This window comes from Streptomyces sp. NPDC018693, assembly GCF_044391385.1.
Classification (GTDB): Bacteria; Actinomycetota; Actinomycetes; order Streptomycetales; family Streptomycetaceae; genus Streptomyces.
In genome coordinates, this window is the sequence record NZ_JBIRZZ010000006.1 from 1 (window position 1) to 56,906 (window position 56,906).

Below are 56,906 nucleotides of genomic sequence, written 5' to 3' on the forward strand. Positions count from 1 at the left end.
CGCCCGGTTACATTCCGAACCCGGAAGCTAAGCCTCACAGCGCCGATGGTACTGCAGGGGGGACCCTGTGGGAGAGTAGGACGCCGCCGAACAATCTTTGGAGGACCCCTGGTCCCAGCGTTCAGCTGGGACCAGGGGTCCTTTTCTTTTTACAATGCTTGCGGTACCGAAGACAGGAGTCACCATGTCCACCAACTCTCCCGGCGAGCGGCCGGAGCGCGACCAGCGGCGACGGGACAGTGGGGACCGTGGCGACCGCAGGGAACGTGGCGGCTTCCGCCGTGACAACGACCGTGGCGGGTTCCGCCGCGACGACCGCCGCGACGACAGGCGGGACGATCGCCGCGATGACCGGCGTGACGGAGATCGGGGCGGCTTCGGCCGTCGTGACGGTGACCGTGACCGTGACCGGGATCGGGGCGGTTTCCGTCGGGACGACCGGCGCGATGGCGGTGACCGGGGTGGATTCCGCCGGCGGGACGACCGCGATCGAGGCTCCGACCGCGGGTTCCGTCGTGACGACCGTGGGGACAGGGGCGACCGCCCGTCCTACCGGCGTGATGAGCGCCGGGACGACCGTCGTGACGACCGTCGTGACGACAGGCGTGACGACCGCCGGGACTTCGCACGGCGCGACGGGGACCGCGGTGGCTTCCGGCGCGATGACCGGCGTGAGGGCGACCGTGGCGGATACGGGCGTCGTGACGACCGTGGGTTCCGACGCGATGACCGTGGTGACCGCGGCGACAGGGGCGACCGCCCGTCCTACCGGCGTGATGAGCGCCGGGACGACCGTCGTGACGACAGGCGTGACGACAGGCGTGACGACCGGCGCGACTTCCCTCGGCGTGATGACCGCCGGGACGATCGCCGCGATGACCGGCGGGACTTCCGTCGGGACGACCGTGGTGGGTTCCGCCGGGACGACCGGCGTGACGACCGTCGTGACTTCGACCGGCGTGACGACCGGCGTGACGACCGGCGCGACGACCGTCGTGACGGCGAGCGCGGTGGGTTCCGTGGGCGCGACGAGCGTGGTGGGCGTGGGCCCCGGCGGGACGACCGCGGTGGGCGACCGGGGGGCTTCCGGGGGCGGCCCGGGGACGACCGGCGTGGTGGTGGCCGGTTCCGTGACGACCGGGACCGGGACCGGGACCGCGAGCCGATCAAGCGGCTGCCGATCCCCGAGGACGTCAGTGGCGACGAGATCGACAAGGACGTACGGCAGGAGCTGCAGAGCCTGCCGAAGACCCTGGCGGAGGACGTCGCCAAGAACCTGGTGATGGTCGCGCGGCTCATCGACGAGGACCCCGAGGGCGCCTACGGCTACTCCAGGGTGGCCCTGCGGCTGGCCTCCCGTGTCGCCGCCGTTCGGGAGGCGGCCGGGTTCGCCGCGTACGCCAACCAGAAGTACGCCGAGGCGCTGGCCGAGTTCCGGGCCGCGCGGCGGATGACCGGATCCGTCGAGCTGTGGCCGGTCATGGCCGACTGTGAGCGTGGGCTCGGGCGGCCGGAGAAGGCGCTGGACATGGCCGGGGCGCCCGACGTGAACAAGCTCGACAAGGCAGGCCAGGTCGAGATGCGGCTCGTGGCGGCCGGGGCCCGGCGTGACATGGGGCAGCTGGACGCGGCCATCGTGACGCTGCAGAGCCCCGAGCTGGCCTCCAACGCCGTACAGCCGTGGACCGCGCGGCTGCGGTACGCGTACGCCGACGCGCTGCTGGCCGCGGGGCGCAGTGATGAGGCGCGGGAGTGGTTCGCCAAGGCTGTGGAGGCCGACCGGGACGGCAGCACGGACGCCTCCGACCGGCTGGCCGAGCTGGACGGTGTGGAGTTCGTCGACGCCCTCGACGAGGGCGAGGTCGGGAACACCGCGGGCGAGGGTGAGAAGAAGGACGATGTGACGGACGAGGACTGATCGTCTGCGTGTCGTCGGTGAAGGGGCGGGACCTCCCTGGTGGGGGTTCCGCCCCTTCGGCTTTCTAGAGGTCCAGTGTGCGCAGGACCAGGCCCGATGCCGGCTTGGGGCCGAAGGACGTCGACTTGCGGGGCATGGTGACTCCCTGGCGGGCCAGGTCGCGGACGACCTCCTCGCGGACGGGGTGCATCAGGACGGCCGTACCGCCGTCGTGTTCCGCCTTGGCGACCGTGGCGGCGGTGTCGTGTATGTAGGCGATGCGGGTGGGGTCGTCCTCGGGGATGTGCCAGACGTGGTCGAGGAGCGTGGCGTGCAGGACCGTCGCGTCGAGGGTGCGCCAGGCCGCCGGGCGGTCGGTGGGGATCGTGCGGGCCAGGACGGCCTGGTCGGGGTGGTCGATGAGGTGGAAGGCGCCGTCACCGGCCAGGAGGAACGCGTTGCCCTCGCAGGCCGCTTCCGCCAGGGCCGCAAGGGCCTCCGGGAGAGATGTGGCCAGGTGGCGTACGCGGAACAGGTCGGCTACGGCGGCCAGGGCGTCGCTGACCGGCAGGCCGTGCAGGAGGCGGTGGATGGCGCGGACGCGCAGCGGGTAGCGGGCGGTGTCCACCAGGAGGACCAGGCCGTGGTCCCAAGGGCTGGGGGAGGTGTGCTCCGCGCGCAGCCGGCGGTACGTGGCCCAGCGGTGGTGGCCGTCGGCGATCAGGGCCTGGTGGTGGGAGAGGTCCGTCTGTACGGCGGCCAGGTCGGTGGGGTCGGTGATCGACCAGAGGCGGTGGCAGTAGCCGTCGCTGGTGGTCGTGGAGAGGAGGGGGGTGCGTTGTGCGGCGCGGTCCACGACGTCGGCCGCCGCGCCGTTGCCCCGGTAGGTCAGGAGCAGGGGTTCGAGGTTGGCGTAGGTGGCCCGCATGAGGGCGGCGCGCTCGGCGACGACGTGTGGCATGACGTCCTCGTGGGGCAGGACGATGCCCTCGGCGGGGTCGGAGACGCGCAGGGCGCCGATGACACCCCGCTGGAGCATGCCGTCGGAGTGCCGCTGCTCGTAGACGTACAGGGCGGGTTCGGGGTCGGCGGTGAGGATGCCCTCGCCGAGCCAGCGGCGCAGGGTGTCGGCGGCCTGTTCCCGGCCGGCGCTGGGCGTGCCGGCCTGGGGGAGGATGAGGCGGACGATGTTGTACGGGTCCGCGTCCTGCAGCTCGTGCAGGCCGTCGGGGCGGACGACGACGTCGTACGGCGGGGAGGTGACGGCGGCCAGGCTGCCGACCCGGTCGGGGTCGTAGCGCAGGCCCCGGAACGGGGTGAGTTCCATGCCTCGGGGCGCCATTGCTTCCGAGCCACCTGCAGTGTTCATCAGGGCATCGTACGTGTGTCAGTGGTATGCGCGATGATCGGGGGAAAGCGAGCGAACGAGGAGCGATGCGGAATGGGCCAGGGCGTCAGGAGCAGGCCGGAGGGCTGTGAGCAGGCCCTGAGTGAGGCGTACGACACGGCGCTGCTCGATCTGGACGGTGTGGTGTACGCGGGCGGGAGCGCGATCGTGCACGCCGTCGAGTCGCTGGCCGTGGCCCGGGCGGGTGGGATGCGGCTGGCGTATGTCACCAACAACGCCTTGCGGACTCCTGATGCCGTGGCCGCGCATCTGACCGAGCTGGGGATACCGACGGGTGCGGAGGATGTCATCACCTCGGCGCAGGCGGTCGCCCGGTTGATCGCCGAGCAGGTGCCTGCCGGGGCGCGGGTGCTGGTGATCGGTGGGGAGGGGCTGCGGGTCGCGCTGAGGGAACGGGGGCTGGTGCCCGTCGAGTCGGCGGACGACGATCCGGCGGCCGTGGTGCAGGGGTATGGCGGGCCGGAGCTGCCGTGGGGGCGGTTCGCGGAGGCGTCGTACGCCATTGCGCGTGGGGTGCCGTGGTTCGCGTCCAACACCGATCTGACGATTCCGAGCGGGCGGGGGATCGCGCCGGGGAACGGGGCGGCGGTGGCGGTGGTGCGGATCGCGACCGGGGCGGAGCCGCAGGTTGCGGGGAAGCCGTTGCCTCCTATGCATCGGGAGACGATTCTGCGTACCGGTGCGAAGCGGCCGTTGGTGGTCGGGGATCGGTTGGACACGGACATCGAGGGGGCGTTCAACGGTGGGGTCGACTCGCTGCTGGTGTTGACCGGGGTGACGGACGGGGCGCAGTTGCTCGCGGCGCCGGTGGAGCACCGGCCGACGTATGTGGATCGGGATCTGCGGGGGTTGCTGGCGGGGCAGCCGGAGGTCCTGGTGTCGGGTGGGGGTTTCCGGTGCGGGGGGTGGACGGCGACGGCTGGGGCGGAGCGGTTGGAGTTGGAGGGGGAGGGTGATGCGGTGGATGGGTTGCGGGCGTTGTGTGCGGCGGCCTGGTCCGTGGCGGGGGAGGGGGCGTGTGAGCTGGACGGGGGGAAGGCGTTGGCGCGGCTGGGGGTTTGAGGCGAAGGAGAAGTTGGGAGGGTAGGCTAACCTAACTGCGTGTTGGTTGAGAGTGATCCTGAACAGCGCGCGGAGGTAGTTGCCGCGTCGTCTGACCGGCGGGCCGTACGTGCCGTCGGGTTGCTCGTTGCCGTGGGGATTCTCGCGGTGGTCGCGGTGGTGAGTATCGCTGTCGGGGCCAAGGAGCTGTCCGTCGCTGAGGTCTGGCACGGGTTGTTCGAGGACTCGGGTACCTATGGCGATGTTGTCGTGGGGGAGCGGCTGTCGCGGACCGTGCTCGGGTTGCTGGCCGGGGCGGCGCTGGGGCTGGCCGGGGGTGTGTTGCAGGCGCTCACGCGCAACCCGTTGGCCGATCCGGGGCTGCTCGGCATCAACGCCGGTGCCTCGGCGGCGGTCGTCACCGCTCTCACCTTCTTCGGCGTCACGAGTCTGCGCGGGTATGTGTGGTTCGCGTTCCTCGGTGCGGCCGCCGTGGGGGCGCTGGTGTGGTTCCTCGGTGGCAGCCGGGGTGCGACACCGGTGCGGTTGGCGCTCGCCGGCACCGCGATCAGCGCCGCGCTCTACGGCTATCTCCAGGCCGTGATGATCATGGATGAGGCGGCGCTCGCCAAGATGCGGTTCTGGACGGTGGGTTCGCTGTCGTCCGCGACCGACGAAACGATCCAGCAGGTGCTGCCGTTCCTCGTGGTCGGCACGGTCCTCGCGCTCGGGCTGGCCCGGCCGCTGAACGCCATGGAGATGGGCGACGACACCGCCAAGGCCCTCGGCGCCAACCTCAACCGGACCCGGGCGCTGTCCATGCTCGCCGCCACCGTGCTGTGCGGGGCGGCGACCGCCGCCTGCGGGCCGATCGCGTTCGTCGGGCTGATGGTGCCGCACATCGTGCGCTCCTTCACCGGTCCCGACCTGCGCTGGATCCTGCCGTACGCCGCCGTGCTGTCGCCCGTGCTGCTGCTGGGTGCCGATGTCATCGGCCGAGTGATCGCCCGCCCGTCGGAGGTGCAGGCGGGCATCATCACCGCGATCATCGGCGGCCCGGTCTTCATCTATCTCGTACGACGGCGGAGGACGGCCCAGCTGTGAAGACCGAGACTGTGAAGACCGAGACTGTGAAGACCGCGACGAAGACCAGCGAGGCGGCGCCGCGTACGGCGCGTACCGTGCGTGCGCTGCGCACCCCGGGCGGGCTCTCCGTGCGGCTGGACGTGCGGGCCCTCGCCGTCGTCCTCGTACTGCTGGTGGCCGCGTTCGCCGCGAGCGTGGTGCTGATCGGTACCGGCGACTACCCGATCCCGGCCGGCGATGTCGTCAAGACACTGCTGGGGGAGGGCAGTCCGGGCCAGGAGTTCATCGTCAACGAACTGCGGCTGCCGCGCGTCCTCGTCGGGCTGCTGGTCGGCGCCTCGCTGGGGCTCGGCGGCGCGCTGTTCCAGGCCATCACCCGCAATCCGCTGGGCAGCCCGGACGTGCTCGGGCTCGGACAGGGCGCGACCGCCGGCGCGCTCGTCGTCATCGTGCTGTTCTCCGGGAGCGCCGGCGCGGTCACCGTGGGCGCGCTCGTCGGTGGCCTGGTGACCGGCGCGGCTATCTACCTGCTCGCCTGGAAGCAGGGCGTGCACGGCTACCGGCTGGTCCTGGTCGGTATCGGCGTCATGGCGATCGCGACCGCCGTCAACGGCTATCTGATCACCAAGGCCGACCTCGTCGACGCGGCCCGTGCGGTGGTGTGGATGACCGGGTCCCTGGACGGCCGTGACTGGAAGCAGGTCTGGCCGCTGCTCGCCCTGTTCTGCCTGCTCGTCCCGCTCGTCCTCGGCAACGCGCGCGGGCTGCGGATGATGGAGATGGGCGACGACGTCTCCCACGCGCTGGGCGTGCGGGTGGAGCGGGTGCGGATGCTGCTGATGGTCTGCGCCGTCCTGCTCACGGCGACCGCGACCGCCGCCGCCGGCCCCGTCAGCTTCGTGGCGCTCACCGCGCCGCAGCTCGCCCGCCGCCTGACCCGCTCCCCGGGCCCCAATCTCGTACCGGCCCTCTGCATGGGCGCCGCGCTGCTGGTCACCGCCGACTGGGCCGCGCAGCGGCTCTTCGGCGACGGACAACTGCCGGTGGGCGTGGTCACCGGCGTGCTCGGCGGCGTCTATCTGCTGTGGCTGCTGGTCACCGAGCGCAAGGCGGGGCGGATATGAGCGCCCCCGCCAACGCGCAGGGCGTGAGTGCGCCGGCCGTGGGCGCCCCCGCGAACCAGGAAACCCGAAGGAGCACCGTGAACCGCCTGTCCGCCGAGAACGTCACCCTCTCCTACGACCAGAGGGTCATCGCCGAGCAGTTGTCGGTGGAGATCCCGGACAACTCCTTCACCGTGATCGTCGGCCCGAACGCGTGCGGCAAGTCGACGCTGCTGCGGGCGCTGTCGCGGATGCTGAAGCCCAGCCAGGGCCGGGTGCTGCTCGACGGGCAGGTCATCCAGTCGATGCCGGCGAAGAAGGTGGCCCGCACGCTGGGCCTGCTGCCGCAGTCGTCCATCGCGCCCGACGGCATCACCGTCGCCGACCTCGTCGGCCGGGGGCGTTACCCGCACCAGGGCCTCCTGCGGCAGTGGTCGACCGAGGACGAGCGGGTCGTCCAGGAGTCGATGGCGCATACCGGCGTCGCCGAGCTGGCCGACCGGTACGTCGACGAGCTGTCCGGCGGTCAGCGCCAGCGCGTGTGGATCGCCATGGCGCTGGCCCAGCAGACCCCGCTGCTGCTGCTCGACGAGCCGACGACGTACCTGGACATCCAGCACCAGATCGACGTCCTGGACCTGTGCGCCGAGCTGCACGAGGAGCAGGGGCGGACGCTGGTGGCCGTGCTGCACGACCTCAACCACGCGGCCCGGTACGCCACCCACCTGATCGCGCTGAAGGGCGGCGAGGTCATCGCGCAGGGCGCGCCGAACGACATCGTCACCGCCGGGCTGGTCGAGGAGGTCTTCAACCTGCGGTGCCAGGTCATCGACGACCCGGAGACCGGGACGCCGCTCGTGGTGCCCGCGGCGCGCACGGCACGCGCGCGTGCGACGGCGGCCACGGGCGCCGCGTGACGGCCGCAGCAGCTTCTACAGCAGCTTCCTGAGGACGAAAAGGTCGCGCAGGCCCGCGTGCACGCTCACCCGGCCCGAGCCCCACGCCTTGGCGAAGTGCAGCTCTCCGTCGACCAGGGCGACCAGGTCGTCGCCGGTCATGGCCAGCCTGATCTGGGCCTTCTCCTGGGGCGGGCCCGTCAGGACGTCGTCGACCTCGATCCCGCCCCCGGTCATCCGGCCCACGAACGTCACGTCCAGGTCGGTGATGCGGCAGGTCACCGTGCGCTCCAGGGCCGCGGCCGCGCGGGCGTCGCCCTCGGCACCCCGCATGTTCCGGGAGAGTTTCTCGAGTGCGGTGCGGCACTCCTCGATCGTCGCCATCGTGAGCGACGGTACCGCAGCGGTTCGAGGTAGCGTCGGGGCATGAGCGACACGGTTCCGGAGACGGACGTCCCCGAGGTGCCGGAGCCCGAGACCGACCCCTCGGCCCCGGCCCCGCTGGACGTCCCCCGCGCCCCGACCGGCAACGCCGAGGTCGACGCGCAGCTGGCGCGGCTGGCCGACGCCGACCACCTCGCCACGGACGGACACGTCGAGGTGTACGAGGATGTACACCGGGGGCTGCGCGACGCGCTCACCGCGCTCGACGCCCGCCCGGGACCTCCGGTGCCCACCCGTCACCCGACCACCACCCCTCAATGAGACCCTTCGGGTCGCACCTTTTGATTCGTCGCATGGCAGTAGGAGCTGAACCGAACGTGGCAGGAGTCGCACGTCGTCGTCTGGACGCGGAGCTGGTGCGCCGCAAGCTCGCGCGCTCGCGTGAGCACGCCAGCCAGCTGATCGCCGCCGGGCGGGTCACCGTCGGCAAGACCCTCGCGACCAAGCCGGCCACTCAGGTGGAGACCGCTGCCGCCATCGTCGTATCGGCCGACGAGAGCGATCCCGACTACGTGTCGCGCGGCGGGCACAAGCTCGCCGGGGCGCTGAAGGCGTTCGTGCCGCAGGGGCTGGTCGTCCAGGGGCGGCGGGCGCTGGACGCCGGGGCGTCCACCGGGGGGTTCACCGATGTGCTGCTGCGGGCGGGGGCCGCGCACGTGGTCGCCGTGGACGTCGGATACGGACAACTCGCCTGGTCTCTGCAGAGCGATGAACGCGTCACCGTCAAGGACCGTACGAACGTACGCGAGTTGACGCTTGAAGCGATCGATGGGGAGCCTGTGGATCTTGTCGTGGGCGACTTGTCCTTCATCCCGCTCGGACTGGTGCTGCCCGCCCTGGCGCGGTGCACCAAGCCGGACGCCGACCTGGTGATGATGGTCAAGCCGCAGTTCGAGGTGGGCAAGGAACGGCTGGGCAGCGGGGGCGTGGTACGCAGCCCGCAGCTGCGGGCCGAGGCCGTGCGGGGTGTGGCCGAGAAGGCGTGGGAGCTGGGCCTCGGGGTGAAGGGGGTCACCGCCAGTCCGCTGCCCGGGCCGTCCGGGAACGTCGAGTACTTTCTGTGGCTTCGAGCCGGGGCACCGGAACTGGACCCGGCCGATGTCGACCGTGCAGTGGCGGAGGGGCCGCGTTGACACAGAACCTAGGTCGTACTGTTTTCCTGCTCGCCCACACGGGTCGGCCCGCCGCCATCCGCAGTGCCGAGCTGGTGGTGAAAGGGCTGCTGCGATCCGGGATCGGGGTGCGGGTCCTGGAGTACGAGGCGGCCGACCTGCCGCTGCCGGACGAGGTCGAGCTCGTCAAGGAGGCGACTCCGCAGTGCCTCGACGGGTGCGAGCTGCTGATCGTGCTCGGCGGGGACGGGACGCTGCTGCGGGGGGCGGAGTTCGCGCGGGCCTCCGGGGTGCCGATGCTCGGGGTCAACCTCGGGCGGGTCGGCTTCCTCGCGGAGGCCGAGCGGGACGATCTCGACAAGGTCGTGGACCGGGTGGTGTCCCGGGCGTACGAGGTCGAGGAGCGGATGACCGTCGATGTCGTCGTTCACCGGAACGGGGACATCGTGCACACGGACTGGGCGCTCAACGAGGCGGCCGTGCAGAAGGCGGGCGCCGAGAAACTGCTCGAAGTGGTGCTGGAGATCGATGGGCGGCCGGTGACGGGGTTCGGGTGCGACGGGATCGTCCTGTCGACGCCCACCGGGTCGACGGCCTATGCGTTCTCGGCCGGGGGGCCTGTGGTGTGGCCCGAGGTCGAGGCGTTGTTGATGGTGCCGATCAGCGCGCACGCGTTGTTCGCGAAGCCGTTGGTGACCTCGCCCGATTCCGTGCTCGCGGTGGAGGTGCTGCCGCACATTCATCCGGGTGTGCTGTGGTGTGACGGGCGGCGGACCGTGGAGTTGCCGCCGGGGGCCAGGGTCGAGGTGCGGCGGGGGGCTGTGCCGGTGCGGCTTGCGCGGCTTCATCACGCTTCGTTCACGGACCGGCTGGTGGCGAAGTTCGCGCTGCCGGTCTCCGGGTGGCGGGGGGCGCCTCACTAGCGGCGCTCCTCACGGCACTGCTGGCGGCGCCCTTGGCGGTGCTTCCCTCGGCCGGGTGACAAGGGCACCTCGCACTCGGTTGGCCGGACCTCGTATGGTCTTCACCGTGCTGGAAGAGATGCGGATACGGTCGCTCGGAGTCATCGACGACGCTGTCGTCGAGCTGTCGCCCGGCTTCACCGCCGTCACGGGTGAGACGGGTGCGGGCAAGACCATGGTGGTCACCAGCCTCGGGTTGCTGCTGGGTGGGCGGGCCGATCCCGCGCTGGTGCGGATCGGGGCCGGGAAGGCGGTCGTCGAGGGGCGGATCAGCGTGCCCGCGGACGACCCCGTCGTGGTCCGGGCCGAGGAGGCCGGGGCAGAGCTCGACGACGGGGCGCTGCTGATCAGCCGTACCGTTTCGGCCGAGGGACGGTCGCGGGCGCATGTCGGCGGGCGGTCCGTGCCCGTGGGCGTGCTCGCCGAGCTGGCCGACGAACTGGTGGCCGTGCACGGACAGACCGACCAGCAGGGGCTGCTCAAGCTGACCCGGCAGCGGCAGGCGCTCGACCGGTACGCCGGTGACGCGGTCGCCGTGCCGCTCGCCAAGTACGCCGAGGCGTACCGGCGGCTGCGGGCCGTCTCCGCCGAGCTGGAGGAGATCACCACGCGCGCGCGTGAGCGGGCGCAGGAAGCCGACATGCTGCGCTACGGCCTCGACGAGATCGCCGCGGTCGAGCCGCGGGCCGGCGAGGACGTGGAGCTGGCGGAGGAAGCCGAGCGGCTCGGGCACGCCGAGGCGCTGTCGTCCGCCGCGAAGGCCGCACACGGCGCTCTGGCGGGCGATCCCGAGGACCCCGAGGGCATCGACGCGGCCACCCTGGTGGCGGGCGCCCAGCGGGCCCTGGAGGCCGTGCGGTCGCACGATCCGGCGCTGGCCGCCCTCGCCGACCGCATCGGGGAGATCGGGATCCTGCTCGGCGATGTCGCGGGCGAGCTGGCGGGGTACGCCGACGACCTGGACGCCGACCCGCTGCGGCTGGCGGCCGTGGAGGAGCGGCGGGCCGTGCTCAACGGGCTGACGCGCAAGTACGGCGAGGACATCGCCGCGGTGCTGGCGTGGGCGGAGCGGAGTGCCGCGCGCCTCACCGAGCTGGACTCCGACGACGAGCGGCTCGACGAGCTGACCGTCGAACGGGACGCGCTGCGGGTCGAACTGGGCGGGCTGGCGCAGGCGCTGACCGAGGCGCGCGGCGAGGCCGCCGAGCGGTTCGCGGCTGCCGTCACCGCCGAGCTGGCCTCGCTGGCGATGCCGCACGCGCGCGTGTCCTTCGCGATCCGGCAGACCGAGGACCCGGACGGCGTCGAGGTAGGCGGGCGGACGGTGGCGTACGGGCCGTCGGGCGTCGACGAGGTCGAACTGCTGCTCGCCCCGCACCCGGGCGCGCCGCCCCGGCCGATCGCCAAGGGGGCGTCCGGCGGTGAGCTGTCGCGCGTGATGCTGGCCGTGGAGGTCGTCTTCGCGGGGACGGACCCGGTGCCGACATACCTCTTCGACGAGGTGGACGCCGGTGTCGGCGGCAAGGCGGCCGTCGAGATCGGGCGGCGGCTGGCGAAGCTCGCGAAGACCGCGCAGGTCGTCGTCGTCACCCACCTTCCGCAGGTGGCCGCCTTCGCCGACCGGCAGCTGCTGGTCGAGAAGACCAACGACGGGTCGGTGACCCGGTCCGGCGTGAAGGTCCTCGAAGGGGAGGAGCGGATCCGGGAGTTGTCCCGGATGCTCGCCGGACAGGAGGACTCGGAGACGGCCCGCGCACACGCGGAGGAACTGCTGGCGACGGCTCGATCGGACGGCTGACGCGGCCGGCCCTCCGGGGGTGCCGGCGCGGATGGGCGGGCCGGCGGCTCGGGCGAGCCTGATCCGGGGAGGCGCGGTCCGGGCTGGTCCGGGTCGTGCGGCGCGGGCAGGGCTCGTTTGGGTGGCGCGGGAGTGGTGCGGGGGCGCTCGGGGTGTCGTGTGCGCTCTTCGTACGTAACCGCACAACGTCACTCGTGTGGGTGACGGGTAGGGCCAGTCCGCCGGGTGCCCGGGCCCTTGGCGTCCCGGAACACCCGTACGTCCTGGCATCCTTGAGGCGTAGGCAGTACGTGTACGTGGAGGAACCCCGCGCGCCCCGCCGCGCCGCCGGTCCTTCTGTACGTTTCTTCGTGACCGTCCCACGCCGAACCAGGAGCCCCGGCCGCGTGAGCCACGTGAGCAGCCCCTCGCCAGCCGGTCAGTCGCCGCTGCGCACCGTGCAGGTGCTGGGCGGTGGCAACGCCGGCAGTAGCGCACATGTGCGCTCACTGGCCGCGGGGCTCGTCGCGCGGGGCGTGCGGGTGACGGTGTGCGCCCCCTCCGAGGCCGATCACGCCTACGACTTCACGGGCGCCGGAGCCGACCATGTCGCCGTGCCCCGCAGCAGCGACCCCGGGTCGGTGGCGGCCCTGCGGGCGGCCTGCACGGACGCGGACCTGGTGCACGCGCACGGGCTGCACGCCTCCTTCCGGGCCGTTCTGGCGCTCAGCGGCCGGCGCACGCCGCTCGTCGTCACCTGGCACAACCGGGCGCACGCCGACGGCGCCCGCGCGCATCTGCTGCGCCTGCTGGAGCGGCGGGTGGCGAAGACGGCCTCGGTGGTGCTCGGGGCGTCGTCGGACCTGGTGGACCGGGCCCGGCGCACGGGTGCGCGGGACGCCCGGCTGGCCGCGGTGACCCTGCCCGGGTCGCGCCCGGCCCGGGCGGCGGACGACGGCGACCGGGTGCGGGCCAAGGTGCGGGCCGAACTCGGCGCGATCGAGCGACCGTTGCTGATGGCCGTCGGCTCCCTCGACCGATTCCAGGGGTACGACGTGCTGCTGGACGCCGCGCATCCGTGGTGCCGGCTGGACCCCGTGCCGCTGGTCGTCATCGTCGGGGAGGGGCCGCTGCGGCCCGCGCTGCAGCGGCGGATCGAGGACGAGGGGCTGCCGGTGCGGCTGCTGGGTCTGCGGGACGACGTGAGCGAGCTGGTCGCCGCCGCCGATCTGGCGCTGCTGCCCGGGGCCGGGAACTCCCGGTCGGTGCTGGCGCAGGAAGCGCTCCACGCGCGCGTGCCGCTGGTCGCGGCGGTGGCCGGAGGCGTGCGGGAACTGGTGGGGGACGCGGCCGAGCTGGTGCCGCGTGATGACCCGGGCGCACTCGCCGAGGCGGTCGTACGGCTGCTCGGTGATCCCGCGCGGTGTGCGGTGCTCAGGGAGCTGGGTGCGCGGCAGGCCGCCACCTGGCCGACCGAGGACGAGACCGTCGCACAGGTGCTCAGTGTGTACGACGAGTTGACGCAGCCGCGGCCGTTGGCCTGAGTGCTCGTGCGGGTGTCGGCCGGGTGCTACGGCACATGGCGTCGCGCCCGCAGGGCCAGACTCAGCGCCAGTACGGCCTGCGGGTCGTCCAGGTCCGTGCCCAGCAACTCTCCGATGCGGGCCAGCCGGTTGTACAGGGTCTGGCGGTTGAGGTGGAGTTCGCGGGCCGTCTCCGCCTTGCGGCCCGCGTGGGCCAGGTAGGTCTCCAGGGTGGGCAGCAGCGGTGGTTTGGAGCGGCGGTCGTGGGTGCGGACCGGGCCGATCGCGCGGTCCACGAAGGCCGCAAGGTCAGGGTGGTCGCGCAGGCGCCACAGCAGGAGGTCGATGTCCAGGCGGCGGGCGTCGTACCAGGGACGGTCGGACAGGCCCTGGGCCGCGGTCGCCGTCTCGGCCGCGTGGCGCAGGCCCGCCGAGGCCGCTGCCCAGCCGCCCGCGACCCCGACGACCACCACCGGCGGCGCGGCACCAGGCCGCTGCATGCCGGCGCGCTCCACCCCGGCCCGCAGCGCCGCCGCGACCCGGTCCGCGACCGCGGAGCGCTCCGACTCCGAGCGCAGGCCGAGCAGCAGGGGCACGCGGCCCTCGACCGGACGTACGCCGAGGAGGACCGGAACGCCGACCGACGCCAGTTCCTCCGCGACCGCCCGCGCCAGCACCGCCCAGCCCCCGCCCGGGGAGAGGGCGTCGCCCAGCCGCATCACCACCGGCAGCAGCGGGCTGTTGCCGGGCTTGAAGCCGAGCACACGGGCCTGCGCCGGGGCGTCCTCGGCGGCGATACGGCCCTCGGCGAGGTCGGTCAGGAAGTCGCCGCGCCCGCGTGCCGCCAGCTCCTCCTCCTGGCGGGCCTGCATCAGGACGACGGCGAGGATTCCGGCCGCGCGTTCGGCGGCGATGCGGTGCACCGGGGCCAGCGGCGCGCGGACCGGGAGCAGGACCAGGCGGGCGCGCGCCGAGGCCGAGCCCGGGCCGCCGCCGGGCACGTCCACCAGCACCGAACCCCCGGGCGGCGGCGCGTCCTTGTGCGGACCGCGCAGCCCCTCCCACACCTGGAGCGGATCCGCTCCCTCGGGCCCGGCCCCGGCGGCGTACAGGAGTTGGCCGTCCGGCGTCTCCAGGAACACCGGGTTGCCGCTGAAGTCGGCCAGAATGCCGAGGACTTGGGGGATTCCGCCGCCGCCCAGCAGGGCCTGCGTGCAGCGGCGGTGCACCTCCTCCGCCCGCTGCAGCAGCGCGTAGTGGCCGTTGACGATCTCGGTGTGGACCTCCTCGGTGACCGTCACGAACGGCACCTCGCGGTGGAGCTGGACCAGCGGCAGCCCTGTGGAGCGGGCCGTCTCCACCAGCGCCGAGGGCAGCCGCGTGAAGCGCGGGCCCAGTTCGATCACCAGGGCCGCGATGCCCCGCTCGGCCAGGGTGCGCACGAACGCCCGCTGCTCGGCGGGCCGGGTGCCCAGGCCGTAGCCCGTGGTCAGCAGCAGCTCGCCGCCCTTGAGCAGCGACGCGATGTTCGGGACCTCGCCCGCGTGCACCCAGCGCACCGTCCGCCCCAGCCGCTCCGCGCCCGCGAGGATCTCGGGGAGCCCGCTGCGCAGGCCGGGCAGCTCCAGGGCGCGCTGCACGGTGATGCCCGCGCCCTGGCTGTCGAATCGGTGGTCCGTGCGGCTGTCCATGCTGCGGACGCTACCCGCGCCGACGTACCGGTGACATCTCCGTGCGGCGGTGCGGACCGGTCAGGCGGGCTGGATGTTGTGGTTGAAGCGGAAGACGTTGTCCGGGTCGTAGCGGCGCTTCACCTCCGCCAGCCGGTGGGTGTTCTCCGCGCCCAGACCGGCCCGTACCCGGTCGGCGCCCTCGTCGCCGATGAAGTTGAGGTAGACCGCGCCGGTGCTCCACGGCCGGGCGTCGGCCCGCACGTCCCGCACCCACTGGACGCAGCGTTCGTCGTCCGCCGGGTCCTCCCAGGTGGAGAAGGGGTGTACGGCCCAGGGCGCGTCCCGGTACGGCACCGGATACTCGTGCGGCCCGGCGGCGATCGCGCCACCCTGCGGGAACAGCACATGCTGGGTGCCGGTGGGCACGGGCAGGGTGTCCGCGCGGGCGCAGAAGACGTCCACGAAGTCGTCAGGGAGACCGGTCAGATACTCCGCCGACCAGTAGTTCCGCAGGCCGGGCGGGTCGTCCAGCATGCACTGGACGTCGGCGTACGGCATCGCCCCGACGATCTCCGCCTCGTGCGGCAGCGCCAGCAGCGGCTCGGCCAGCTTGCGCATGTCCTCCTCGGTGCCGGCGTACGTCAGCAGCGCCGCGCAGGTCAGCTTGCCCACCAGGTGCTCGGGGACGAACTCCTCGGGCGGGCCGGTCATGTACAGCACGCCGCCGCTCGCCTCGTCGGGGCCGGACTCGATGATCTCGCGGTAGATGCGGACGACCTCGGGGCCGTACCCGGGGAGGCAGAGGAGCAGCGCGATGGCGAACGCGGGCAGTTCGTGCAGCTTGAGGGTGAGCGCGGTGGCGACGCCGAAGTTGCCGCCCCCGCCGTGCAGGGCCCAGAACAGGTCCGGGTTGTCGTCGGCGCTCGCGTGGATCCGGGAGCCGTCGGCGGTGACCAGTTCGACGCCGAGCAGATTGTCGGCGGCGAGCCCGTGGCAGCGGTCCAGCCAGCCCGTGCCGCCGCCGAGGACGAAGCCGCCGACACCCGTGGTGGAGACCCGGCCGCCGACCGCCGCAAGGGCGTACGGCTCGGTGGCCCGGTCCAGATGGCTCATCGTGGCGCCGCCCTGGACCCGTACCGCCTCGGCCGCCGGATGGACGGTCACCTCGTGCATCCGGCGCAGGTCGATCACCACACCTCCGTCGTTGAGCGCCATCCCCGCCACGCTGTGCCCGCCGCCGCGCACCGCGATCGGCAGATCCAGTTCACGGGCGAAGCGCACGGTCCGTACGACATCGGTCTCGTTCGCGCACTGCGCGATCACGGCCGGACGCCGGTCGATCATGGCGTTGTGGACGGTCCGGGCGTCGTCGTAACCCGGGTCCCCCGGGGCGAGCGCGTCGCCGACCAGATCCTCGCGCAGCACGGAGAGAGCCGCGCCCGCCTTCGTTGGGGAAGCCATGGCCGCCCCCCTTTCGAAAAGGGGCTTCTTTCCGCTTCCAGCGTAGGAGGGCTCGGCGCGGCGGTCCTGCTCGGCCGCCGCACGTCACCGACTCGTAAGCATCAGCCGCCGTAGGCACCCGAAGCCGTCAGGCGCAGGGCCGTGTCGATCAGCGGAACGTGGCTGAACGCCTGCGGGAAGTTGCCGACCTGGCGCTGCAGACGCGGGTCCCACTCCTCGGCGAGGAGGCCCAGGTCGTTGCGCAGGGAGAGCAGCTTCTCGAAGAGCTGGCGGGCCTCGTCGACACGGCCGATCATCGCGAGGTCGTCCGCCATCCAGAACGAGCAGGCCAGGAAGGCCCCTTCGTCGCCGGGGAGGCCGTCGACGCCCTCGTTGTCGCCCTGGGTCGGGTAGCGCAGGATGAAGCCGTCCGGGGTGGACAGCTCCCGCTGGATCGCCTCGATGGTGCCGATCACCCGCTTGTCGTCGGGCGGCAGGAAGCCCATCTGCGGGATCAGCAGCAGGGACGCGTCCAGCTCCTTCGAGCCGTACGACTGCGTGAAGGTGTTGCGCTCCTTGTCGTAACCCTTCTCACACACGTCCCGGTGGATGTCGTCGCGCAGTTCCTTCCACCGCTCCAGCGGGCCGTCGGCGTCGCCGGACTCGATCAGCTTGATCGTGCGGTCGACGGCGACCCACGCCATCACCTTGGAGTGCACGAAGTGCCGGCGCGGCCCGCGCACCTCCCAGATGCCCTCGTCCGGCTCGTCCCAGTGCTTCTCCAGGTAGCGGATCAGCTTCAGCTGGAGCAGGGAGGCGTAGTCGTTGCGCGCCAGGCCCGTCATGTGGCCGAGGTGCAGGGCCTCGGTGACCTCGCCGTACACGTCCAGCTGGAGCTGGTGCGCGGCGCCGTTGCCGACCCGGACCGGCGCGGAGTTCTCGTAGCCGGGCAGCCAGTCCAGCTCGGCCTCGCCGAGTTCGCGCTCGCCGGCGATGCCGTACATGATCTGAAGGTTCTCCGGGTCGCCCGCGACCGCGCGCAGCAGCCACTCGCGCCAGGCGCGGGCCTCCTCGCGGTAGCCGGTGCGCAGCAGCGAGGACAGGGTGATCGCCGCGTCGCGCAGCCAGGTGTAGCGGTAGTCCCAGTTGCGGACGCCGCCGATGTCCTCGGGCAGGGAGGTCGTCGGGGCCGCGACGATGCCGCCGGTCGGGGCGTACGTCAGGGCCTTCAGGGTGATCAGCGAGCGGATCACGGCCTCCCGGTACGGGCCGTGGTACGTGCAGTGCTCCACCCACTCCCGCCAGAACTCCTCCGTCGCCTCCAGCGACTGCTCGGGCTCCGGCAGCGGCGGCGGCTCCTTGTGCGAGGGCTGCCACGAGATGGTGAACGCGATCCGGTCACCCGGGGCGACGGTGAAGTCCGAGTACGTCGTCAGGGACTTTCCGTAGGTCTCGCGGTCGGTGTCGAACCAGACCGAGTCCGGGCCCGCCACGGCGACCGTACGGCCCTCGTGCTTGTGCACCCACGGGACGACCCGGCCGTAGGAGAACCGCATCCGGAGCGCCGAGCGCATCGGGACGCGGCCGGAGACGCCCTCGACGATGCGGATCAGCTGGGGGGCGCCGTCGCGCGGAGGCATGAAGTCGATCACCCGGACGGTGCCGCGCGGGGTGTCCCACTCGGATTCCAGGATCAGCGAGTCGCCGCGGTAGGTGCGCCGGTCCGCGCGTGGCGGCTCGGCGTCGGAGGCGTGCGCCGGACCGAGCCGCCAGAAGCCGTGCTCCTCGGTGCCCAGCAGACCGGCGAAGATCGCGTGCGAGTCGAAGCGGGGCAGGCACAGCCAGTCCAGCGTCCCGTCACGGCAGACCAGGGCAGCGGTCTGCATGTCTCCGATGAGTGCGTAGTCCTCGATGCGCCCGGCCACGTGCAAACTCCAGTCGAACGGCCACGTCGCCCCACGCGAATGGGGCTGTCGCTAGTGCGGTCAGGGGGGTTTTTGTAGTGCGTCGCTGAGCACCAACAATCATCGCTCAACGAACTGACGAGCTCTTGTTGTTCCGGGACGGACTGGCGGGGGTGTGCCGTGTGCGCCGGCCGGGCTCGGCAGCGAGTGTCCGAGCAGGATACGACGCACGTAGATGATCTGTGTGCCGCTCGGGACAACGCGACTGCGCCGATCGGGTGAGCGACGGGTGAAGGGCCCGTCCGTCGCGTGCATATGTGTGTCGACGTGTGTGCGGAGCGTGGCCGGAAGCCATCGCCGTTCGGCGCTGATACCCTGGTAGCCCGTGGACCGGTGGGCGTGAAGACCCCCGAACCGCACTTCAAGATCGCGACCACGGGAGCCCCCTCTTGGCCATGCCGACCGCTGCTTTCCGAAACAGCACAGCCACGACGACCAAGCACATCTTCGTCACCGGGGGTGTCGCCTCCTCGCTCGGCAAGGGTCTGACCGCCTCCAGCCTCGGCATGCTGCTCAAGGCCCGGGGCCTGCGCGTCGTGATGCAGAAGCTCGACCCGTACCTGAACGTCGACCCGGGCACGATGAACCCCTTCCAGCACGGTGAGGTGTTCGTCACCAACGACGGCGCCGAGACCGACCTGGACATCGGCCACTACGAGCGCTTCCTCGACCGTGACCTCGACGGCTCCGCCAACGTCACCACCGGCCAGGTCTACTCGACGGTGATCGCCAAGGAGCGGCGCGGCGAGTACCTCGGCGACACCGTGCAGGTCATCCCGCACATCACCAACGAGATCAAGCATCGCATCCGCCGTATGGCGACCGACGAGGTAGACGTCGTCATCACCGAGGTCGGCGGCACCGTCGGCGACATCGAGTCGCTGCCGTTCCTGGAGACCGTCCGCCAGGTCCGCCACGAGGTCGGCCGGGACAACGTCTTCGTCGTCCACATCTCGCTCCTGCCGTACATCGGCCCGTCCGGCGAGCTGAAGACCAAGCCGACCCAGCACTCCGTCGCCGCGCTGCGCAACATCGGTATCCAGCCGGACGCGATCGTGCTGCGCTGCGACCGCGAGGTGCCCACTGCGATCAAGCGCAAGATCTCGCTGATGTGCGACGTCGACGAGGCCGCGGTCGTGGCCTGCCCGGACGCGCGGTCCATCTACGACATCCCGAAGACCGTGCACGGCGAGGGCCTCGACGCGTACGTCGTGCGCAAGCTGGACCTGCCCTTCCGCGATGTGGACTGGACGACCTGGGACGACCTGCTCGACCGCGTCCACAACCCCGACCACGAGATCACCCTCGCCCTGGTCGGCAAGTACATCGACCTGCCCGACGCCTACCTGTCGGTCACCGAGGCGCTGCGCGCCGGCGGCTTCGCCAACAAGGCCCGCGTCAAGATCAAGTGGGTCACCTCCGACGACTGCAAGACCCCGGCCGGCGCCAAGGCGCAGCTGTCCGACGTCGACGGCATCTGCATCCCGGGCGGCTTCGGCGACCGCGGGGTGCTCGGCAAGGTCGGCGCGATCCGCTACGCCCGCGAGAACAGGATCCCGCTGCTGGGCCTCTGTCTCGGCCTGCAGTGCATCGTGATCGAGGCCGCGCGCAACCTGGCCGGCATCGGCGACGCGAACTCCACCGAGTTCGACCCGGCCACCGCCCACCCGGTCATCTCCACCATGGCCGAGCAGCTCGACATCGTCGCCGGTGAGGGCGACATGGGCGGAACGATGCGCCTGGGCATGTACCCGGCCAAGCTGGCCGAGGGCTCCATCGTGCGTGAGGTGCACGACGGCAAGGAGTACGTCGAGGAGCGGCACCGGCACCGCTACGAGGTGAACAACGCCTACCGCGCCGAGCTGGAAAAGAAGGCGGGCATCCTGTTTTCCGGCACCTCGCCGGACGGCAAGCTCGTCGAGTACGTCGAGTACCCGCGCGATGTCCACCCCTACCTGGTCGCCACGCAGGCCCACCCGGAGCTGCGCTCGCGGCCGACGCGGCCGCATCCGCTGTTCGCCGGGCTGGTGAAGGCAGCCGTCGAGCGTCAGCGGGCCGAGGCGGAGCGAAAGAGTTCCGAGTAACACGTCGGTTGTACGGTGGCCGGGGCGCGCGCATTCAATGCTGCGGGCCCCGGCCGCATTTCTGCACGTGGAAGGACAGGCATGACGATCAAGGACACCGCCGAGGAGTGGGAGGTCCGGGGGACGCGGACGCCGTTCCAGGGTGCTAAGACCTCCGTCCGTACGGATGAGGTGGTCATGCCCGACGGGTCGGTGGTCCGGCGTGACTACCAGGTGCATCCGGGGTCGGTCGCCGTGCTCGCCGTCGACGACGAGGACCGCGTGGTCGTCATTCGGCAGTACCGGCATCCTGTGCGGCAGAGGCTGTGGGAGATCCCGGCCGGGCTGCTGGATGTTCCTGGCGAGAATCCGCTGCACGCGGCTCAGCGGGAGCTGTATGAGGAGGCGCACGTCAAGGCGGAGGACTGGCGGGTGCTGACCGACGTGTACACGACGCCGGGTGGGTGTGACGAGGCTGTGCGGATCTTTCTCGCGCGGGGGTTGTCGGCGGCGGAGGGGGAGCGGTTCGAGGCGGAGCACGAGGAGACGGAGATGGAGTCGGCTCGGGTGCCGGTGAGTGAGTTGGTGCGGGGGGTGCTGGCGGGGGAGTTGCACAACAACTGTCTTGTGGTGGGTGTGTTGTCGTTGGTGGCTGCGCGGGGTGGGGATGGGCTGGATGCGTTGCGCTCCGCGGAGGCTTCTTGGCCGGCTCGGCCTTTTGAGGCGTAGTTTTTCGTCAGCGGGCGCGTTGTGGCTGGTCGCGCCCGCGCGGCGGAGCCGCATAGCGAATACAGCCCCGCGCCCCTTTGGAGGCGCTGCCCGACCGTCGGTCATAAGAGCTGTTGATCCGATCGGGGGAGTCTCGTCCCGCCACCGGCCTGCTCCGACCGGAACGTTGCAGAGCGTGAACTAGGCTCTGGAATCGCCCGATCCGGAGTTCCGGCGGGGCCGGTGTGGAGTGGGACGGGAGTGTGCCCGTGGCGGCTCAGGCGGTGGAAACAGGCCGTTTCCTGGGGCGGACCAGGGAGCTGAAGGAGCTGCTCGCCGACATCGAGCGGGCGGGTCTGGACACCCTGGCAGGGAAGAAGCCGCCCCGCGCGCGCGTGCTGCTCATCGCGGGGCGGCCCGGCAGTGGGCGTACAGCGCTGGCGGAGGAGTTGGTACGGCAGGTCGCCGGCCGTTATCCCGACGGGGTGCTGCGGGCCCGGCTGAGCGAGCCCGACGGTACGGCCGTGCCGGTGGAGCGGGCCGCCCGGGAGCTGCTGGCCGCGCTGGAGCTGCCGGTGCCGGCCGGAGCCGCCGAGGACGAGCTCACGGAGGCGCTCCGGGAGGCCCTGGCCGACCGGCGGGTCCTGCTGGTGCTCGATGACGCGGCCGGGGCCGAGCAGGTCGACGCGCTGTTGCCGGATGCCCCGCAGTGTCTGGTCGTGGCCGTCTCCGCCGGGCCGCTCACCGGGATCTCGGATGTGCGGCCCTGCACGCTGGGCGGCCTGGACACGAAGTCCGCGCTGGAGCTGCTGACCCGGCACACGGGATCGGTGAGGATCACCGTCGATCCGCGGTCCGCCGAGGGCCTGGTCGAGGTCTGCCAGGGTCAGCCGGCGGCGCTGCTGCTGGCCGGGGGCTGGCTCGCCTCCCGGCCGAAAGTCGCCGTCGCCGACCTCGCCAAGCAGCTGCACGCCGAGGGCGACGAGGGCAACCCGCTCGACCGGGTCTTCCGACTGGCCCATGCCGGGCTGCCGGCGTCCGCCGCCCGGATACTGCGACTGCTCAGCCTCGCCCCGGCCGGCCTGGTCGACCCGCACACCGCCTCCGCGCTGGCCGGCTGCTCGGTCGGCGTCGCCCGTACCACCCTGGACGACCTGACTGCGCTCGGCCTGCTGCGGTCCCTGGAGTCGCCGCTGCCGCAGTACGAGGTCCCGGCCTGTCTGCATCCACGGCTGCGGGACGCCGCCGAGGCCCATGAGAGGCCCGGCGAGCTGCAGCTGGCCCGCGCCCGGATGCTGGAGCGCACGGTCCGGCTGCTGCAGTCCTGCCGGGCGATCACCGAGACCGACAATCCCCAGGCCCGCGAGAAGCTCCAGGGCATGCCGAGCGCCCTGCGCTTCCCCAGCTCACAGGCCGCCGCCGACTGGCTGCGGATCCGCCGGCCGGCCCTGCTCGCCTCGGCCCGGCTCGCGGTCGCCGACGGGGAGCTGGACACCCTGGCCCGGCGGTTGATGTCCCAGCTGGTGCGGGCGGTGGTGGCGCACTTCGGCACCCAGGCTGCCGCGCCCGACCTGTATGGCATCCACCGGCTGGTGCTGGACGTGGCCGAACGCCGGAACCTGCCCCGGGAGAAGGCCGCCGCCCTGCTGAACCTGGCCGACATCGACGCCCGCACCGGCCGTACGGCGGAGGCCCTGGTGCGGTATCGGGCCGCACTGGACGTCGGACGGGAGGCGAACGACCCGTACGCGACCGGCCGCGCGATGGAATCCGTAGGCGGCGCGCATCTGGAGCTGGGGGACTACGACCGGGCCGCCGACTGGTTCGGCCGCGCCCTCGCCCAGCGCCTGGCCCGGGACGAGCGCAACGACGCCGCCCGGCTGTACGGCCGTATCGCCACCGCGCACACCTACGCGGGCCGCTACGGCGAGGCGCTGCGCAGCTGGCGGGCCGCGCTCGCCGGGTACCGCAGGAGCGGCGATGTCGCCGCGTCCGCGCGGGCGTTGAGCGAGCTGGCCCGGGTGCAGGAGTACGCGGGACGGCCCGAGGAATGCCTGCGCACCTGCCAGGAGGCGGTGGAATGGGCGCGCCGCGCGGAGGACGAGCGGCTGCTGGCCGCGCTCCAGCTGCGGCTGGCCGACACCCTGGAGCGCCTCGGCGACCCGGAGGCCGCCCGACCGCATCGCGTCGCCGCAGAGCGCATCCTGGGGGAGGAAGGGCCGAAACACGGCGCTGACGCCTGCGAAATCCGCAGTACACCCGCTGAAGATTGATGCAATGAAAGGCTAGACACTGGGAACGCCTTCATTAGACTGGCTCTGCCGCACGTTCTCCTGCGGTGTGTCCCGGTGCGCCCTTATGTATCCGGGTATGTCTTGCTATACCCACACCCTCTGAGCCAAGGACCGTGATCGACGTGAAGGTCGGCATCCCCCGCGAGGTCAAGAACAACGAGTTCCGGGTGGCCATCACCCCCGCCGGCGTGCACGAGCTGGTGCGCAACGGCCACCAGGTCGTCATCGAGCGAGGTGCCGGTACCGGCTCGTCGATCACGGACGACGAGTACGTCGCCGCCGGCGCCCAGATCCTGGAGACCGCCGACGAGGTGTGGGCCACCGCCGACCTGCTGCTGAAGGTCAAGGAGCCCATCGCCGAGGAGTACCACCGCCTCCGCAAGGACCAGACCCTCTTCACCTACCTGCACCTGGCCGCCTCCAAGGAGTGCACGGACGCGCTCATCGAGTCCGGTACGACCGCCATCGCCTACGAGACCGTCGAGCTGCCCTCGCGCGCGCTCCCGCTGCTCGCCCCGATGTCCGAGGTCGCGGGCCGGCTCGCCCCGCAGGTCGGCGCCTACCACCTGATGCGTGCGGCCGGTGGCCGTGGTGTGCTGCCCGGCGGTGTCCCGGGTGTGGCGGCCGGCAAGGCCGTCGTCATCGGCGGTGGCGTCTCCGGCTGGAACGCCGCGCAGATCGCCATCGGCATGGGCTTCGACGTGACCCTGCTCGACCGCGACATCAACAAGCTGCGCGAGGCCGACAAGATCTTCGGCACGAGGATCAAGGCCGTCATGTCCAACTCCTTCGAGCTGGAGAAGGCCGTCCTCGACGCCGACCTCGTCATCGGTGCCGTCCTCATCCCGGGCGCCAAGGCCCCGAAGCTGGTCACCAACGAGCTGGTCTCCCGGATGAAGCCGGGAAGTGTCCTTGTCGACATCGCGATCGACCAGGGCGGCTGCTTCGAGGACTCCCGCCCGACCACCCACGCCGAGCCGACCTTCAAGGTCCACGAGTCGGTCTTCTACTGCGTCGCCAACATGCCCGGCGCGGTGCCCAACACCTCCACCTACGCGCTCACCAACGCGACGCTGCCGTACATCGTCGAACTGGCCAACCACGGCTGGGTGGAGGCCCTGCGCCGCGACCCCGCGCTGGCCAAGGGTCTCAACACCCATGACGGCAAGGTCGTTTACAAGGAGGTCGCCGAGGCGCACGGCCTGGAGCACGTGGAGCTCGGCTCGCTCCTCGGCTGAGCCCCCGCGGCGGCGACGGGATCAAGTCATCCCCAAGTCGACTCCAAGTCATCCCAAGTCGTCACCGAGCAAAAGGCGATTCGTCAACACAGGTCGTCAACCGCACACATCCGGCCGGACCTTGACCCACAAGGTTCGGCCGGATGTGTGTATGGTCACTTTGCGGTTCTCGGTCAACTCGCCTCGAACGTAACCCTTCGACCGATTCGCACACCGGTGAAACCTGCCGTGCGACGGCCGTACGCCCTTGACAGCGGGATGTTTCATTGCCGACACATCGGGCCGGGTCCGGCGGATTGTGTTGCTGCGGACGCCCGACACGCCATAGAGTCGCCAACCGTCGGCATGGTGCCACGCTGACCTTGTCTAGAAGTTTCCTGGTCACCAAGGAGGTAAGACGACTTGTGAATGAGTCGACATTTTCTCCCGGGGGTGGTCAACCAGGAATGCCTACGCGGGGCCACGGCTCCACGGGGCTCGAGGCTGTCGGCTCCGTCGCTGTCCGAACCTTCGCAGCCCACCAGAGCCAGACCCGCCCCCACACGGCTCTGTCAGCACACCAGAGCATGGATGGCCATCACGTGAACGCCATGGCCGGCGACGGAAGTGGCGCGCCCCACAACCACTTCGCCGACTACGACGAACTGCCCGACGGGCACTTCTACGACCCCGACGCCGAGTACGAGCCGGACCCGGAGTACGCGGCCACGCTCGCGCCCGACGCGGCCCGCCAGCGCCGCGAGCGCATCGGCCCGACCGGACGCCCGCTGCCGTACTTCCCGATTCCGGGCCCGCTGACCGACCACGGCCCCGCGACGATCATCGCGATGTGCAACCAGAAGGGCGGCGTCGGCAAGACGACGTCGACCATCAACCTGGGTGCCGCGCTCGCCGAGTACGGCCGTCGCGTGCTGCTCGTGGACTTCGACCCGCAGGGCGCGCTGTCGGTCGGCCTCGGCGTCAACCCGATGGAGCTCGACCTCACGGTCTACAACCTGCTCATGGAGCGGGGCATGTCGGCCGACGAGGTCCTGCTGAAGACCGCGGTCCCCAACATGGACCTGCTGCCGAGCAACATCGACCTGTCCGCGGCCGAGGTCCAGCTGGTCTCCGAGGTCGCCCGCGAGTCGACGCTGCAGCGCGCCCTGAAGCCGCTGATGCCCGACTACGACTACATCGTGATCGACTGCCAGCCCTCGCTCGGCCTGCTCACGGTGAACGCGCTCACCGCCGCGCACAAGGTGATCGTGCCGCTCGAGTGCGAGTTCTTCGCCCTGCGCGGCGTCGCGCTGCTCACCGAGACCATCGAGAAGGTCCAGGAGCGGCTCAATCCGGAGCTTGAGCTCGACGGCATCCTCGCCACGATGTACGACTCGCGCACGGTGCACAGCCGCGAGGTGCTCGCCCGTGTCGTCGAGGCGTTCGACGACCACGTCTACCACACGGTCATCGGGCGCACGGTCCGCTTCCCGGAGACCACGGTCGCCGGTGAGCCGATCACCACCTACGCCTCCAACTCCGTCGGTGCCGCCGCCTACCGCCAACTCGCCAGGGAGGTGCTCGCCCGGTGTCACGCCGAGTGAGTCTGCCGGGGGCCGACGAACTCTTCCGTACGACAGGGGGAATGGCGCTCCAGCCGTCCACTCCCCGCCGCCCGGCGGGCGGCGAGGCCCGGGTGCCCGCACCCGCCGGTGACAGCGACGGGGCGGCCGGGACGGCCGCCTCGGCCTCGGCCTCGGGCGAGGATGCTCCGCCCGCCGTGCCGGTGCAGGGCGGCGACGGGGCCGGCGCGGAGCATGCCGCGGCCGATGTGGAGCAGGGTGACGGTGGTGAGTCCCGTAGCCGGGGCACGGCCGCCGAGCGGTCCGCCCGACGGGCGGCCGCGCAGGAAGGTTCTGCCGGTGGTGCTGCCGCCGGTGCCGCTGCCGCCGCGCCGCGCAAGCGGGGGCGGACGGCCACTCGACGGCCCAGTGGGCGGGAGCGGCACGACGAGAAGATCACCGTGTATGTGTCCGCCGAGGAGCTGATGGATCTGGAGCACGCGCGGCTGGTGCTCCGGGGTGAGCACGGGCTGGCCGTCGATCGTGGGCGGATCGTGCGGGAGGCGGTGGCCGTGGTGCTGGCGGATCTGGAGACTCGGGGGGATGCGAGCATCCTCGTGCGGCGGTTGCGGGGGCGGTAGGGGTAGCCTGCGGGGGCTATGACCTCGTCGAACGGTGATTCCCCTGGTGCCCGTGGTGGGCGTCGGCGTGCGCTGGGACGGGGGCCCGGGGCGGCTGAGATCGAGTCCCGGGCTGACGCCGTGCCGCGAGCTGCAGAGTCGCCGGAAGCCGCCGAGCCGCCCGAGACCGCAGAACCCTCGGACACGGCCGACGGTGTCTTCAAGGTTCGGCTGGCCAACTTCGAGGGGCCCTTCGATCTGCTGCTTCAGCTGATCTCCAAGCACAAGCTGGATGTGACCGAGGTGGCGCTCTCCAAGGTCACCGATGAGTTCATGGCGCACATCCGGGCCATGGGCCCCGACTGGGACCTCGATCAGACGACCGAGTTCCTGGTCGTGGCCGCCACTCTGCTCGACCTCAAGGCGGCCCGGCTGCTGCCCGCCGCCGAGGTCGAGGACGAGGCCGATCTCGCGCTGCTGGAAGCGCGGGATCTGCTGTTCGCGCGGTTGTTGCAGTACCGCGCGTACAAACAGATCGCCGACATCTTCACGGGGCGGCTCGATGACGAGGCCCGGCGCTATCCCCGCACCGTCGGGCTGGAGCCGCAGCACGCCGAGCTGTTGCCCGAGGTGGTCATCAGCATCGGGGCGGAGGGGTTCGCCAAGCTGGCCGTGAAGGCGATGCAGCCCAAGGCCAAGCCGCAGGTGTACGTCGACCACATCCACGCCCCGCTGGTCAGCGTCCAGGAGCAGGCCGGGATCGTCGTCGCGCGGCTGCGGGAACTCGGCGAGGCCAGCTTCCGCAGGCTCGTCGAGGACACCGACGACACCCTCACCGTCGTAGCGAGATTTCTGGCGCTGCTGGAGCTGTACCGGGAGAAGGCCGTCGCGCTGGAGCAGGAGAGCGCCCTCGGGGAGCTGCTCGTGCGGTGGACCGGTGGGGACGGGGAGGAGACGCCGAGGGTGACGGACGAGTTCGACCGGCCGCCCGAGCCGGCCAAGGACGAGGAGAAGAAGGCGTGAGTGTCGCGGACCTTGAGCTCAAGCCCGCCCTGGAGGCCGTCCTCATGGTCGTCGACGAGCCCGCGACCGAGGCGCACCTCGCGAGGATCCTGGAGCGGCCCGAGCGGCAGATCGCGGACGCGCTGCGGGAGCTGGCCGACGAGTACACCGTGCAGGGGCGCGGCTTCGAGCTGCGGTTCGTCGCGGGCGGCTGGCGCTTCTACACCCGGGGCGAGTACGCGGCCGCGGTCGAGCGGCTCGTGCTCGACGGGCAGACCGCGCGGCTCACCCAGGCCGCGCTGGAGACCCTCGCGGTCGTCGCTTACCGTCAGCCGGTCAGCCGCAGCCGGGTCTCCGCGGTGCGCGGGGTGAACTGCGACGGCGTCATGCGGACCCTTCTGCAGCGCGGTCTGGTCGAGGAGGCGGGCGCGGAACCCGAAACAGGTGCGATCCTGTACAGGACGACGAACTACTTCCTGGAGCGGATGGGCCTGCGCGGTCTGGACGAGCTCCCGGAGCTCGCGCCCTTCCTCCCGGAGGCGGAGGCGATCGAGGCCGAGACCCAGGAAGGCGTACCGTCGTTCGACCCGGACGCTCCCGAGGACGGTCCGGCCCCAGACGACGAACACACGACGACGACGGAACTTTGATGCGAAGCAGCGGCAGCGGCAGGAACAGCGGACGCGGCAACCACCGCGGTGCCGGGAACAACCGGGACGACAAGCAGGGCGGCCAGGGCCGTCCGCGCAAGCCCCGCCCCGAGGAGCGCCGCTACGACGTCGGCCCCGGCGCCACCAAGGACGGCCCCAAGTCCGGACGCGGCGGCGCGGCCCGCGGCGGTGCCAAGGGCGGGCCCAAGCAGTCCCAGCAGGGCGGCGGGCGCGGTCGTACCGCACCGGCCCGCTCCCGGGAGTACGAGACGCGGGTCGAGGAGCGCAACCGGGAGCGATACGCGGGCAAGAAGGAGGTCAAGCTGCCCAAGACCTTCCCGGGCGCCGAGCAGGAGGGCGAGCGGCTGCAGAAGGTCCTCGCGCGCGCGGGCTACGGCTCCCGGCGCGCCTGCGAGGAGCTGATCGAGCAGGCGCGGGTCGAGGTCAACGGCGAGATCGTGCTGGAGCAGGGGCGGCGCGTCGACCCGGAGAGGGACGAGGTCAAGGTCGACGGGCTGACGGTCGCCACGCAGTCGTACCAGTTCTTCTCGCTCAACAAGCCCGCCGGGGTCGTGTCGACCATGGAGGACCCCGAAGGTCGCCAGTGCCTCGGGGACTACGTCACCAACCGCGAGACACGGCTCTTCCACGTGGGCCGACTCGACACCGAGACCGAGGGCGTCATCCTGCTCACCAACCACGGTGAGCTGGCCCATCGGCTGACCCACCCCAAGTACGGCGTGAAGAAGACCTACCTCGCCGCCATCGTCGGCCCGATCCCGCGCGACCTCGGCAAGCGCCTGAAGGACGGCATCCAGCTGGAGGACGGCTACGCGCGCGCGGACCACTTCCGCGTCGTCGAGCAGACCGGCAAGAACTACCTGGTCGAGGTCACCTTGCACGAGGGCCGCAAGCACATCGTGCGGCGCATGCTGGCCGAGGCCGGCTTCCCGGTCGAGAAGCTGGTGCGCACCTCCTTCGGCCCGATCACCCTGGGCGACCAGAAGTCGGGCTGGCTGCGTCGCCTGTCCAACACCGAGGTCGGGATGCTGATGAAGGAAGTCGACCTCTAGTGGGGCCCGGGGGGAGGAAGAACGCGGCCCGCGGAGCGCTCGTGGGGCTGGCGTTGGGGGACGCGCTCGGGTTTCCGACCGAGTTCAACGACGTGCCGAGGATCCTGGACCGTTTCGGGCCCTGGCGGGAGCTGCCGCTCGCCGAACCTGCTCGGGTCTCCGACGACACCCAGATGACGTTGGCGGTGGCGCGCGGGCTGCGCACCGCCATGGACCGGGGCGTGCTCGCACCGAAGCGGCTGGAGCGGCCGCTGCGTGAGGAGTTCGTGGACTGGTACCAGTCGCCGGAGAACAACCGGGCGCCCGGGAACACCTGCCTGCGCGCCTGCTACCTGCTGAAGGAGGAGGGGCGGGTCTGGCAGGACGCCAGCCAGATCGGCTCCAAGGGCTGCGGCGCCAACATGCGGGTCGCCCCGATCGGCCTGGCGCCGGGGCTGAGCGACGACCAGCGGGCCGGTGCCGCCCAGCTGCAGTCCGGACTCACCCACGGGCACCCCACGGCGCTCGCCGCCTCCGACCTCACCGCGCACGCCGTACGACTGCTCGCCCAGGGCGCCGACCCGGCCGGGCTGGTCGGGCTGCTGCGGTCGTACGCCCTGGAGAACCGCAGCCGGTACCACCACACCTGGCTCGGCGACCTGTGGACCCGCGGCGAGGACCCCACGCCCGAGCGCTTCATCGCGCGCGGCTGGGACGAGTGCCTGGGAGTCCTGGACCGGCTGGAGGAGGCCCTGCGCGACCCGTCGCCGGAGACCGACCCGTGCCTGGCCACGGGAGAGGGCTGGATCGCGGAGGAGGCCATGGCCACCGGGCTGCTGTGCTTCCTGCTGTTCGTCGACGAGCCGGTGACCGCGCTGCGCCGCGCTGCCTGCACCGCCGGTGACTCCGACTCCATCGCCTGTCTCGCCGGCGCCTTCGCGGGCGCGTACGCCGGTGCCGATGCCTGGCCCCGCGAGTGGGCGGACCGGATCGAGTACGGCAGCGAGCTGGTGACGTTCGGCGCGCTCTGGGACGCCTGAGGCTCTCAGGCGAGGCGGATCGAGTCGCCCTCGACCGTGATCTGCTCGGCGGGCAGCGGCCTGCGCGCCGGGCCGCCCGCCACCGAGCCGTCGTCGATGCGGAACCTGCTCAGATGGCAGGGGCAGTTGATGGTGCCGTCGGCGACCGAGCCGACGGTGCAGCCCTGGTGGGTGCAGACCGCCGAGAACGCCTTGAAGTCACCCTCCGTCGGCTGGGTGACCACGACCTTCTCCTCCTTGAAGACCGTGCCGCCGCCGACCGGGATGTCCGCCGTCCTCGCCAGTTCCTGTCCGGGCGAGGCGTCGGGCGACGGGGACTTGTCGGACCCGCCGTCGCCGTTGTCGTCGTACTCGCCGCAGCCCACGGCGAGCGCGACCGCGCCCGTCGCCAGCAGGACCGTGCGGCGTGTCGTGGGGTGGGTCATGTCGTCACTCCGAAGGTGCGGAAGAACCAGAGGGCGGAGGTCAGCCAGATGAGCGTGAGGACGGCGAGGACGAGTCCGCCGACGATCGGCAGCACCCAGCCGGGGAGGCGCTCCGAGCGGAGCAGCAGCATCTTGGCACTGAAGGCACCGAAGAAGAAGCAACCCAGGAGGGAGTGCCACAAAACACGCGAATCGTACGTCTGGTAGCCCAGGGCGTACAGGCAGTGCACCGCCACCGGCACTGCCAGCAGGAACGCCACCCGGCCCGACCAGCGGTGCAGCGCCGGCGCCCAGCGAGGGCCCGGCAGCCGGCCGTACATCATCAGGGCCGAGGCGACCTGGAGCAGCGCGAAGAGGAACGCCGTCGTGGCGAGCCAGGACTTGACCGCGCCGGTGCTGCTGAAGCCGGCCAGGTTGAAGGCGGTGCCGGCCGGGGCGTGGACCCTGCCGTACACGCCGAGGGTGACGGCGACCGCGGCGGCGACCAGGGCGGGGGCGACGTATCCGGAGACGGTCCGGGCGGGCCGGGGCGGGGGCGGGAAGCTCTGGATGGCGGCGTTCGGGTCGACGGTCATGTCGCCTCCCTGGTCACGGGGTAACCGGCTGGGCCGTGAGCTGCTGTCCGTCGACCGTCACCGCGCCGGTCTCCGGGTCGATCCTGGGCGCCGCCTCGGGCTCGCCGTCACGGGTGAGGATCCCGACCTGGGAGCCGTCCCTGAGCACGATCCAGCCGCTGTCGATCCGCGCGGAGCGGACGGTGGCCGTCGCCCTCCAGAGACCGGACGGCTTCGTCGCCCGGTCGGCGGTGAAGGTGTGCCGCCCGCCGACGTCGACCGTGCCGCGGATCCGCTCGCCGTCCTCCAGCGTGCCGTCGAGCCTGGTGCCGCCCTGGCCGGTCAGGCGCAGCGTGCCGTCGTCCGCGACGTCGCCCCTCAGCCAGGACTCTTGGGTGCGGCCGTCGCAGTAGTAGGCGATCGCCTTCCGGCCGCGTACGGAGACGGCGATCGCGGCGATGTCGTCGTCGGTGCGGCCGGCGTAGTCGGTCTGCGGGGCGGTGGTCGCGCTGGGCGTGGGGGTCGGGCTCGGCGTGGGTGTCGGGCTGGGCGTGGCGGTGGGGGAGTGTGTGACGTACGGGGCCTGCGGTGGCGGCGATGTGGTTCTCGTCCCCGTCGTCGCGTTCAGTGTGAGCAGGGCCAGGCCGAACGCCAGTCCCGTGAGCAGGGTGAGCAGCGGTCCGCGACGCGTCATGACGGGCCTCCCCCCGAGGCGGGTTCCCTGACATCAGAGCCGACGGTGTGCCCGGCGTAAAGAGGCGCATCGGGGCGTTCCCACCCCAAGTAGCGCAAGCGCGCGATACGGGTGACATTGGCGTGGTCCGCAACCCGCGCTCCGAAAGGCGTGACCATGGCAGGCGACGAACTCGGCATGCTGCTGGGCGGCATCCTCGGCGGCCGGGGCGGCACCGCGAGCAGCGGGCTCCTCGTGGGCGCCCTGCTGAAGGCGCTCGGCGGCGGAGAGGGCGGCGGCGACAACCCGCTGGGCGGGCTGCTGGAGACCCTCGGCAGGGCGGGCCTCGGTGACCAGGCGCAGTCCTGGGTCGGCGGCGGCGAGAACCGGTCCGTGACCGGCGACCAGCTCCAGCGGGCGCTGCCCGAGGAGATCCTGCAGCGGGTCGCCCGGGAGGTCGGCGTCACCCCGGCCCAGGCCGCCGACGACCTCGCCCAGGCGCTGCCCCGGGCGGTCGACCGGCTCACCCCGCGGGGAGAGCTGCCGAAGGCGGCCACCCTGGAGGAGCTGGTCCGGCGGCAACTGCCGTAGCGCCCGCGTCTCAGCGGGCGGGCGGGGCACCGCCGCCGGTCGGGGGCTGACTACGCTGGGTGCGAGAGAGCCGAAACGTGAGGAGCAGCACAGTGGCGGTACGAGCGGTCCGGGGGGCCGTGCAACTGGAGCGGGACGAGGCCGGGCACATGGACGAGCAGGTCGGGGCGCTGCTCACCGCCATCCTGGAGCGGAACTCCCTCACCACCGACGACCTGATCAGCATCTGGTTCACCGCCACGCCCGATCTGCACAGCGACTTCCCGGCCGCCGCCGCCCGCAAGCTCGGCATCGTCGACGTACCGCTGATCTGCGCGCAGGAGCTGGACATCGACGGCGCCATGCCGCGGGTCGTGCGCGTCCTGGCACACGTCGAGTCGGAGCGGTCGCGCTCCGACATCGCCCATGTCTACCTCGGCGCCGCCGCCGCTCTGCGCAAGGACATCGCCCAGTGAGGACCGCACTCGTCATCGGAACCGGGCTGATCGGCACCTCCGTCGCCCTCGCCCTCGCCCAGCGGGGCGTCACCGTCCATCTCGACGACCACGACCCGGAGCAGGCCCGTACGGCGGCCGCGCTCGGCGCCGGTACGGACGAGGCGCCCGAGGGGGTCGTCGACCTCGCGGTCGTCGCCGCGCCGCCCGCCCATGTGGCGTCCGTGCTCGCCGACGCCATGCGGCGCGGGGTGGCCCGTGGCTACCTCGACGTGGCCAGCGTCAAGGGCGGGCCGCGCCGGGAGCTGGAGGCGCTGGGTCTGGACCTGGCGGCCTACATCGGCACCCACCCCATGTCCGGCCGGGAGAAGTCCGGGCCGCTGGCCGCGACCGGCGAACTGTTCGAGGGGCGGCCCTGGGTGCTGACGCCGACCCGGGACACCGACACCGAGGTTCTCAACCTCGCCCTGGAGTTGGTCTCGCACTGCCGTGCCGTGCCCGTCGTCATGGACGCCGACGCGCACGACCGGGCTGTCGCGCTGGTCTCCCACATGCCGCATCTGGTGTCCAGCATGGTCGCGGCGCGGCTGGAGCACGCCGAGGAGTCGGCTGTGCGGCTGTGCGGCGGGGGCATCCGGGACGTGACCCGGATCGCCGCCTCCGATCCCCGGATGTGGATCGACATCCTCTCCGCGAACCCGGGGCCGGTCGCCGACCTGCTCTCCGATGTCGCCGCCGATCTCGACGAGACGGTGCGGGCGCTGCGTGCGCTGCAGTCCTCCGACGAGGTCAAACGGCGGGAGGGGGCCGTGGGGATCGAGGATGTGCTGCGGCGCGGGAATGCCGGGCAGGTGCGGGTGCCTGGGAAGCACGGGGCTGCGCCGCGGGTGTACGAGGTCGTGGCTGTGCTGATCGATGACCAGCCGGGGCAGCTGGCTCGGATCTTCGCGGATGCGGGGCGGGCCGGGGTCAATGTCGAGGATGTGCGGATCGAGCATGCGACGGGGCAGCAGGCCGGTCTGGTGCAGCTGATGGTGGAGCCGAAGGCTGCGCCGGTGTTGTCGGCTGCGCTGCGGGAGCGGGGGTGGGCCGTCCGGCAGTAGGGTCGCCCCCGCCACCCTTACCCGTCCCCTCCTGAAAGGGCTCTGCCCTTTCCACCCCGCCAGGGGGATCCGCCCCCTGGACCCCCGTCGGCCCTTAGAGGGCCTCGTCCTCAACGCCGGACGGGCTGGATGATGCTGACCGGGGCTGAAAAGGGTGCGGGGTGGGGCCGGTAACCTTGTGCGGGGCGTGTTTGTCCCGCCCGTCTGTCACCGCACCGCACCAGGAAGGTGTCCCCCCGTGGAAAACGGCGCCGCCCAGCCCGTGATTGTCGCCATCGACGGCCCCTCCGGCACGGGCAAGTCCAGCACGTCCAAGGCCGTGGCCGCGCAGCTCGGTCTGAGCTACCTGGACACCGGCGCCCAGTACCGGGCGATCACCTGGTGGATGGTGACCAACGGCATCGACATAGCGGACCCGTCCGCGATCGCCGCCGTCGCCGGCAAGCCGGACATCGTCTCCGGCACCGACCCGGTCAAGCCGACGATCACCGTGGACGGCGTGGATGTGGCCGCCCCGATCCGCACCCAGGAGGTCACCTCCAAGGTCAGCGCGGTCAGCGCGGTGCCCGAGGTGCGGGCGCGGATCACCGAGCTGCAGCGGTCCATCGCGGCGGGCGCCGAACGCGGCATCGTCGTCGAGGGGCGTGACATCGGTACGACCGTGCTGCCCGACGCCGACCTGAAGATCTTCCTCACCGCCTCCCCGGAGGCCCGTGCCGCCCGCCGCAGCGGTGAACTGGGCAAGGGCACCGACGTCCACGCCACCCGCGAGGCCCTGATCAAGCGGGACGCGGCCGACTCCAGCCGCAAGACCTCTCCGCTCGCCAAGGCGGACGACGCCGTCGAGGTGGACACCACCGAGCTGACCCTGCCGCAGGTCATCGAGTGCGTGGTCACCCTCGTCGAGGAGAAGCGGGCCGGGAAGTGAGCGCGCCCTCGCAGGAGCCGCCCTCGGAGCGCGGCGCCGAGGTCGGGCGGCGCATCGGCGTCGGCCTGATGTACGGGCTGTGGAAGCCGCGGGTGCTGGGTGCCTGGCGGGTGCCGGCCAGCGGTCCGGTGATCTTCGCCGTCAACCACTCCCACAACATCGACGGGCCCATGGTCATGGGTGTGGCGCCCCGGCCGACGCACTTCCTGATCAAGAAGGAGGCGTTCGTCGGCCCGCTCGACCGCTTCCTGACCGGCATCGGCCAGCTGAAGGTGGACCGTTCCTCCGCCGACCGCATGGCCATCACCCGGGCGCTGGGCGTGCTGGAGAGCGGCGGCGTCCTCGGGATCTTTCCCGAGGGCACCCGCGGCGACGGCGACTTCGCCTCGCTGCGCGCCGGGCTCGCCTACTTCGCCGTACGCAGCGGGGCGCCCGTCGTCCCGGTCGCGGTGCTGGGAAGTTCCGAGAAGCGCGGACGGTTGATAAAGGGGCTGCCCCCCCTGCGAAGCCGCGTCGACGTGGTCTTCGGCGAGCCCTTCGAGGCCGGCGACGGCAGCGGCCGGCGCACCCGCCGGGCGCTGGACGAGGCGACCGAACGCATCCAGAAGCAGCTCACCAGCCACCTGGAAAACGCCAGGCGCCTCACTGGGCGCTGAGCGACACTTTGAGTAGTGGATCAGCCGGGTGACCGGGTGGTCCACCGACCACCACGAATGAACGACGAGGTACGGACTTCCATGAACGACCACATCCAGCCCGGCGACTCGGCGGCGCACGAGTACGACCACGGGGCTCTCGGCGACGCCGAGTACGCGGAGTTCATGGAGCTCGCCGCGGAAGAGGGCTTCGACCTCGAGGACGTCGAGGGCGCCATCGAGGCGGCGGGCCACGGTCCGCTGCCCGTTCTCGCCGTCGTCGGCCGCCCGAATGTCGGCAAGTCGACCCTGGTGAACCGGATCATCGGGCGGCGTGAGGCCGTCGTGGAGGACAAGCCGGGTGTCACCCGCGACCGCGTCACCTACGAGGCCGAGTGGGCGGGCCGCCGCTTCAAGGTCGTCGACACCGGCGGCTGGGAGCAGGACGTCCTCGGCATCGACGCCTCCGTGGCCGCCCAGGCCGAGTACGCGATCGAGGCCGCCGACGCCGTCGTGTTCGTCGTCGACGCCAAGGTCGGCGCCACCGACACCGACGAGGCCGTCGTACGACTGCTGCGCAAGGCCGGCAAGCCGGTCGTGCTGTGCGCCAACAAGGTCGACGGCCCGAGTGGTGAGGCCGATGCCGCGTACCTGTGGTCGCTGGGGCTGGGGGAGCCGTACCCGGTGTCTGCCCTTCACGGCCGTGGCACCGGCGACATGCTGGACGCCGTCCTGGAGGTGCTGCCGGACGCCCCCGAGCAGACCTTCGGCACAGCGGTCGGCGGCCCGCGCCGCATCGCCCTGATCGGCCGCCCGAACGTCGGCAAGTCCTCCCTGCTGAACAAGGTGGCCGGCGAGGAGCGCGTCGTCGTCAACGAACTCGCGGGCACCACCCGCGACCCGGTCGACGAGCTGATCGAACTCGGCGGTGTCACCTGGAAGTTCGTCGACACCGCCGGCATCCGCAAGCGCGTCCACCTCCAGCAGGGCGCCGACTACTACGCCTCGCTGCGCACCGCCGCCGCCGTCGAGAAGGCCGAGGTGGCGGTCGTGCTGATCGACGCCTCGGAGAACATCTCCGTGCAGGACCAGCGCATCGTCACCATGGCCGTGGAGGCGGGCCGCGCGATGGTCATCGCCTACAACAAGTGGGACACCCTCGACGAGGAGCGCCGCTACTACCTGGAGCGGGAGATCGAGACCGAGCTCGGCCAGGTCGCCTGGGCGCCCCGGGTGAACGTCTCGGCCCGCACCGGCCGCCACATGGAGAAGCTGGTCCCGGCCATCGAGACTGCCCTGGCCGGCTGGGAGACCCGCGTCCCCACGGGCCGCCTGAACGCCTTCCTCGGTGAGCTGGTCTCCGCCCACCCGCACCCCATCCGCGGCGGCAAGCAGCCGCGCATCCTCTTCGGCACCCAGGCCGGCACCAAGCCGCCGCGGTTCGTGCTCTTCGCCTCCGGCTTCATCGAGGCCGGCTACCGCCGCTTCATCGAGCGCCGGCTGCGTGAGGAGTTCGGCTTCGAGGGCACGCCGATCCATATCTCGGTGCGGGTGCGGGAGAAGCGCGGCGCGAAGAAGAAGTGACGTAGAGCGGCACAAGCAGAAGGGGCGGCCCTCTCAAGGGCCGCCCCTTCTGCTTCGTCCCGCCGTCAGTAGCCCCTGCGTGGTCCCGGTGGCAGTGCCGCAGGGACCGGCCGCATGGTCGCCGTCTGCTGCTGCCCCAGCGTCCCCACGCGCTGCCACTGCCCCTGCTGCTCCAGACCCTGCCGCGCGCTCTGCGCGCCCGCGCTGTAGGCGCCGTAGGAGCTGCTGAACGATCCCGGCCGCGGCCTCTCGTACGCTCCCGTGCTGCTCGGGATGGACTCGAAGGCGCTGAACACCAGCTCCTCCTCACCGCTGCGATCACCCGGCAGCGAGCGGAACGACTTGACGTACTCCGCGTAGAGCGCGTCGTAGATCGGCGTGGCCGATGGGCCGCCGAGGGGATCCTGACCCGGTCGAGCGGAAGGGATCGACGGGAAGGAGGGGCGGCGGGGAGCGTCGTATGCGTGCACGTAAGTCAAAACGACCGATAACGGGAAGAGATGCGGTGCGAGCGTCTCCCTCACGTGCCCGCGAGAGGCAGCGCGGCCGCGACCAACTTCCCATGGGCGGCCGCCTTGTCGAGCGCGTCCCGCATCAGATCCTCACGCGGCTGCCGCCCGATGGACCCCACCGGAGCGGCGAACATCAGCACCTGCTGGTGCTTGTTGGCGGCCGACCGCCATCCCTCGGTCACCTGCAGCGGCTGGTGCGCCTGCCACCAGGCCACCGACTGTCCCCCGTTCGGCGAAGGCTGAAGCACCGCGTGCAGCTGCCCCATGGCCAGCAGTACGGACCAGCCGTGCTGCACCGGCGGCACCTCGGACAGCTCGGTGACCGGCATGAACCCCTGCTCGATGAGCAGCGGCAGGAAGTCGTCCCCGGTGCCGGTGGCGCCCGGGCGCACGATCGGCGCGGTCGGTTCGACGACGAGCGCCGGGTGCAACTCCCCGGCGATCAGCACGAGTCCGCTGGTCACCCCGAGCACGGCCTGCTCGGGTACGACCTTCTGGGGCTCCAGGTCGACGGTGTCGCCGTTGATGGAACGGACGGCGCCCCGCAGTTGCTCCTCGGTCACCTGGACGACCTGGGAGGGCAGACAGGTGGCGTGGGCGAAGGCGAGGACAGCGGTCTCGTCGCCGATGAACAGGACGGTGCTGGTGCGCTCGTGCTCGGAGTCGCCCGGGGTGCGGCAGGACGTGCAGTCGTAACTGCCCGGGGCGTTCTCTCCGGCGAGCAGCCGGTCGGCTTCTTCGTCGCCGATCTCGGCGCGTACCTCGTCGCTGACGTCGAGCATGCGCGGCACGGGTGGCTCCCTCGGAGTGTGGTGCGTCGGTAGGCCGGGTGGCTCCCCGGCTCATGAAGGAGACAACGGGCGATCTGTGGCGGGAGTCACGCTGTACGGCGAACGGAATCGAACCGTCGGGCGCGGACGGTCACGTTTGGTGCGGAATTGAGCACTCACTGTCAAGTAACGCCAAGGTAACGGAGATTGGCGCCGTGAACAGACTCACAGTTTGCTCGGCTCGCTGGTTGTCATATCGAGAAATTGCCGGACATGACGGGCGCCCGGAATTCGCTGCTACTTGGGGTAACGGTGAACTGGCCTGCGACAACGGGAGGTTGGTTGATAACGGCTCGTCAAACTCCCTACATTCCTCCGCCGTGTGCAACGAGCACCGCTGTCGAGAGGAATGACATGTCCGAATGTGCCCATACCAACCGCGACAACGCTCGTAAGGCGCGTACCACGGCGGTCCTCGCCGGGGCCGCGCTGCTCGCCCCGCTGGGGCTGCTGGCCGCGACCGGCGACGCCGCCGCGGCGGACGGCGGAGTGTGGGACCGCATCGCCCAGTGCGAGAGCGGCGGCAACTGGCACATCAACACCGGCAACGGCTACTACGGCGGACTGCAGTTCTCCGCCTCCACCTGGCGCGCGTACGGCGGCACCGCCTACGCCCCGACCGCCGACAAGGCCACCAGGGAACAGCAGATCGCCGTCGCCACCAAGGTCCAGCGCGCCCAGGGGTGGGGCGCGTGGCCGACCTGCTCGGCGCGCGCCGGAGCGTACGGGAGCGCACCGGGGACCGGCTCGTCGGGCACGTCGGGCGCTTCGAAGCCGAATCCGAAGCCGAGGCCGAAGTCCGACTCGGCCTCGAAGCCGGCCAAGCCCACACAGGAACCCGAGCGCTCCACCGGGCACACCACCCGCAGCGCGTCCCGCGGCGACTACACCGTCCGTGCGGGCGACACGCTGAGCGCGATCGCCGAGAGCAACGGAACCACGTGGCAGCGCCTGTACGCGGCCAACAAGGCCGTCATCGGCGGTGACCCCGATCTGATCGTGCCCGGCCAGCGCCTCGTCTTCTGAGACGGGTCCCCCGGTCCTGGGCGTGAGCCCACGGCACGACGGCCCCACCCGGTCAGCCGACCGGGTGGGGCTCCCGCCGTCCGAGGCACGGCTCGGCGAGGGGCCGCCCACCGTGGGCCGATGTTCCGCACGGCCGCCGCCCGCTCGCCCTGGGGCTGTGTCGCCGAGTGTGAGAGCGGCGGCCGCTGGCACCTCGACACCGGCAACGGCTTCTACGGCGGGCTGCAGTTCTGGCAGCCCGCCCGGGAGGAGTACGGCGGCCTCGCGTACGCGGGTGCTCCACCGGGCGAACAGGGACACGGTCGGCCCCCGTCCGATCGGCTGAGGGCGGGCGCCCCGCCGGTCATTCCGAAGCACTCGGGGCGGGCCCGAGGCCGCGCCCCGGCCCTGCTCGGCCCTCCGCTGTTGCCGTCCGGGACACCCACTCGCCCGTCTCCCCGCTGAACACGACCGCGCCGCGCCGCAGTTCGTACACGAACCCCGGGCGGCCGCGCAGGGCGGGCGGCAGGCGCTGCTCGGCGACGACGACGCAGGCGTCGAGCGAGGCCAGCAGGGCGTACGTGTGGGCGGCGACCGCCGGGGACATGCCCTGCGCGGGCTCGTCGACGAGCAGTACGCGCGCGCGTGCGGGCAGGGCGCGGGCCAGGGCGAGCATCCGCTGCTCGCCGCCGGAGAGGGTGCCGGCGCGGCGCGGCAGCAGGGCCTCCAGGCGGGGGTAGGCGGCGAGCGCGGAGTCGAGGGCGGGGGAGGCCAGTTCGAGGTTCTCCCTGACGGTCAGCGAGCCGAACACCGCCCGCCGCTCGGGAACCAGGCACAGCCCGCGCCGGGCCCGCTCGAACGCGGGCACGCGCGTGACGTCGGTGCCGTCCCAGACCACCGAGCCCGCCGTCAGCGGCACCGCCCCGGCCAGCGCCCGCAGCACCGTCGTACGACCGCTGCCGTTGCGGCCCAGCAGCACGGTGAGGCCCGGGGAGGGGGCGGCGAGGGTGACGCCGTGCAGGGCTTCCAGGGGGCCGTAGCGCACGCGCGCGTGGCGCAGCGAGAGGGTCATGCCGGGGCCTCCCGGGTGCCCAGGACATCCAGGACCCGGTCGGGCGGGCCCGAGGCGACGATCCGGCCCGCCGCCATCACATGCACGACGTCGGCGAGGCCGGCGACCAGGTCGAGGTCGTGCTCGACGACCAGCAGGGCCGTGCCGTCGGCGGCGAGGGCCGCCAGGAGCCGGGCCAGGGAGGTGACCTCGGCGGTGTCCAGACCGGCGGCCGGCTCGTCGAGCAGCAGCACGCGGGGGCCGCCCGCCAGGACGCGGGCCAGTTCCACCCTGCGCAGGGTGCCGGTGGGCAGCCCGGCCGCGGGCGCCTCCCGCACCGGCCCGGCGAGCCCGCACAGCGCCAACGCGCGCTCCACCGCCGCCGGATCCCGTACCCGGCCCTGCTCGGCCCCCACCCGGACGTTCTCCGCCACGGTCAGCGACGGGAAGACCGCCAGCTGCTGGAACGTCCGTGCGATCCCCAGCCGGGCACGGGCATGCGCCGACAGCCGCGTGATGTCCTGCTTCCCGAGCCTCACCTTCCCGCGCACGGGCCGGAGCGTCCCGGCAAGACAGTGGAACAGCGTGCTCTTACCGGCCCCGTTGGGCCCCACCACCGCGGTGACCCGCCCGGCCCCGACGTCCAGATCGACCCCGTCGAGGGCGGTGAAGCCGCCGTAGCGGGCACGGAGACGACGGACGGTGAGGAGAGGGGCGGCGGGGCGTCGTGGGGTACGGGGCGTCGGGCCGAGGGGAGTGCGCGGGGGTGACTGCGGGGGCGTGGCCGTTCCCGTCCCGTGTGCCGTGGTGGGGCCTCGCCCCATTTCCTTCGGCGTATCGGAGAGCGGCTCCGCCCCCTCGGCCGCAGCTGCTCCCGCCCCCTCCGCGGCGGCCTCCCGACCCGCTCGGAGCCGGCTGCGGGCCCGCTGGCCCGTTGAGGTCAGGGGGCGGCTGACGTGCTGTCGGCGGCTCAGCGTGCGCAGCGCTTCGTACGGTCCCCCGGGCAAGCGTCCGACCAGGACCGCGAGGACGCCCACCACGGCTGCCGCGACGCCGCCGTGGGTGCCCGCGTCCAGGCCCACCAGGAGGGCCGCGGCGGCCAGGGCGCCCAGGGTGCTGTCGGCGCCCAGGACGACCACCGCGGCGAACCAGAGGAGGCCGCGGACGGGGTCGTAGGCGCCGGGGTCGAAGGCGCGCAGGCCCATGGCGAGGAGGGCGCCGCCCAGGGCGGCGAGGGCGGCGCCGGAGACGAAGGCGAGCAGTTTGAGGGACGGCACCTGGACGCCCGCCGCCGACGCGCCCGCCTCGTGGTCGCGCATGGCCGCCAGCGCCCGGCCGACGCGGCCCCGGCGCAGCGCCCGGGCGGCGAGGAGGGCGACGGCCAGCAGGGTGAGTTCGAGGACGTAGTACGCGCGGTCTCCGTCGAAGCCGGCCGGGCGGCGCACGGAGAGCCCGGCGGTGGCGTACGGCTGGGCGAAGACGAAGCGGCTCACGCCGACGCCGACCGCGAAGGTCGCCAGGGCCAGGGCCAGGCCGTGCCGGTGGATCGCCGGCCAGCCCGTCAGCAGGCCGAGCGGCGCCACCAGCAGCACCGCCACCGCCAGCGCCGCCAGCTCCGGCAGGCGCGGCAGACCGGGGAAGCGGCCCGCGGCCAGCAGGGCGGTGAAGAGGGCGCCCAGACCCGCGTACGCGGCCTGCCCGAGCGAGATCTGGCCGCCCCGGCCGGTCACCACCACCAGGGAGAGCAGGACCACGCCCAGCGCCGGCACCTGCACCGACGTGTGCAGGTCCGAGCCCGCGAAGCCCAGCGGCAGGAGGAACAGCACCACAGCCACGATCCACGCCCCCGGCGGGGTGGGCACGCGCGCGGTGGCCGTGCGCGGCAGCGCGTCACGGGTGCCCACGCCGGGCAGGACCAGCGCCGCCACCAGCAGCGCCACCACGAACAGGTTCGTGCCGACCGCCTGCAGCAGCGGCTCGCCCCAGCCCGCCGGACGCAGCCGGGTCAGCTGGCTCTGCGCGACCCCGATGCCCAGGGCCACCACGACCGCGACCGGCAGGCTGCGCATCCGGGCCGCCACCGCGACCGCGACCACCTCCATGACCAGCAGCGGCAGCCCGTACGGGTCGAGGCGGACGTACGGCGCCAGCAGCACGCCCGTCAGACCCGCTGTGAACGAGCCGAACGCCCAGCCCGCCGCCGCCACCCGGTCCGCGTCGATCCCGCCCAGCACCGCGAGCTGCCGGTCGTCCACCACGGCCCGCAGCTCCCGCCCGAAACGCGTCCAGCGGATCGCCGCCGAGACCCCCGCCGCCAGCACCAGGACCACCGCCAGCCGACCCCACGGCTCCGCGACCGACACCAGCTCCGGCGCGTCCGCCCGCGCCCCCTGGCCCCACACCAGCGCCGCCCCGCCCACCAGCAGCACGAACACACCGATCGACGCGACCAGACGCTGCGCCGGATCGCCGCCCAGCACGGCGAGCGGCCGGAAGACGAACCGTTCCAGCACCACCCCGATCGCCGGGGCGAGCACCAGCAGCACCACCACCGCCCCCAGCCACAACGGCCAGCCCCACTCGACCACGCACTGCCGCAACGCGTACGCGCACACCATCGCCACCGCCCCGTGCGCGAAGTTCAGCACGCCCGTCGCGCGGTACGTCACGATCAGCCCGATCCCGGTCAGCGCGGCCGCGCTGCCGACCGACAGACCGGCCAGGGTGAGGTCGTACGTCAGCGAGGACATGGCTCAGTCGTCCGCCGAGTCCGGCTCACAGATCGGGCACGGGCCCAGCTCCCCCCTGGCCAGCACCACGCCGTCCACCGGGACCGCCTCCGCCTTCCCGGCGACCAGAGGGCAGTCCGCGCGGTGCCACAGCGTGCCACCCGGCACCATCCGCAGCTCCCCGCTGACCGCCATCGGCGCGAAGGCGGGCCGCGCGGACCCCTCCTTCCCGCTGTCGGGCTCGGCGGCCACCAACAGCCCGTACAGCTCCTCCACACGGGTGGCGGCCACGCTGTCACGCGCGTGTGCGAGCAGCACCGCCCCGGCCACGATCAGCGCCGCGCCGGGCACCGTGCAGGACGCCAGATAGGGCAGCTGCCGTTCGGCGAACCGCTCGCCGGAGACGCCGTACCAGCCGATCACGCACAGCACCGCGCCGGCGGCGAGCGCGGCCCAGCCGGCCCAAGGGACGGGGTGCACGGTTCGCATCGCTGGCTCCCCACGTCGTATGTCCGATGGCTTGCACTATGCCCGTTGTGAGCCGACCCTGAAAGCAGCGGGCCCGAGGGGCCCGGACCTCTACCCGGTGGTGACCCATATGGTTCTCGGGAGTGACCTCAAGAGGGGGACGGCGGGACGGGGAACGGCACTGGCGGCCGCCCTCGTCCTGATTCTCGCCCCGGCCCTCGCGGCGTGCGGAGATGACGACGACGGCGGCAACGGGACCACGGCGACCCCGACGCTCACCCCGCCTCCGGCACAGACGGAGACCGAACTGCCGACCGCCTCGCCGACCGCACCGGCGGACCGCGCGGCCGCCGAGCGGGATGTCCGGCAGAACTGGGAGAAGTTCTTCGACCCGAAGACCTCCGTGGAGGACAAGCAGGACGTCCTGGAGAACGGCGATCAGATGGCCCCGGTCCTGCGGGCGTTCAGCGGCGACGAACGCGGCGGGCAGTCACAGGCCGAGGTGACGAAGGTCGAGTTCACCTCGCCGACCGAGGCGACCGTGACGTACGACCTGCTCGTGGCCGGCGCCACCGCCCTGCCCGACGCCTCGGGGAAGGCGGTCCAGCAGGACGGCACCTGGAAGGTCTCCGTCAGCACCCTGTGCGCCCTGGTCGCGTTGAGCGGGAATGGCTCCCCGACGGCGTTGCCGGGCTGCTGAGACCACGGCCGCCGCGCTGCTGCTCCTGCTGAGCGCGGCCTGCGGCAGCCGGCTGCCGGAGAGCGACTTCGAGCGGGCCTCGCGGCCGGCGGCCCCCGCTCCGCTGCGGGTCGGCATCATCACCAGCGCCACCAGCCCCGTCGGCGGCGCCGCGTTCACCGGGCCGCGCGACGGCGCGAAGGCGTACTTCGACCGCCTCAACGCGCGCGGGGGCATCGACGGCCGCCGTGTGGAGGTACGGGAGTGCGACGACGGCGGCAGCGGCGTCGGCAACAACACGTGTGTGCACAGGCTGGTCGAGGAGGAGAAGGTCATCGCCCTGGTCGCCACCACCGCCCTCGACTACGCGGGCGCCTCCCGCGTCTCCCGCGCGCGCGTGCCCGACATCGGCGGCCAGCCCATCGGGCCCGCCTACGACACCTGGCCGCATCTGTACAGCATCTACGGCAGCAGCGCGCCCCGCGACGGCACCACCGGCTGGGACGGCAGGCTGTACGGCGGCACCGAGGTCTACCGGTACTTCAAGAGCGAGCACGGCGCCCGCACGGCCGCCGTGGTGTCGTACAACCAGGCCGCGTCCGCCGCCTACGCCCGGCTCGTGGAGCGCGGACTGAAGGCCGAGGGCTACACGGTGGTCACCGAGCAGGTCGACTTCGCGCTGCCCAACTTCCGCGCGGTCGCGGCCGACCTGAAGCGGCGCGGCGCCGACCTGGTCTTCGACGCCCTCGACACCCACGGCAACGCGCGCCTGTGCGAGGCGATGGACGCCGTGGGCGCCGAGGTGACCGCCAAGGTGACCAATGTGCAGAACTGGACGTCCGGCGTGCCCGAGGACTACCGCAACGCCCCGCGCTGCCGCAACGCCCTGTGGGCGACCGGCTCCAGCCGCAACCACGACGAGACCTCGTACCCGGCGGTACGCGAGTTCCGGGACGCCACCGAGGGGCTGCGGACGCACTCCCAGTGGCAGTTGGAGGGCTGGGCGGCGGCCATGTGGTTCACGCGGGCCGCCAAGGAGTGCGCGGCCGACGGGGGCGTCACGCGCGCGTGCGTGGACGGTCGCATCGGCCGCAGCGACGGCTACATCGCCGACGGACTGCTGCTGCCCGTCTCCTTCGAGCGGCGGGCCGAGCCGCCGCGGACCAGCCGCGCCTGTCTGTCGGTGGCCCGCTGGCGGGACGGCAAGGGCTGGGTCTCCCAGGGGGAGATGACCGAGAACTGCTTCGAGGTGCCGCAACTGGCCTACACGCCCTGATGTCAGTGGTGCCTGGCAGGCTTGATCCCATGCTGGACACCTCGGCACGACTCCTGCGCCTCCTGTCCCTGCTCCAGGCCCACCGCGAATGGTCCGGCGCCGCGCTCGCCGAACGGCTCGGTGTCACCCCGCGCACGGTCCGCCGGGACGTGGACCGCCTGCGCGAACTGGGCTACCCGGTCAACGCCAGCCCCGGCACCGGCGGCGGCTACCAGCTCGGCGCGGGCGCCGAACTGCCGCCGCTGCTGCTGGACGACGAGGAGGCGGTCGCCGTCGCCGTCGGCCTGCGCACCGCCGCCGGGCAGGGCATCGAGGGCATCGGCGAGACGTCCGTACGGGCCCTGGCGAAGCTGGAGCAGGTGCTGCCGCACCGGCTGCGCCGCCGGGTGGGCGCGCTGAACGCCTTCACCGTGCCGATGCTGCGCGGCCCGCAGCCCTCCGCCGTCGACCCGGCAGTCCTCACCGAACTGGCCCACCTGTGCCGGGACGCCGAGCGGCTCCGCTTCGAGTACCGCGACGGCGACGACGCCGTGTCCCGGCGTACGGTCGAACCGCACCGCCTGGTGTGCAGCGAGCGCCGCTGGTACCTGGTCGCCTGGGACGTCGACCGCGCCGACTGGCGGACCTTCCGCGTGGACCGCATCACGCCCAGGCCACCGCACGGCCCCCGCTTCGTGCCGCGCCGCCCGCCCGCCGAGGACCTCGCCGCCTACGTCTCCCAGGGCGTCTCCACACGCGCGTACGCCACCCAGGCGGCCGTCCGGCTGCTGGTGCCCCTCGCCGAGGCCGCCGAGCGGATCTCCCCCTCGGCCGGGACACTGGAGGCCGACGGGCCCGACACCTGCGTGCTGCGCACCGGTGCGGCGAACCTCGATGTGATGGTCATTCACATCGTGCTGATGGGCTTCGACTTCGAGGTGCTGGAGCCGGCCGGGCTGACCGACGCGATCAGAAGCGTCCGGGACCGGCTGTCCCGGGCGTTGGACCGGGCTCCGTCTCCAGCGCCGCGTGCTCGGGATGGTGCAGGTCGAACGCCGGGGACTCCGAGCGGATCCGGGGCAGCGTCGTGAAGTTGTGCCGCGGCGGCGGGCAGGAGGTCACCCACTCCAGGGAGCGGCCGTAGCCCCAGGGGTCGTCGACCTCCACCTTCTCGCCGTACCGGGCGGTCTTCCACACGTTGTAGAGGAACGGCAGCGTCGACAGGCCCAGCAGGAAGGCGCCGATCGTCGACACCGTGTTCAGGGCCGTGAAGCCGTCGGCGGCCAGATAGTCGGGGTAGCGGCGCGGCATGCCCTCGGCGCCCAGCCAGTGCTGCACCAGGAAGGTGGTGTGGAAGCCCACGAACAGTGTCCAGAACTGGATCTTGCCGAGCCGTTCGTCGAGCAGCTTGCCGGTGAACTTCGGCCACCAGAAATAGAACCCGGCGAAGATCGCGAAGACGACCGTGCCGAACACGACGTAGTGGAAGTGGGCGACGACGAAGTAGGAGTCGGTGACATGGAAGTCCATCGGCGGGGACGCCAGGATCACCCCCGTCAGCCCGCCGAGCAGGAAGGTCACCAGGAAGCCCACCGACCACAGCATCGGCGTCTCGAAGGACAGCGAGCCCCTGAGCATGGTGCCGGTCCAGTTGAAGAACTTCACCCCCGTCGGCACCGCGATCAGGAAGCTCAGGAAGGAGAAGTACGGCAGCAGCACCGCCCCGGTGGCGAACATGTGGTGCGCCCACACCACCACCGACAGCCCCGTGATCGCCATCGTCGCGCCGACCAGCGGCAGATAGCCGAAGATCGGCTTGCGGCTGAAGACCGGGATGATCTCCGTGATGATCCCGAAGAACGGCAGCGCGATGATGTACACCTCGGGATGCCCGAAGAACCAGAACAGGTGCTGCCACAGCAGTGCCCCGCCGTTGGTCGCGTCGAAGATGTGCGAGCCGAACCGCCGGTCCGACTCCAGACACAGCAGCGCGGCCGCCAGCACCGGGAACGCCATCAGGATCAGGATCGATGTGAACAGCGTGTTCCAGGTGAAGATCGGCATCCGGAACATCGTCATGCCGGGGGCGCGCATCCCGATGATCGTGGTGAGGAAGTTGACCGCGCCGAGGATCGTGCCGAAGCCGGCCAGCGCCAGACCCATGATCCACAGATCGGGGCCGATCCCGGGCGAGCGCACCTCGCTGTTGAGCGGTGCGTAGGCGAACCAGCCGAACGCGGCCGGCCCGGTCGGCACCAGCAGCGAACCCATCACGATCAGCCCGCCGAACAGGAACAGCCAGTACGAGAACATGTTCAGCCGCGGGAAGGCGACGTCCGGGGCGCCGATCTGCAGCGGCATCAGCTCGTTGGCGAAGCCCGCGAAGGACGGGGTGGCGAAGAGCAGCAGCATGATCGTGCCGTGCAGCGTGAACAACTGGTTGAACTGGTTGTTGTCCACCAGTTGCAACCCCGGCCGGGCGAGTTCGGCCCGCATCACCAGGGCCATGATCCCGCCGGCCAGGAAGAAGACGAACGACGTGATCAGATAGAGGTGGCCGATCTTCTTGTGGTCGGTGGTGGTGAGCCAGTCCACGACCACCCGACCCCATGTTCTGCTCGCCGGTTCCGACTCCGTCGCCGCCAGGGTCTCCGTGCCCATCGCTCGCTCGCCCCTTCGCTCGTCGCGTCCCGGGCCCGTACGGAGGTTCTGTGGAGGAGCCGTGTAATTCCTATGGGGTGCCGGTTCCCGCGGACTGTCGGAATCCGAATCCGGCGGGCGCTCGGAACGGTTCTTCCGCGAGCTTTCCGACGGGTTATGGGCGGGGTCGCCGCGACACGCGGGAATTACGTTCGAATACGCGCGGAAGGCGTACGCCAGCGCATGCCATTGTTCCATCACGGTGACGGAGTGCGGTCAAAACGGATGTCGTGATCCTGTGACAGAAGTGTGACCGGAGTGATCCACCGAGGTGGCGCCGGGGCTTCCGGACGCGCGGTGACCGGGCCTAGCGTGGCGGTATGTCACCGATTCCCACTCCGCCACCGGAGCCCCAGGACAGTACGGACCGCTACGTCGGCCTCGATGCCGAGCGGGCTGAACGGCTCGCCCGCGACCGGGGCTGGTCGACGGTGCGCTCGCTGCCGCCCGGAGCGATCATCACCATGGAGTACCGCGTGGGGCGGCTGAACTTCGAGGTGCGCGACGGCCGGGTGGCCCGCGCCTGGAAAGGCTGACGGCGGGGCCAGTGTGTGCGTACCGGTGGCCCCGCCGTCTCGGCCGGTCCGTCAGCCGCCGCTCAGCGGGCGGGCCGCCGAGGTCGCCGTGGTGCGCGGGACGCGGTCGGCGTGCGGCGGTCTGCGGCTGCCGACCGGCGTGACCGGAGTGCGCTCCGAGCGGCCGCCGTGCGGGCCCGGGGCGAGATACGCCGGCGGTCTGGCCGGGGGTGTACGGGCGGCGCCGACCGCCTCGCGGGCCGCGGGGGCCTCGTCCTGCGCGGTCGCTGGGCGGGAGGTGAGCGGTACGGGCACGGCGACCGGGGCGACCGGAGCCGGGGCCGTACCGGTGAGGCGGTCGCGCCAGCGGTCGCGCAGGGCGAGGATCCACGCCTCGGCACGGGCGATCAGCGGCTCGAACCAGGGCAGTGCCAGCAGGATCAGCAGGCCCGCGGCCCAGCCGAGCACGACGTCGCTCAGCCAGTGCGTACCGAGGTAGACGGTGGTGAGGCCGACGCCCAGCGAGGTCACCGCGGACAGTGCGGACAGCCAGCGGCGGGCTCGCGCGGTGGAGGCCAGATAGGCCAGGATGCCCCAGGTCACGACGGCGTTCGCGGTGTGACCGCTCGGAAATATATCGCCGCCCAGCCACATCTCGTTCGAGCCGATGTTGGTCGCGTAGTGCGGTCCGAGCCGTCCCATGCCGATCTTCGCGGCGCCGACCGTGATGTTCAGCAGCAGCAGCGAGGTACCCAGCGTGAGCAGCGGGCGCAGGGTGTGCTGGCGCCAGGATCTCCAGCCGAGCCAGGCGGCGACCATCACCGCGGTCGGGCCGCGCTGGCCGAGCACCACGTAGTAGTCCAGGAAGGCGTGGATCTCCGGCCACTGCTGGTACGGCCGGAAGAACATGACCTGCCAGTCCAGCCGGACCAGCCAGGACGTCGTCACCACGAGCCATACGATCGCCAGGTAGAACGCCAGCGTCGACGCGAACAGCGCCACCCGGTGCCGGCTCATCCTCGGCACATCGATGTGAGCCGGTCGTTCCGGCTCACGGTCCAGCCTGGCGAACACCCGGTCCAGACGGGTGAGGTTTCGTTCGGTACGCACCCAATCGACGTTACAGCGAGTGAGCTCTCTTCTCCGGCGAATCAACGGCTTTGTGATGACGATGTGATGTGGGATTGCTCTCAGGATGATGTTTATTCCTGAAGGAATGCGCAATCCGGGAACGCCGGCGCTTTCAATTCCTTTGGTCAATCGCGGCCCGTGTTTTAGTCACCTTGTGAAACGGTTCACCGAATGGTGGCGCGCAATTCACGGCGGATCGCGGCGGGTCACGGCGGACCGGAGCCGTTCAGCCACCACGCCCCGTAGATCGCCGACACCAGCGCGGCACCGCCCACCACCAGCGCCGACCTGACCGCCCGCGGTCGGGCCAGCGCTCGGGCGAGGGGCAGCAGCAGGGGGAAGGCCGGCAGCAGCAGACGGGGCTTCGAGCCGAAGTAGCTTGACGCGCACAGGGCGAGTGCGGTGACCGCACCCGCGTACACCAGCAGCGGGAGCGGCTGGCGCTGCCGTACGCAGACGGCGTAGAGCCACAGCAGCAGGGCCACGCCGATGACGAGGCCGAGCCCCGCGAGGGCGCCCAGCGGTGACGTGAACTGGTCGGCGACGAAGCGGGCGAAGGCGTAGCCGCCGTCGAAACCGTTGCGCCAGCCGGCCTGGACGTCGAGATAGCCGAGCGGGCCCCTGCCGGTGCGGTGGCCGACCCACAGGACGTAGCCGGCGGTGCCGAGAGGCGCGAGCAGGAGACCGAGGGCGCGCGTGGTGAGCGAGGGGGCGCGTGTGTCGCCCCGGGCGCCGTCGGGTGCCGGGATGCGCCCGTGGGGCGTGTCGGCAACGGCCCCGGGAGCGCGCCGCAGGGCGCGTGCGCCGAGCACACGCGCCGCGCTTCGGGGTCGCGCGAACGGAGCAGTACCGGGTGGGCTCGGGTCCCGTACCGGTTCTGTTGTGCCGGCTGTGTTTCGGTCTCGTGCGACTGAGCAGATGCCCGCCGCCCATACCGCCGCTACGACGGCCAGGCCCACCGGGCGGGTCAGGCCCGCCAGCGACGCGAGCGCGCCGGCGGTCACCCAGCGGTCGGTGAGGACGGCGTACAGGGACCAGGCGGCGAGGGCGGTGAACAGTGACTCGCTGTAGGCCATCGACTGCACGATCCCGACCGGGAGGGCCGCCCACAGCAGTACGGCGCAGACGCCGGCCCCGCGGCCGTACAGATGGTCGGCGACCGCGAAGATCCCCCAGGCCGCGGCGAACGAGGCGAGCAGGGAGACGACGAAACCGGCGTCGGCGTACGACAGGGGCGTCACCGTGTGCAGCAGCCGCTCCAGCCAGGGCAGCAGCGGGAAGAAGGCGAGGTTGGAGTGCACGTCGCCGTTCGGCAGCCGCACCTCGTAGCCGTAGCCCAGCTCGGCCACGCGCGTGTACCACAGTGCGTCCCAGCGGGCGGTGAGCAGCGTGTACGCGCTCTTGTCGCGCGCGGCGCTCCACAGGGCCAGCGTGAGCAGGCCGAGGGCGCGTAAGGCCGCGTACCCCAGGAGGGCCGGAGCCGCCCGGCGCAGGGTGGGGGCGCAGGTCGGGGCCGCGCGGGTGTCAAGATCGCTCACGGGCCCGATTATCGACCGGGCCCGGAACCGGACGGGCCGGCGGGGCGTGCTCGCCGGTGTGGGGCAGTGGCGTACGCCACAGGGGTTCCTCCGGAGTGTGAGAGGTCCGCCACGTGGTCGGCGCGCGAACTCGCGTACGCTGCGTGTCACTCGTCGTTCGTCTGCGCGGGCCGGAGACCCCCCGCTTCTCTCCGGCCGAGTCGCGGGGCGTCCCCACCCCGCGAGCCCGCCGAACACGGGGGAAACACCTGGGAGGTACGTACATGTCCGGGACGACCACGGCCGCATTCGCGCTGCGCCGTCGGGCGGCCGGGGCCGGTGCCAACCGCTGGGTCGTCCTCGTCGTGCTCTGCGTCAGCCTGCTGCTGGTCGCCGTGGACGCGACTGTGCTGCATGTCGCGGTGCCCGCCGTCACCGAGGATCTCCGGCCCGGCGCGATAGAACTGCTCTGGATCGTCGACACCTACCCCCTCGTCTGCGCCTCGCTGCTGATCCTGTTCGGCACGCTCGGTGACAAGGTGGGGCGCAGACGCGTCCTGCTGCTCGGGTACGCGCTGTTCGGTGTGGCGTCCGCGATGGCGGCCTTCGCCTCGGACGCGCAGGTGCTGATCGTCGCGCGGGCGCTGCTGGGTGTCGGCGGCGCGATGATCATGCCGGCGACGCTGTCGATCCTGCGGCAGGTGTTCCCGGACCGGCGGGAGCGGGCGCTGGCGATAGGCATCTGGAGCGCGGTGGCCGCGGTCGGCGCGGCGGTGGGGCCGCTGCTGGGCGGCTTTCTGCTGGAGCACTTCTGGTGGGGGTCGGTCTTCCTCGTCAACATCCCGTTGATGCTGGTCAGCCTGCCGGTGGGGCGGATGCTGCTGCCGGAGTCGAAGGGTGACGGGGACGGACCCTGGGACGTGGTCGGCGCGCTGATGGCGGCGGTCGGCCTGTTCGGTGTGGTGCTGGGCGTCAAGCGGCTGGGGAGCGGGGAGTCGGCCGCGAGCCCGCTGACGGCGCTGGCGCTGGTGGCGGGCGTGGGGCTGCTGGTGCTGTTCGTGCGGCGGCAGCGGCGGCGGGCCCATCCGCTGGTGGATCTGCGGATGTTCGCGCGGCCGGCGTTCAGTACGTCGGTGGGGTGCATCGTGCTGGCGATGCTCGCGCTGGTGGGTCTTGAGCTGATCGCGGCGCAGTATCTGCAGCTGGTGCTGGGGCTGTCGCCGCTGGAGACGGGGCTACGACTGCTGCCGCTGACGTTCGCCGCGATGGCGGCGGGGCTCGCGGGGGCGCGGCTGCTGCGGCGGTTCGGGCCGCGGCGGATGGTGTGCGGGGGGTTCTGTCTGACGGCGGCGGCGGTGATCACGCTGACGGCGATGGGCGAGTCGGACAATCCGGGGCTGCTGCTGTTCGGGTTCGTGCTGCTGGGGTTCGGGCTGGAGACGACGCTGTTCGCGGCGTACGAGTCGATGCTGAGCGAGGCGCCGGCCGAGCAGGCGGGGGGTGCGGCGGCGATGGGCGAGACGTCGTACCAGCTGGGGGCCGGGATCGGGATCGCGTTGCTCGGCAGCGTGATGAACGCGGCGTACGCGCCGGGGTTGGCGTCGGTGCCGGGGGTGCCGGAGGAGGCGTCGCGCTCCGCCGGCCATTCGCTGGGGGAGGCGTATGAGGTGGCCGGGCAGTTGGGGGGCTCGGCGGGGGATGCGTTGCGGGAGGCGGCTCGGGAGTGCTTTGTGTTCGGGCTGCATGTGACGTTGCTGGTGAGTGCCGGGTTGTTGCTGCTCGGCGCGGTCATGGCGCTGCGGTTGCCGCGGGTCATGCAGTGCGAGGCGGGGCCGGTGGAGCTGCCCGCGCCGCGGGAGGTCGCGGAGTCGCGCGTCTCCGCTTGACCAGGGGGTTCGCCCACCCACGCGCCACCCGTTTCCACTTGGGACAGAGGTCGAGGTCGCTGGTGGGGGTGGTTCGCCGCTGGCGGGTGCGGGCCGCTGTGTGACGTGTGGCGTGGGGTTCGGGGAATTGCCGACGTCGGGCCGTGAGGGATGCGTGGGTGGGGGCGGGGCGGTAACGTCGGGGGTGGTGTTGTAGTTAGCGGTGCTAGTTTTTGGGGGCCTCGTGGCTGCGTTCGACCCTGCTGATCCTCTCGGGATCGACGATCTGCTGGAGCCGGAGGACCTCGCCGTGCGGGACACCGTGCGGCGGTGGGCCTCGGAGCGGGTGGTGCCGTATGTGGCCGAGTGGTACGAGACGGGTGAGCTGCCCGTGGTGCGGGAGCTTGCTCGTGAGCTCGGCGGGATCGGGGCGCTCGGGATGTCGCTCCAGGGGTACGGCTGTGCGGGGGCCAGTGCCGTGCAGTACGGGCTCGCCTGTCTGGAGCTGGAGGCCGCCGACTCGGGGATCCGCTCGCTGGTGTCCGTGCAGGGCTCGCTGGCGATGTACGCCATTCACCGGTTCGGGAGCGAGGGGCAGAAGCAGCAGTGGCTGCCCCGTATGGCCTCCGGTGAGGTCATCGGCTGCTTCGGGCTGACCGAGCCGGACCATGGCTCCGACCCGGCCTCCCTGCGGACGTACGCCAAGCGTGACGGCGCGGACTGGCTGCTCAACGGGCGCAAGATGTGGATCACCAATGGCTCCGTCGCCGGTGTCGCCGTGGTGTGGGCGCAGACGGAGGAGGGCATGCGGGGGTTCGTCGTGCCCACCGACAGCCCCGGGTTCTCCGCTCCCGAGATCAAGCACAAGTGGTCCCTGCGCGCCTCCGTCACCAGTGAGCTCGTGCTCGACGACGTGCGGCTGCCCGCGGATGCCGTACTGCCGGACGTCGTCGGACTCAAGGGACCGCTCAGCTGCCTGTCCCACGCCCGGTACGGGATCGTATGGGGCTCGATGGGAGCGGCGCGGTCCTGTTTCGAGACCGCGGTCGCCTACGCGACGTCACGTGAGCAGTTCGGGCGGCCCATCGGCGGCTTCCAGCTCACCCAGGCCAAGCTCGCCGACATGGCGGTCGAACTGCACAAGGGGATTCTGCTCGCCCATCACCTGGGGCGGCGCATGGACGCCGGCCGCCTGCGTCCCGAGCAGGTCAGCTTCGGCAAGCTCAACAACGTACGAGAAGCGATCGAGATCTGCCGTACGGCACGGACGATCCTCGGTGCCAACGGGATTTCGCTCGAGTATCCCGTCATGCGGCACGCCACCAACCTCGAATCGGTGCTGACCTACGAAGGCACCGTCGAGATGCACCAGCTCGTGCTGGGCAAGGCGCTCACCGGGCTGGACGCCTTCCGCTGAACCCCGCAGCGGGGCAGGGCCGGTGAGCGGCCCTGCCTCAGCTCTGGTTGAAGAAGCCGTCCGCGCGGTGCGCGGCCGGGTCGCCGTTCACGATCTCCGTGTTGGCCGGGGTCAGCAGGAACACCCGGGTGGACACCCGCTCGATGGAGCCGCGCAGCCCGAAGATCAGCCCCGCCGCGAAGTCGACGACCCGCTTGGCGTCCGCCGGCTCCATCGCCGTCAGGTTCATGATGACCGGGACACCCTCGCGGAACAGCTCGCCGATCGCCCGCGCGTCCCGGAAGCTGTCCGGGGTGACCGTGCCGATCCGGCGGCCCTTCTCCTCGGCCGTGTCCGTGGCGACCTTCACCCGGGGGTCGGTGACCCAGGCGTCCCCGGAGTCGGTCCCCTCGGAGTAGTCGTCGTCGTAGTAACGCTCGTCATCGTTGTCGTCGACGAGGCCAAGCCAGGCACTCGCCTTGCGCACCGATCCCATGGACGCCTCCTCTCACAGCGGTCTTTCTTGCTTTCCGCATCCCCATGGTCGTCCATGATGCGGATGTCGCGCCAAGTGGATAGACGCCGCGCGGGGGGTTTGTGACGGTACTGGTGCACAGCCGATCCGTACAGAGCCCGGTCCTGCCAAGGGTCTTGCCGCGTATGGCTGCTGACTGAGAGTGAAATATGATTCATCGCTGCGTACGGGTGATGCGCGGTGCGTACGGGTGAACGCGGGCGGCCGTCCGGGGCGGCTGCGGGCTGATCATCGGTCGATAGCATGCGGCGGTTCGATGCGCGTATGCAGTACGGGGATCGTCGTGTTCGGAATCGTCAGGCCGTGCCGGCACCGGCTCGGGGAAGCGCTCGGGGCCCAGTGGATGGCTCACCTGTGCGGGCTGTGCCTCGCGTTGCGCCGGGACCACGGGCAGTTCGCCCGTGTCGTCACCAACTACGACGGCCTGCTCATCTCCGTTCTGACGGAGGCTCAGGCCGGGCGGGACAGCGGGAGGCGGCGTACCGCGGGCCCGTGCTGTTGCGCGGGATGCGCACCGCGTCCGTCGCACAGGGCGAGGGGGCCCGGCTCGAGGCCGCCGTCTCGCTGGTGCTGGCCTCCGCGAAGGTGCGCGACCATGTCGCCGACGGCGACGGGGTGCCGGCCCGGCGGCCGGTGGCGCACGCCGCCCGCAGGGTCGCCGCGAGCTGGGGGCGGGCGGGGGAGCGGAGCGGGTCCGCCGTGGGGTTCGACACGGCGGTCCTCGTCGACGCGGTGGACCGGCAGATCGGCATCGAGGCGCTCGCCGGCCCCGGCACCGCGCTGCTGACCGTCACCGAGCCGACCGAGACCGCCACCGCGGCCGCCTTCGCGCACACCGCGGTGCTCGCCGGCCGGCCGCACAACGCCGAGCCGCTCGCCGAGGTCGGGCGGCTGTTCGGACGGCTGGCGCATCTGCTGGACGCCGTGGAGGACCGGGCGGCTGACGCGGCGTCGGGTGCCTGGAACCCCCTGAGCGCGACCGGGACCTCCCTGGCCGAGGCCCGGCGCCTCGCGGACGACGCGCTGCACGGGATCCGGCTGGCGCTGCGGGACGTCGACTGGGGGTCCGGGGCCGCCCCGGACAGGCACAGCGCCGACGGCGGGCTCGCGCATCTGCTGCTCGCGCATGAGCTGCGGCGGTCGGTGGACCGGGCGTTCGGGGCGTCGTCGTGCGGGCACGGGCAGGGGCATGGGGGGCGGTCCGAGGCCGGCGTGCAGGGGGCTTTCGGACCCCCACAAGGCCCGTACGCGCCGCCC

Annotated in this window: 50 protein-coding genes, 1 rRNA gene and 2 pseudogenes (1 of these 53 running past the window's edge); 36 read left to right on the forward strand and 17 right to left on the reverse strand. The window is 72.0% G+C overall.

Translation table 11 applies throughout. The annotated features are described in order from the left end of the window. Both rrf and ACH5AC_RS17400 read left to right on the forward strand, forming a co-directional pair. Positions 1-92: ribosomal RNA gene (gene rrf, locus ACH5AC_RS17395) — 5S ribosomal RNA — on the forward strand; the annotation flags it as partial. A gap of 1,082 nt (positions 93-1,174) precedes the next feature. Beyond that, complete coding sequence (locus tag ACH5AC_RS17400; protein WP_398863129.1) at positions 1,175-1,918, forward strand: tetratricopeptide repeat protein; 744 nt, start codon at positions 1,175-1,177, stop codon at positions 1,916-1,918. 64 nt (positions 1,919-1,982) lie between these two features. On the opposite strand, the gene ACH5AC_RS17405 is transcribed toward ACH5AC_RS17400, so the two are convergent. Continuing rightward, on the reverse strand, positions 1,983-3,266 hold the full coding sequence (locus tag ACH5AC_RS17405) for a DUF1015 family protein (RefSeq protein WP_398862710.1): 1,284 nt from the start codon (positions 3,264-3,266) through the stop codon (positions 1,983-1,985). Between the two features lie 72 nt (positions 3,267-3,338). On the opposite strand from ACH5AC_RS17405, the gene ACH5AC_RS17410 reads away from it, so the two are divergent. From ACH5AC_RS17410 to ACH5AC_RS17425, 4 genes are read left to right on the forward strand one after another with little or no spacing between them, the layout of a single operon-like run. Next, positions 3,339-4,367 carry an HAD hydrolase-like protein gene (locus tag ACH5AC_RS17410; RefSeq protein ID WP_398862711.1) on the forward strand — a complete coding sequence of 343 codons (1,029 nt, stop codon included), beginning with the start codon at positions 3,339-3,341 and terminating at the stop codon, positions 4,365-4,367. A gap of 39 nt (positions 4,368-4,406) precedes the next feature. Beyond that, the gene (locus ACH5AC_RS17415; protein WP_398862712.1) at positions 4,407-5,450 is read left to right on the forward strand and encodes a FecCD family ABC transporter permease; all 1,044 of its coding nucleotides are present in this window, start codon (positions 4,407-4,409) and stop codon (positions 5,448-5,450) included. Between the two features lie 26 nt (positions 5,451-5,476). Further along, positions 5,477-6,556, forward strand: a complete 1,080-nt coding sequence (locus ACH5AC_RS17420) for a FecCD family ABC transporter permease (protein WP_398863130.1) — start codon at positions 5,477-5,479, stop codon at positions 6,554-6,556. After that, positions 6,553-7,452, forward strand: a complete 900-nt coding sequence (locus ACH5AC_RS17425) for an ABC transporter ATP-binding protein (protein WP_398862713.1) — start codon at positions 6,553-6,555, stop codon at positions 7,450-7,452. Before ACH5AC_RS17420 ends, ACH5AC_RS17425 begins: the two co-directional genes overlap by 4 nt. 15 nt (positions 7,453-7,467) lie before the next feature. Here the strand turns inward: ACH5AC_RS17425 and ACH5AC_RS17430 are convergent, their stop codons facing one another. Then, complete coding sequence (locus tag ACH5AC_RS17430) at positions 7,468-7,815, reverse strand: SCP2 sterol-binding domain-containing protein (protein ID WP_398862714.1); 348 nt, start codon at positions 7,813-7,815, stop codon at positions 7,468-7,470. Between the two features lie 42 nt (positions 7,816-7,857). On the opposite strand from ACH5AC_RS17430, the gene ACH5AC_RS17435 reads away from it, so the two are divergent. From ACH5AC_RS17435 to ACH5AC_RS17455, 5 genes are all read left to right on the forward strand, one after another. Further along, on the forward strand, positions 7,858-8,136 hold the full coding sequence (locus ACH5AC_RS17435) for a hypothetical protein (protein WP_398862716.1): 279 nt from the start codon (positions 7,858-7,860) through the stop codon (positions 8,134-8,136). Positions 8,137-8,192: 56 nt separating this feature from the next. Beyond that, positions 8,193-9,008 (forward strand): TlyA family RNA methyltransferase, encoded by an 816-nt coding sequence (locus ACH5AC_RS17440; RefSeq protein WP_398862717.1) that lies wholly within the window; start codon positions 8,193-8,195, stop codon positions 9,006-9,008. Continuing rightward, the gene (locus ACH5AC_RS17445) at positions 9,005-9,910 is read left to right on the forward strand and encodes an NAD kinase (protein ID WP_398862718.1); all 906 of its coding nucleotides are present in this window, start codon (positions 9,005-9,007) and stop codon (positions 9,908-9,910) included. Before ACH5AC_RS17440 ends, ACH5AC_RS17445 begins: the two co-directional genes overlap by 4 nt. A 94-nt stretch (positions 9,911-10,004) precedes the next feature. Next, positions 10,005-11,747, forward strand: a complete 1,743-nt coding sequence (gene recN, locus ACH5AC_RS17450; RefSeq protein ID WP_398862719.1) for a DNA repair protein RecN — start codon at positions 10,005-10,007, stop codon at positions 11,745-11,747. A gap of 386 nt (positions 11,748-12,133) precedes the next feature. Next, positions 12,134-13,270 carry a glycosyltransferase family 4 protein gene (locus tag ACH5AC_RS17455; RefSeq protein WP_398862721.1) on the forward strand — a complete coding sequence of 379 codons (1,137 nt, stop codon included), beginning with the start codon at positions 12,134-12,136 and terminating at the stop codon, positions 13,268-13,270. Between the two features lie 26 nt (positions 13,271-13,296). Here ACH5AC_RS17455 and ACH5AC_RS17460 read toward each other — a convergent pair whose 3' ends face one another. The 3 genes from ACH5AC_RS17460 to ACH5AC_RS17470 form a co-directional block, all read right to left on the reverse strand. After that, the gene (locus tag ACH5AC_RS17460) at positions 13,297-14,940 is read right to left on the reverse strand and encodes a PucR family transcriptional regulator (RefSeq protein WP_398862722.1); all 1,644 of its coding nucleotides are present in this window, start codon (positions 14,938-14,940) and stop codon (positions 13,297-13,299) included. 60 nt (positions 14,941-15,000) lie between these two features. Continuing rightward, complete coding sequence (locus ACH5AC_RS17465) at positions 15,001-16,383, reverse strand: FAD-binding oxidoreductase (protein WP_398862724.1); 1,383 nt, start codon at positions 16,381-16,383, stop codon at positions 15,001-15,003. Positions 16,384-16,484: 101 nt separating this feature from the next. Then, the gene (locus ACH5AC_RS17470; RefSeq protein WP_398862725.1) at positions 16,485-18,287 is read right to left on the reverse strand and encodes a glycoside hydrolase family 15 protein; all 1,803 of its coding nucleotides are present in this window, start codon (positions 18,285-18,287) and stop codon (positions 16,485-16,487) included. Between the two features lie 434 nt (positions 18,288-18,721). Here ACH5AC_RS17470 and ACH5AC_RS17475 point away from each other — a divergent pair, with 434 nt between their 5' ends. The 10 genes from ACH5AC_RS17475 (at position 18,722) to ACH5AC_RS17520 (ending at position 30,534) form a co-directional block, all read left to right on the forward strand. Continuing rightward, on the forward strand, positions 18,722-20,410 hold the full coding sequence (locus ACH5AC_RS17475) for a CTP synthase (protein ID WP_398862726.1): 1,689 nt from the start codon (positions 18,722-18,724) through the stop codon (positions 20,408-20,410). A gap of 81 nt (positions 20,411-20,491) precedes the next feature. Beyond that, positions 20,492-21,118, forward strand: a complete 627-nt coding sequence (locus ACH5AC_RS17480) for an NUDIX domain-containing protein (protein ID WP_398862727.1) — start codon at positions 20,492-20,494, stop codon at positions 21,116-21,118. Between the two features lie 248 nt (positions 21,119-21,366). Continuing rightward, positions 21,367-23,370, forward strand: coding sequence for a tetratricopeptide repeat protein (locus tag ACH5AC_RS17485; RefSeq protein ID WP_398862728.1), 2,004 nt, complete (start codon positions 21,367-21,369; stop codon positions 23,368-23,370). Positions 23,371-23,504: 134 nt separating this feature from the next. Next, positions 23,505-24,629, forward strand: coding sequence for an alanine dehydrogenase (ald, locus tag ACH5AC_RS17490; protein WP_398862730.1), 1,125 nt, complete (start codon positions 23,505-23,507; stop codon positions 24,627-24,629). A gap of 446 nt (positions 24,630-25,075) precedes the next feature. After that, the gene (locus tag ACH5AC_RS17495; RefSeq protein ID WP_398862731.1) at positions 25,076-26,212 is read left to right on the forward strand and encodes a ParA family protein; all 1,137 of its coding nucleotides are present in this window, start codon (positions 25,076-25,078) and stop codon (positions 26,210-26,212) included. Beyond that, entirely contained in the window at positions 26,197-26,811 is a 615-nt protein-coding gene (locus ACH5AC_RS17500) for a hypothetical protein (RefSeq protein WP_398862732.1), read from the forward strand. Before ACH5AC_RS17495 ends, ACH5AC_RS17500 begins: the two co-directional genes overlap by 16 nt. Before the next feature lie 18 nt (positions 26,812-26,829). Then, on the forward strand, positions 26,830-27,813 hold the full coding sequence (locus tag ACH5AC_RS17505) for a segregation and condensation protein A (protein ID WP_398862733.1): 984 nt from the start codon (positions 26,830-26,832) through the stop codon (positions 27,811-27,813). Continuing rightward, entirely contained in the window at positions 27,810-28,442 is a 633-nt protein-coding gene (scpB, locus tag ACH5AC_RS17510) for an SMC-Scp complex subunit ScpB (RefSeq protein WP_398862735.1), read from the forward strand. Before ACH5AC_RS17505 ends, scpB begins: the two co-directional genes overlap by 4 nt. Beyond that, entirely contained in the window at positions 28,442-29,515 is a 1,074-nt protein-coding gene (locus ACH5AC_RS17515; protein ID WP_398862736.1) for a pseudouridine synthase, read from the forward strand. Before scpB ends, ACH5AC_RS17515 begins: the two co-directional genes overlap by 1 nt. After that, positions 29,515-30,534, forward strand: a complete 1,020-nt coding sequence (locus tag ACH5AC_RS17520) for an ADP-ribosylglycohydrolase family protein (RefSeq protein WP_398862737.1) — start codon at positions 29,515-29,517, stop codon at positions 30,532-30,534. Before ACH5AC_RS17515 ends, ACH5AC_RS17520 begins: the two co-directional genes overlap by 1 nt. 5 nt (positions 30,535-30,539) lie before the next feature. Here the strand turns inward: ACH5AC_RS17520 and ACH5AC_RS17525 are convergent, their stop codons facing one another. From ACH5AC_RS17525 to ACH5AC_RS17535, 3 genes are read right to left on the reverse strand one after another with little or no spacing between them, the layout of a single operon-like run. Next, on the reverse strand, positions 30,540-30,959 hold the full coding sequence (locus ACH5AC_RS17525; protein ID WP_398862738.1) for a Rieske (2Fe-2S) protein: 420 nt from the start codon (positions 30,957-30,959) through the stop codon (positions 30,540-30,542). Further along, the gene (locus ACH5AC_RS17530; protein ID WP_398862739.1) at positions 30,956-31,534 is read right to left on the reverse strand and encodes a DUF6529 family protein; all 579 of its coding nucleotides are present in this window, start codon (positions 31,532-31,534) and stop codon (positions 30,956-30,958) included. The genes ACH5AC_RS17525 and ACH5AC_RS17530 overlap by 4 nt, the downstream gene beginning before the upstream one ends. Positions 31,535-31,547: 13 nt before the next feature. Continuing rightward, complete coding sequence (locus tag ACH5AC_RS17535; RefSeq protein WP_398862740.1) at positions 31,548-32,207, reverse strand: hypothetical protein; 660 nt, start codon at positions 32,205-32,207, stop codon at positions 31,548-31,550. Between the two features lie 156 nt (positions 32,208-32,363). Between ACH5AC_RS17535 and ACH5AC_RS17540 the strand changes: the two genes are divergently transcribed. From ACH5AC_RS17540 to der, 6 genes are all read left to right on the forward strand, one after another. Further along, the gene (locus ACH5AC_RS17540; protein ID WP_398862741.1) at positions 32,364-32,777 is read left to right on the forward strand and encodes a YidB family protein; all 414 of its coding nucleotides are present in this window, start codon (positions 32,364-32,366) and stop codon (positions 32,775-32,777) included. A gap of 92 nt (positions 32,778-32,869) precedes the next feature. Next, the gene (gene aroH, locus ACH5AC_RS17545) at positions 32,870-33,232 is read left to right on the forward strand and encodes a chorismate mutase (RefSeq protein ID WP_398862742.1); all 363 of its coding nucleotides are present in this window, start codon (positions 32,870-32,872) and stop codon (positions 33,230-33,232) included. Further along, positions 33,229-34,314, forward strand: a complete 1,086-nt coding sequence (locus ACH5AC_RS17550) for a prephenate dehydrogenase (RefSeq protein ID WP_398862743.1) — start codon at positions 33,229-33,231, stop codon at positions 34,312-34,314. The genes aroH and ACH5AC_RS17550 overlap by 4 nt, the downstream gene beginning before the upstream one ends. A gap of 238 nt (positions 34,315-34,552) precedes the next feature. Then, positions 34,553-35,242: a (d)CMP kinase gene (cmk, locus tag ACH5AC_RS17555; RefSeq protein WP_398862744.1), complete on the forward strand. Its 690-nt coding sequence runs from the start codon at positions 34,553-34,555 to the stop codon at positions 35,240-35,242. Next, positions 35,200-35,898: a lysophospholipid acyltransferase family protein gene (locus tag ACH5AC_RS17560; RefSeq protein ID WP_398862745.1), complete on the forward strand. Its 699-nt coding sequence runs from the start codon at positions 35,200-35,202 to the stop codon at positions 35,896-35,898. The genes cmk and ACH5AC_RS17560 overlap by 43 nt, the downstream gene beginning before the upstream one ends. 81 nt (positions 35,899-35,979) lie before the next feature. Continuing rightward, a complete protein-coding gene (gene der, locus ACH5AC_RS17565) occupies positions 35,980-37,461 on the forward strand; it encodes a ribosome biogenesis GTPase Der (protein ID WP_398862746.1) in 1,482 nt (493 codons plus the stop codon). A gap of 65 nt (positions 37,462-37,526) precedes the next feature. Here der and ACH5AC_RS17570 read toward each other — a convergent pair whose 3' ends face one another. Together ACH5AC_RS17570 and ACH5AC_RS17575 are read right to left on the reverse strand one after the other, a co-directional pair. Next, a complete protein-coding gene (locus tag ACH5AC_RS17570; RefSeq protein WP_398862747.1) occupies positions 37,527-37,931 on the reverse strand; it encodes a hypothetical protein in 405 nt (134 codons plus the stop codon). Between the two features lie 50 nt (positions 37,932-37,981). Beyond that, the gene (locus ACH5AC_RS17575; protein WP_398862748.1) at positions 37,982-38,764 is read right to left on the reverse strand and encodes a hypothetical protein; all 783 of its coding nucleotides are present in this window, start codon (positions 38,762-38,764) and stop codon (positions 37,982-37,984) included. A gap of 393 nt (positions 38,765-39,157) precedes the next feature. On the opposite strand from ACH5AC_RS17575, the gene ACH5AC_RS17580 reads away from it, so the two are divergent. Both ACH5AC_RS17580 and ACH5AC_RS17585 read left to right on the forward strand, forming a co-directional pair. Continuing rightward, positions 39,158-39,829, forward strand: a complete 672-nt coding sequence (locus ACH5AC_RS17580) for a transglycosylase family protein (protein WP_398862749.1) — start codon at positions 39,158-39,160, stop codon at positions 39,827-39,829. A gap of 120 nt (positions 39,830-39,949) precedes the next feature. After that, positions 39,950-40,273, forward strand: a complete 324-nt coding sequence (locus ACH5AC_RS17585) for a transglycosylase family protein (protein ID WP_398862750.1) — start codon at positions 39,950-39,952, stop codon at positions 40,271-40,273. Here ACH5AC_RS17585 and ACH5AC_RS17590 read toward each other — a convergent pair. The 3 genes from ACH5AC_RS17590 to ACH5AC_RS17600 are packed head-to-tail and all read right to left on the reverse strand — an operon-like array spanning position 40,173 to position 44,077. Next, complete coding sequence (locus tag ACH5AC_RS17590; protein WP_398862751.1) at positions 40,173-40,880, reverse strand: ATP-binding cassette domain-containing protein; 708 nt, start codon at positions 40,878-40,880, stop codon at positions 40,173-40,175. The genes ACH5AC_RS17585 and ACH5AC_RS17590 overlap by 101 nt on opposite strands. Further along, complete coding sequence (locus tag ACH5AC_RS17595; protein ID WP_398862752.1) at positions 40,877-43,609, reverse strand: ATP-binding cassette domain-containing protein; 2,733 nt, start codon at positions 43,607-43,609, stop codon at positions 40,877-40,879. Before ACH5AC_RS17595 ends, ACH5AC_RS17590 begins: the two co-directional genes overlap by 4 nt. Before the next feature lie 3 nt (positions 43,610-43,612). Continuing rightward, positions 43,613-44,077: a hypothetical protein gene (locus ACH5AC_RS17600; protein ID WP_398862753.1), complete on the reverse strand. Its 465-nt coding sequence runs from the start codon at positions 44,075-44,077 to the stop codon at positions 43,613-43,615. 109 nt (positions 44,078-44,186) lie between these two features. On the opposite strand from ACH5AC_RS17600, the gene ACH5AC_RS17605 reads away from it, so the two are divergent. From ACH5AC_RS17605 to ACH5AC_RS17615, 3 genes are read left to right on the forward strand one after another with little or no spacing between them, the layout of a single operon-like run. Beyond that, entirely contained in the window at positions 44,187-44,756 is a 570-nt protein-coding gene (locus ACH5AC_RS17605) for a hypothetical protein (protein ID WP_398862754.1), read from the forward strand. After that, a complete protein-coding gene (locus ACH5AC_RS17610) occupies positions 44,725-46,011 on the forward strand; it encodes an ABC transporter substrate-binding protein (protein ID WP_398862755.1) in 1,287 nt (428 codons plus the stop codon). Before ACH5AC_RS17605 ends, ACH5AC_RS17610 begins: the two co-directional genes overlap by 32 nt. A 29-nt stretch (positions 46,012-46,040) precedes the next feature. Further along, on the forward strand, positions 46,041-47,081 hold the full coding sequence (locus tag ACH5AC_RS17615) for a helix-turn-helix transcriptional regulator (protein ID WP_398862756.1): 1,041 nt from the start codon (positions 46,041-46,043) through the stop codon (positions 47,079-47,081). Here ACH5AC_RS17615 and ctaD read toward each other — a convergent pair. Next, positions 46,972-48,651, reverse strand: a pseudogene (gene ctaD, locus ACH5AC_RS17620) (cytochrome c oxidase subunit I); the annotation flags it as partial. The gene ACH5AC_RS17615 and the pseudogene ctaD sit on opposite strands and share 110 nt — an antisense overlap. A 359-nt stretch (positions 48,652-49,010) precedes the next feature. On the opposite strand from ctaD, the gene ACH5AC_RS17625 reads away from it, so the two are divergent. After that, positions 49,011-49,226 (forward strand): I78 family peptidase inhibitor, encoded by a 216-nt coding sequence (locus ACH5AC_RS17625; protein ID WP_398862757.1) that lies wholly within the window; start codon positions 49,011-49,013, stop codon positions 49,224-49,226. 51 nt (positions 49,227-49,277) lie between these two features. Here ACH5AC_RS17625 and ACH5AC_RS17630 read toward each other — a convergent pair whose 3' ends face one another. Both ACH5AC_RS17630 and ACH5AC_RS17635 read right to left on the reverse strand, forming a co-directional pair. After that, positions 49,278-50,315, reverse strand: coding sequence for a phosphatase PAP2 family protein (locus ACH5AC_RS17630; protein ID WP_398862758.1), 1,038 nt, complete (start codon positions 50,313-50,315; stop codon positions 49,278-49,280). Between the two features lie 227 nt (positions 50,316-50,542). Continuing rightward, positions 50,543-51,874, reverse strand: a complete 1,332-nt coding sequence (locus ACH5AC_RS17635; protein ID WP_398862759.1) for a hypothetical protein — start codon at positions 51,872-51,874, stop codon at positions 50,543-50,545. A 263-nt stretch (positions 51,875-52,137) separates the two neighbouring features. On the opposite strand from ACH5AC_RS17635, the gene ACH5AC_RS17640 reads away from it, so the two are divergent. Then, positions 52,138-53,739 (forward strand): MFS transporter, encoded by a 1,602-nt coding sequence (locus ACH5AC_RS17640; protein WP_398862760.1) that lies wholly within the window; start codon positions 52,138-52,140, stop codon positions 53,737-53,739. Between the two features lie 223 nt (positions 53,740-53,962). After that, on the forward strand, positions 53,963-55,135 hold the full coding sequence (locus tag ACH5AC_RS17645; RefSeq protein WP_398862761.1) for an acyl-CoA dehydrogenase family protein: 1,173 nt from the start codon (positions 53,963-53,965) through the stop codon (positions 55,133-55,135). Between the two features lie 37 nt (positions 55,136-55,172). On the opposite strand, the gene ACH5AC_RS17650 is transcribed toward ACH5AC_RS17645, so the two are convergent. Next, positions 55,173-55,610, reverse strand: a complete 438-nt coding sequence (locus ACH5AC_RS17650; RefSeq protein WP_398862762.1) for a cell division protein SepF — start codon at positions 55,608-55,610, stop codon at positions 55,173-55,175. Between the two features lie 322 nt (positions 55,611-55,932). On the opposite strand from ACH5AC_RS17650, the pseudogene ACH5AC_RS17655 reads away from it, so the two are divergent. Then, a pseudogene (locus ACH5AC_RS17655) lies at positions 55,933-56,906 on the forward strand (DUF5685 family protein); it runs 204 nt beyond the window's last position.

Coding starts and splice junctions, on each gene's coding strand:
- ACH5AC_RS17595 (WP_398862752.1), bottom strand. CDS start 43,609: ATGTCCTCGCTGACGTACGACCTCACCCTGGCCGGTCTGTCGGTCGGC.
- ACH5AC_RS17590 (WP_398862751.1), bottom strand. CDS start 40,880: ATGACCCTCTCGCTGCGCCACGCGCGCGTGCGCTACGGCCCCCTGGAA.
- ACH5AC_RS17515 (WP_398862736.1), top strand. CDS start 28,442: ATGCGAAGCAGCGGCAGCGGCAGGAACAGCGGACGCGGCAACCACCGC.
- ACH5AC_RS17600 (WP_398862753.1), bottom strand. CDS start 44,077: ATGCGAACCGTGCACCCCGTCCCTTGGGCCGGCTGGGCCGCGCTCGCC.
- ACH5AC_RS17605 (WP_398862754.1), top strand. CDS start 44,187: ATGGTTCTCGGGAGTGACCTCAAGAGGGGGACGGCGGGACGGGGAACG.
- ACH5AC_RS17525 (WP_398862738.1), bottom strand. CDS start 30,959: ATGACCCACCCCACGACACGCCGCACGGTCCTGCTGGCGACGGGCGCG.
- ACH5AC_RS17480 (WP_398862727.1), top strand. CDS start 20,492: ATGACGATCAAGGACACCGCCGAGGAGTGGGAGGTCCGGGGGACGCGG.
- ACH5AC_RS17615 (WP_398862756.1), top strand. CDS start 46,041: ATGCTGGACACCTCGGCACGACTCCTGCGCCTCCTGTCCCTGCTCCAG.
- der (WP_398862746.1), top strand. CDS start 35,980: ATGAACGACCACATCCAGCCCGGCGACTCGGCGGCGCACGAGTACGAC.
- ACH5AC_RS17640 (WP_398862760.1), top strand. CDS start 52,138: ATGTCCGGGACGACCACGGCCGCATTCGCGCTGCGCCGTCGGGCGGCC.
- ACH5AC_RS17580 (WP_398862749.1), top strand. CDS start 39,158: ATGTCCGAATGTGCCCATACCAACCGCGACAACGCTCGTAAGGCGCGT.
- ACH5AC_RS17435 (WP_398862716.1), top strand. CDS start 7,858: ATGAGCGACACGGTTCCGGAGACGGACGTCCCCGAGGTGCCGGAGCCC.
- ACH5AC_RS17650 (WP_398862762.1), bottom strand. CDS start 55,610: ATGGGATCGGTGCGCAAGGCGAGTGCCTGGCTTGGCCTCGTCGACGAC.
- ACH5AC_RS17530 (WP_398862739.1), bottom strand. CDS start 31,534: ATGACCGTCGACCCGAACGCCGCCATCCAGAGCTTCCCGCCCCCGCCC.
- ACH5AC_RS17540 (WP_398862741.1), top strand. CDS start 32,364: ATGGCAGGCGACGAACTCGGCATGCTGCTGGGCGGCATCCTCGGCGGC.
- ACH5AC_RS17410 (WP_398862711.1), top strand. CDS start 3,339: ATGGGCCAGGGCGTCAGGAGCAGGCCGGAGGGCTGTGAGCAGGCCCTG.
- ACH5AC_RS17430 (WP_398862714.1), bottom strand. CDS start 7,815: ATGGCGACGATCGAGGAGTGCCGCACCGCACTCGAGAAACTCTCCCGG.
- recN (WP_398862719.1), top strand. CDS start 10,005: ATGGTCTTCACCGTGCTGGAAGAGATGCGGATACGGTCGCTCGGAGTC.
- ACH5AC_RS17460 (WP_398862722.1), bottom strand. CDS start 14,940: ATGGACAGCCGCACGGACCACCGATTCGACAGCCAGGGCGCGGGCATC.
- ACH5AC_RS17610 (WP_398862755.1), top strand. CDS start 44,725: ATGGCTCCCCGACGGCGTTGCCGGGCTGCTGAGACCACGGCCGCCGCG.
- ACH5AC_RS17475 (WP_398862726.1), top strand. CDS start 18,722: ATGCCGACCGCTGCTTTCCGAAACAGCACAGCCACGACGACCAAGCAC.
- ACH5AC_RS17495 (WP_398862731.1), top strand. CDS start 25,076: ATGCCTACGCGGGGCCACGGCTCCACGGGGCTCGAGGCTGTCGGCTCC.
- ACH5AC_RS17585 (WP_398862750.1), top strand. CDS start 39,950: ATGTTCCGCACGGCCGCCGCCCGCTCGCCCTGGGGCTGTGTCGCCGAG.
- ACH5AC_RS17425 (WP_398862713.1), top strand. CDS start 6,553: ATGAGCGCCCCCGCCAACGCGCAGGGCGTGAGTGCGCCGGCCGTGGGC.
- ACH5AC_RS17465 (WP_398862724.1), bottom strand. CDS start 16,383: ATGGCTTCCCCAACGAAGGCGGGCGCGGCTCTCTCCGTGCTGCGCGAG.
- ACH5AC_RS17505 (WP_398862733.1), top strand. CDS start 26,830: ATGACCTCGTCGAACGGTGATTCCCCTGGTGCCCGTGGTGGGCGTCGG.
- ACH5AC_RS17535 (WP_398862740.1), bottom strand. CDS start 32,207: ATGACGCGTCGCGGACCGCTGCTCACCCTGCTCACGGGACTGGCGTTC.
- ACH5AC_RS17405 (WP_398862710.1), bottom strand. CDS start 3,266: ATGAACACTGCAGGTGGCTCGGAAGCAATGGCGCCCCGAGGCATGGAA.
- ACH5AC_RS17625 (WP_398862757.1), top strand. CDS start 49,011: ATGTCACCGATTCCCACTCCGCCACCGGAGCCCCAGGACAGTACGGAC.